General features: G+C 70.0%; 30 protein-coding genes. 22 read left to right on the plus strand and 8 right to left on the minus strand.

Going from position 1 to position 52,985, the window contains the following annotated elements; genetic code table 11:
- The 3 genes from FL311_RS06380 to FL311_RS06390 all read right to left on the minus strand — a co-directional run.
- Nucleotides 1–297 (minus strand): NAD(P)-dependent oxidoreductase (locus tag FL311_RS06380; protein ID WP_141324048.1); only part of this gene is annotated, 297 nt, incomplete at its 3' end.
- Nucleotides 298–316: 19 nt separating this feature from the next.
- Complete coding sequence (locus FL311_RS06385; RefSeq protein ID WP_141324049.1) at nucleotides 317–1,498, minus strand: N-acetyltransferase; 1,182 nt, start codon at nucleotides 1,496–1,498, stop codon at nucleotides 317–319.
- Between the two features lie 7 nt (nucleotides 1,499–1,505).
- A complete protein-coding gene (locus FL311_RS06390; RefSeq protein WP_141324050.1) occupies nucleotides 1,506–3,053 on the minus strand; it encodes a pyridoxal phosphate-dependent aminotransferase family protein in 1,548 nt (515 codons plus the stop codon).
- 433 nt (nucleotides 3,054–3,486) lie between these two features.
- Here FL311_RS06390 and FL311_RS06395 point away from each other — a divergent pair, with 433 nt between their 5' ends.
- From FL311_RS06395 to FL311_RS06415, 5 genes are all read left to right on the plus strand, one after another.
- Complete coding sequence (locus FL311_RS06395; RefSeq protein ID WP_141324051.1) at nucleotides 3,487–6,000, plus strand: RND family transporter; 2,514 nt, start codon at nucleotides 3,487–3,489, stop codon at nucleotides 5,998–6,000.
- Between the two features lie 5 nt (nucleotides 6,001–6,005).
- Nucleotides 6,006–6,971, plus strand: coding sequence for a phosphatase PAP2 family protein (locus FL311_RS06400; RefSeq protein WP_228556707.1), 966 nt, complete (start codon nucleotides 6,006–6,008; stop codon nucleotides 6,969–6,971).
- A 44-nt stretch (nucleotides 6,972–7,015) separates the two neighbouring features.
- On the plus strand, nucleotides 7,016–8,209 hold the full coding sequence (locus tag FL311_RS06405) for a methionine aminotransferase (protein WP_141324053.1): 1,194 nt from the start codon (nucleotides 7,016–7,018) through the stop codon (nucleotides 8,207–8,209).
- Between the two features lie 95 nt (nucleotides 8,210–8,304).
- A complete protein-coding gene (locus FL311_RS06410) occupies nucleotides 8,305–9,033 on the plus strand; it encodes a class I SAM-dependent methyltransferase (RefSeq protein WP_141324054.1) in 729 nt (242 codons plus the stop codon).
- Nucleotides 9,026–10,000, plus strand: a complete 975-nt coding sequence (locus FL311_RS06415; RefSeq protein ID WP_141324055.1) for a hydroxymethylglutaryl-CoA lyase — start codon at nucleotides 9,026–9,028, stop codon at nucleotides 9,998–10,000. The genes FL311_RS06410 and FL311_RS06415 overlap by 8 nt, the downstream gene beginning before the upstream one ends.
- A 282-nt stretch (nucleotides 10,001–10,282) precedes the next feature.
- Here the strand turns inward: FL311_RS06415 and FL311_RS06420 are convergent, their stop codons facing one another.
- A complete protein-coding gene (locus FL311_RS06420) occupies nucleotides 10,283–12,238 on the minus strand; it encodes a TIM44-like domain-containing protein (RefSeq protein WP_141324056.1) in 1,956 nt (651 codons plus the stop codon).
- Between the two features lie 102 nt (nucleotides 12,239–12,340).
- Between FL311_RS06420 and FL311_RS06425 the strand changes: the two genes are divergently transcribed.
- The gene (locus FL311_RS06425; protein WP_141324057.1) at nucleotides 12,341–13,117 is read left to right on the plus strand and encodes an enoyl-CoA hydratase-related protein; all 777 of its coding nucleotides are present in this window, start codon (nucleotides 12,341–12,343) and stop codon (nucleotides 13,115–13,117) included.
- A gap of 108 nt (nucleotides 13,118–13,225) precedes the next feature.
- Here FL311_RS06425 and FL311_RS06430 read toward each other — a convergent pair whose 3' ends face one another.
- Nucleotides 13,226–13,585 (minus strand): YtxH domain-containing protein, encoded by a 360-nt coding sequence (locus FL311_RS06430; protein ID WP_141324058.1) that lies wholly within the window; start codon nucleotides 13,583–13,585, stop codon nucleotides 13,226–13,228.
- Nucleotides 13,586–13,859: 274 nt separating this feature from the next.
- On the opposite strand from FL311_RS06430, the gene FL311_RS06435 reads away from it, so the two are divergent.
- From FL311_RS06435 to FL311_RS06485, 11 genes are all read left to right on the plus strand, one after another.
- Nucleotides 13,860–15,005: an acyl-CoA dehydrogenase family protein gene (locus FL311_RS06435; RefSeq protein WP_141324059.1), complete on the plus strand. Its 1,146-nt coding sequence runs from the start codon at nucleotides 13,860–13,862 to the stop codon at nucleotides 15,003–15,005.
- Nucleotides 15,005–15,862, plus strand: a complete 858-nt coding sequence (locus tag FL311_RS06440) for a hypothetical protein (RefSeq protein WP_174816821.1) — start codon at nucleotides 15,005–15,007, stop codon at nucleotides 15,860–15,862. Before FL311_RS06435 ends, FL311_RS06440 begins: the two co-directional genes overlap by 1 nt.
- Before the next feature lie 9 nt (nucleotides 15,863–15,871).
- Nucleotides 15,872–16,693 carry a ribonuclease III gene (gene rnc / locus FL311_RS06445; protein WP_141324060.1) on the plus strand — a complete coding sequence of 274 codons (822 nt, stop codon included), beginning with the start codon at nucleotides 15,872–15,874 and terminating at the stop codon, nucleotides 16,691–16,693.
- A gap of 44 nt (nucleotides 16,694–16,737) precedes the next feature.
- Nucleotides 16,738–17,478 carry a peptidylprolyl isomerase gene (locus FL311_RS06450; protein ID WP_141324061.1) on the plus strand — a complete coding sequence of 247 codons (741 nt, stop codon included), beginning with the start codon at nucleotides 16,738–16,740 and terminating at the stop codon, nucleotides 17,476–17,478.
- A gap of 240 nt (nucleotides 17,479–17,718) precedes the next feature.
- Nucleotides 17,719–18,663 (plus strand): GTPase Era, encoded by a 945-nt coding sequence (gene era, locus FL311_RS06455; protein WP_141324062.1) that lies wholly within the window; start codon nucleotides 17,719–17,721, stop codon nucleotides 18,661–18,663.
- A gap of 1 nt (nucleotide 18,664) precedes the next feature.
- Nucleotides 18,665–20,044 (plus strand): ribosome biogenesis GTPase Der, encoded by a 1,380-nt coding sequence (gene der / locus FL311_RS06460; protein ID WP_141324063.1) that lies wholly within the window; start codon nucleotides 18,665–18,667, stop codon nucleotides 20,042–20,044.
- Nucleotides 20,045–20,147: 103 nt separating this feature from the next.
- Nucleotides 20,148–20,948, plus strand: a complete 801-nt coding sequence (locus FL311_RS06465) for a tetratricopeptide repeat protein (protein WP_141324064.1) — start codon at nucleotides 20,148–20,150, stop codon at nucleotides 20,946–20,948.
- A gap of 8 nt (nucleotides 20,949–20,956) precedes the next feature.
- Entirely contained in the window at nucleotides 20,957–22,120 is a 1,164-nt protein-coding gene (locus FL311_RS06470) for a PQQ-binding-like beta-propeller repeat protein (RefSeq protein WP_141324065.1), read from the plus strand.
- Nucleotides 22,117–22,545, plus strand: a complete 429-nt coding sequence (locus FL311_RS06475) for a (deoxy)nucleoside triphosphate pyrophosphohydrolase (protein WP_194869083.1) — start codon at nucleotides 22,117–22,119, stop codon at nucleotides 22,543–22,545. Before FL311_RS06470 ends, FL311_RS06475 begins: the two co-directional genes overlap by 4 nt.
- On the plus strand, nucleotides 22,545–23,426 hold the full coding sequence (locus FL311_RS06480; protein WP_141324067.1) for a ribonuclease H-like domain-containing protein: 882 nt from the start codon (nucleotides 22,545–22,547) through the stop codon (nucleotides 23,424–23,426). Before FL311_RS06475 ends, FL311_RS06480 begins: the two co-directional genes overlap by 1 nt.
- Before the next feature lie 144 nt (nucleotides 23,427–23,570).
- Nucleotides 23,571–24,383, plus strand: coding sequence for a DUF3014 domain-containing protein (locus FL311_RS06485; RefSeq protein WP_141324068.1), 813 nt, complete (start codon nucleotides 23,571–23,573; stop codon nucleotides 24,381–24,383).
- A 172-nt stretch (nucleotides 24,384–24,555) separates the two neighbouring features.
- Here FL311_RS06485 and FL311_RS06490 read toward each other — a convergent pair whose 3' ends face one another.
- Nucleotides 24,556–25,116, minus strand: a complete 561-nt coding sequence (locus FL311_RS06490; RefSeq protein ID WP_141324076.1) for a hypothetical protein — start codon at nucleotides 25,114–25,116, stop codon at nucleotides 24,556–24,558.
- Between the two features lie 507 nt (nucleotides 25,117–25,623).
- Here FL311_RS06490 and FL311_RS06495 point away from each other — a divergent pair.
- Entirely contained in the window at nucleotides 25,624–28,011 is a 2,388-nt protein-coding gene (locus FL311_RS06495; protein WP_141324069.1) for an ABC transporter permease, read from the plus strand.
- Between the two features lie 256 nt (nucleotides 28,012–28,267).
- On the plus strand, nucleotides 28,268–30,394 hold the full coding sequence (locus FL311_RS06500) for a S46 family peptidase (protein WP_141324070.1): 2,127 nt from the start codon (nucleotides 28,268–28,270) through the stop codon (nucleotides 30,392–30,394).
- Between the two features lie 145 nt (nucleotides 30,395–30,539).
- On the opposite strand, the gene guaA is transcribed toward FL311_RS06500, so the two are convergent.
- Nucleotides 30,540–32,093, minus strand: coding sequence for a glutamine-hydrolyzing GMP synthase (guaA, locus tag FL311_RS06505; protein ID WP_141324071.1), 1,554 nt, complete (start codon nucleotides 32,091–32,093; stop codon nucleotides 30,540–30,542).
- 85 nt (nucleotides 32,094–32,178) lie between these two features.
- Here guaA and FL311_RS06510 point away from each other — a divergent pair, with 85 nt between their 5' ends.
- Nucleotides 32,179–32,811, plus strand: coding sequence for a hypothetical protein (locus tag FL311_RS06510; RefSeq protein ID WP_141324072.1), 633 nt, complete (start codon nucleotides 32,179–32,181; stop codon nucleotides 32,809–32,811).
- A 93-nt stretch (nucleotides 32,812–32,904) separates the two neighbouring features.
- Here the strand turns inward: FL311_RS06510 and guaB are convergent, their stop codons facing one another.
- On the minus strand, nucleotides 32,905–34,362 hold the full coding sequence (gene guaB, locus FL311_RS06515) for an IMP dehydrogenase (RefSeq protein WP_141324073.1): 1,458 nt from the start codon (nucleotides 34,360–34,362) through the stop codon (nucleotides 32,905–32,907).
- A 175-nt stretch (nucleotides 34,363–34,537) separates the two neighbouring features.
- Here guaB and FL311_RS06520 point away from each other — a divergent pair, with 175 nt between their 5' ends.
- Together FL311_RS06520 and FL311_RS06525 are read left to right on the plus strand one after the other, a co-directional pair.
- Nucleotides 34,538–36,838, plus strand: a complete 2,301-nt coding sequence (locus tag FL311_RS06520) for a TIGR02266 family protein (RefSeq protein WP_141324074.1) — start codon at nucleotides 34,538–34,540, stop codon at nucleotides 36,836–36,838.
- Between the two features lie 191 nt (nucleotides 36,839–37,029).
- On the plus strand, nucleotides 37,030–52,985 hold a 15,956-nt coding region (locus tag FL311_RS06525; protein ID WP_194869084.1), incomplete at its 3' end, for a non-ribosomal peptide synthase/polyketide synthase.

The following is a 52,985-nucleotide window of genomic DNA, read 5'->3' on the forward strand; positions in this document are numbered from 1 at the left end:
GGCCATGGCCTCGGCGAGGCGGCGGGTGCCGTGGGCATTGCCCTCGAAGTAGCCCGCGGGCTCCCGGGCCTTGGTGACGCCGGCCAGGTGCAGCACGCAGTCCACGTCGCGCACGGCCTCGGTGAGGCCCTCACCCGTGGTCAGATCCCCCACGGCGAACCGGGCTCCGAGCGCCGCCAGCGCGTCGCGACGCGAGCTGGGACGCACGAGCACGGTGAGCGAGTCGCCTCGCTCGACGATGCGGCTCGCGAGCCGCTGGCCGATGAAGCCGGTGCCACCGGTGAGCAGGAAACGCACGGCGAGGACTCCCTGGGGACTACAGCGAACGCTGGTAGAGGCGGTACGTCTTCGAGCGCTTGCCGCCCATCGACTCGATGGCGCGGTTGACGAGGTGGTTGTCCTCGAGCGTCCAGGAGATCTCCCCGCCCGAGTAGCCCAGCCGGTGCGCGGTGCGCAGCGTGTCCAGGTACAGGATGGCGTCCAGGCCCCGGCGTCGGTAGCCCTCCTTGATGCCGAGGGTGATGAGGCGCAGTCGGTGGATGCGGCGCGAGGCCAGGAGCATCTTCGTCAGGCCGATGGGCAGGCCGAAGGTGGTGAGGCGCCCGTTGGCGGCCTTGATGGCCACGTTGGCGTCCGGCAGCGTCATGGAGAAGGCCACCGGCTCGCCCTTCACCTCGGCGATGAGCACCAGCTCCGGTCGGACGATGGTCTTCATCTCCTTGGCCAGGTGGTCGAACTCCTTGTCGGTGAAGGGCACGAAGCCCCAGTTCTTCTCCCAGGCGGAGTTGTAGATCTCCCGGATGCGCTCGACCTCGGCGGGGAAGTCCTTGAGGTTCACCGCGCGCACGGTGATGCCCTCGCGCTGCCGCATCTTCTCCGCGATGCGCACCACCTTCTCCGGCGGCTCCGCGGACGAGGACAAATCGAAGGCGAACAGGTCCTTCGCCTTCACCAGCCCGCAGGCCTCCAGCAGCGCGGCGAAGTAGGGCGGGTTGTACGGCATCATGATGGCCGGAGGGACCTCGTACCCCTCGATGAGCAGGCCCCAGTCCTGGTTGGACGAGAAGTTGGCCGGACCAATCATGCTGTCCAGCCCGCGCTCCTTCAGCCACGACGCCGCGGCGTCCAGGAGCAGCCGCGCGATGCCCGCGTCGTTCACGCACTCGAAGAGGCCGAAGAAGCCCTCCTTCGTGCCGTGGATCTCCTGGTGCCGGGGGTTGCGGATGGCGGCGATGCGGCCCACCACGTCCTGACCTCGCCACGCGAGGAACAGCTCCACCTCGCCGTACTCGAAGAAGGGGTTCTTCTTCGGGTCCAGGAAGTCCTTGCGCTCCATCTCCAGCGGCGGGACCCAGTTCGGGTCCCCCGTGTAGAGCGAGAACGGGAAGCGGATGAACGTCATCCGCGCCGCGGCGTCCCGCACGGGCGTCACCAGGACGTCCGAGGGGAGGGGCGGAAGGGCGGGCTGGACTGCGGGCGGCTCGGCGGGCAGGGCCATGGTGGAATCAGGTCCTCTCGGCGGAGTTGCCGTCGGTGCCGTTCTTCAGGAAGAAGTGCGCGCCCTTCTCCAGCAGGAAGCCGGGCAGCTCGCCGCGCTTCTCCCACAGCTTCATGGGCGCGGCGCGCAGCTGGCGCAGGTCCTCCGGCTGCAGGTTCGCCGCGCGCCAGGTGAGCTGCTCCACCGCGTCGAAGATCTTCCCGGCCACCTCGCGCGACGACATGCGCGACAGCTGGTCCAGGGTGATGCCGCCCTTGTCCGCCAGGAGGCCCGCGGAGCCCGCCGCCCACTTCTCGCTCGCCTTGTTGGAGCGCACGGACGTGCCCGGGCGGGCGATCTGCACCGGCTCGTACACCGTGGGGCGCGTCTGAGGAATCACGTTCAGCTTGCGGCCGATGGTCTCGAAGGTGTCCAGCACGCGGTCCAGCTGCGCGTCCGTGTGCGTGGCCATGAACGAGGTGCGGATGAGCGCGTGGCCCGCCTCCACCGCCGGCGGAATCACCGGGTTGGCGAAGACGCCCGCCTCGTGCAGCGCGCGCCAGAAGCGGAAGCACTTCGTCTGGTCGCCGATGTGCACGGGAACGACGGGCGTCACCGACACGCCGGTGTCGAAGCCCATGGCGCGGAAGCCGTTGTGCATCTTCTCCGCGATGTCCAGCAGGCGCGCGCGGCGCTGGGGCTCCGCCTCGATGATCTCCAGCGACTTGAGCGCCGACGCGATGGACGCCGGCGTCATGGACGCGGAGAAGATGACCGAGCGCGACTTGTGCTTGATGTAGTTGATGACGTCGAAAGGGCCGGCCAGCACGCCGCCCAGCGACGCGAAGCTCTTGGAGAACGTCCCCATCACGAGGTCCGTCTCCTTCTCCAGGCCGAAGTACTCGGAGGTGCCCCGGCCCTTCTCACCCAGCACGCCCATGGCGTGGGCGTCATCCGTCATCACCCGCGCGTTGTACTGCTTCGCCAGCTCCACGATGCGCGGCAGGTTGCAGACGTCTCCCTCCATGGAGAAGACGCCGTCGGTGATGATGATCTTCCCGGCGTTGGGATCGGCCTGGGACAGCAGCTGCTCCAGGTGGTCCATGTCGTTGTGGCGGAACTTGCGCTCCGTGGAGAACGACAGCCGGATGCCGTCCACCAGCGACGCGTGGTTCTGGCGATCGCTGAAGACGATGTCGTGGCGGCCCAGGATGGAGGACAGCGCCAGGTTCGTCTGGAAGCCGGTGGAGATGACCACCGCGGCCTCGCGGTTGAGGAACTTGGCCAGCCGTCCCTCGAGCTCCTCGTGCAGCGCCAGCGTGCCGTTGAGCAGACGCGAGCCCGAGCACGTGGTGCCGAACTTCTCCGTCGCCTTGATGGCCGCTTCCTTGACGCGCGGGTCCGCGGACAGGCCCAGATAGTTGTTGGAGCCGACCATGATCACCCGCTTGCCCTCGATCTCCACCTCGGTGGCGCCGTGCGACGCCTCGATGACGCGGAAATAGGGGTAGAGGCCGGTGGCCTTCGCGATGCGGTAGTCCTTCCAATTGCTGCACTTGTCGAAGACGTCGCTCATGGTGCTCTTTCTGTAGGCCTGCGTCGGGGGAGGGTTTGGGCCTCTTCAGGAGAGGCGGAGTGCGGCACTGCGGTCGCCACTCACCATGCAGGGCTCGTTCCCGAGCCGGGGGCAACCATGCGCCCGACGACCTCCCTCGGGGGACGCGGGGCCGTGAATAAAGAGGCCGAGGGGCAGTGTCAAGGCGCGGACCGTTGCTTGGGACCCTTGCGAGAGGGGCCAGAAGTCCCCTCGGCTTGACAGCACCGTTGCATTGGTGGCACCCCGCCGACGCAGATCGTCTTCCAGTGGATAATGGGAAGCGAGGTCGCCCGCCCGCCTTCGTGCGCAAGCAGCCGACCCAGGGACGGAAGGCTTTCCAGTCGCCCGTTGTTTGAGGGGGCTACGACTGGCCGGGAATTTGCTAAGCCCGGCGAAAATCGAGGAGTGGACGGTGGCCAGGTCTCTGCGGCAACGGTGGTTCGAGGGGTTCATCCAGACGGCGGTCTCCCGGCCCTGGTACGTGCTGCTGATCTCCGCATTGCTGGCCGCCGGCGGTATGGCACTGGCGTCGCGGTTGGAGTTCCGTGGTTCATTCGTCGAGCTGCTCCCGCAGGGTGCCCGCGAAGTCCAGGACCTGACACGCGTGTCACAGAAGGCGGGTGGGGATGGGTACCTGGTCATCGTCGCGAAGGGAGACACGCCCGAGCGGCTGAAGGCTTACGCGCGCGAGCTGAAAGGCCGGCTCGAGGCGCTCCCCGAGGTGCGCTACGTCGAGCACAGCTACGACGTGGAGTTCTTCAAGCGGCACGCGCTGTGGCTGCTGCCCGCGGAGAAGCTGGCGGAGCTGCGAGCGGATCTGGCCGCGCGGGTGCGCTACGAGCGGCAGCAGGCCAATCCCTTCTATATCGACCTGGGGGCCACGCCTCCTCCGCCCACGTTCGAGGAGATTGCCCGGAAGCACTCGCCCAACGCGCCGGTGCACGAGTACCTGGCGAACGCGGACGGCACCGAGGTCTACCTGATGCTCAAGCCCATGGGCACCGCGGGTGACCTGGACTTCGCGCGCCGCTTCGTGGAGCTGGCGCTGGGCACGGGGCGCACGCTGGCCTCGGAGCGCTACCCGGCGGTGAAGCTGGAGGCGACGGGCAACTTCCAGAACCGCATCGAAGAGGACGCGGTGATGCGCGGTGATTTGTCGCGCGCCGGCACGCTCTCCGCGCTCATCGCCATCGGCCTCATCCTGCTGGCCACCCGGCGCATCGCGGCGCTGGCGGTGGTGGGCCTGCCCGTCGTCGTCGGCCTGTTGATGACGTTCGGCATCGCGTGGCTCGCCATCGGCCACCTCAACGTGGTGACGGGCTTCCTGGTCGCCATCCTCATCGGCCTGGGCATCGAGTACGGCGTGCACCTGTGCATGCGCTACTGGGAGGAGCGGCGCACCCGGTCCGCGCGCGACGCACTGGCCATCGCCGTGGGCGGCACCTTCAGCGGGGCGATGACGTCCGCGGTGACGAACGCGGCGGCGTTCTACGTGCTGATGCTGGCGCAGTTCCACGCCTTCAACCAGTTCGGCTTCCTGGCGGGGTTGGGCGTGCTGCTCGCGGTGCTGGCCGCCTATGCACTGGGACCCTCGCTGCTGGCCATCGCGGAGCGGCTGCGTCCAGCCCGCGTGGACACGGCGCCCGCTTCCGAGGTCGCCGCCCCCGTGGTGGCGCCGTCGAAGCCCGAGCGGGAGTGGCGCCGGTGGCCCACGTCCGTCCTGGTCGTGCTCGCGCTGGCCGTGGTGGGCTTCGCCGCGTTCTCCGTCTCCATCGCGCCCCGGCTGGGCTTCGAGACGGACATGCGCAAGCTGAAGGGTGACTCCCCGGCGTCGCGGCTGGATGACCACGTCACCGAGCAGCTGGGCCAGCCGCTCAACCCCGCCATCTTCCTGGTGGATGACCTGGGGCAGGCGGCGAAGGTCGAGCAGGTCATCGCCGAGGTGAAGCAGAGGAACGGCGCGGACTCGGTGTTCCTGCGCACGACCTCCTTGAACGACCTGGTGCCCGGAGACGTGGAGCGCCGGGGCGCGGAGATTGGCGGCATCCGCGCGCTGCTGCACGGCCTGCCCGAGGCGGCGTATGAGGACCCGCGCCTCAAGGAGTTCCAGGGGATGGTGGAGGCGAAGCCGTACGGGCTGGAGTCGCTGCCCGTGGAGGTGCGCCGCCGGTTCGAGGCCACGGACGGGCAGGGCACCTTCCTGCTGCTGTTCCCCTCCGTGTCGAACTACGACACCAAGGACCTCACGCGCTGGGCGGCGCAGATCGACCAGGTGGTGGAGGGCGCGAAGGCGGCGGGCGTGGAGATGGCGGTGCTGGACAGCAACCGCATCGCCTCGCGCATCTTCGCGCTGGTGAGCGCGGACGGCCCGCTCATCCTCTGGGCCGCCGCGGCGGCGGTGTTCCTGGTCATCCTGGTGAGCCTGCGCAGCCTGAAGCGGACGCTGCTGGTGACGGGGCCGCTGTTCCTGGGCATGACGTGCCTGGCGGGCGGCATGTACCTGTTCGACGTGCAGCTCAACTTCATCAACGCGGTGGTGCTGCCCAACCTGCTCGCCATCGCGGTGGACAACTCCGTGCACCTGTATCACCGGTACGAGGAGGAGGGCCCCGGCTCGCTCGGCAAGGTGGTGCGGCACACGGGGCTGGCGGCCGTGGTCGCCACGCTGTCGAACGCGGCCGGGTACGGCGCGCTGCTCGTCGCCAACCACCAGGGCCTGCGCAGCATCGGACAGATTGCGCTCCTCGGGGTCGTGTGCACCTTTCTGGGGACCACGGTCTTCTTCCCCGCGCTGCTCGCCCTTCTGGAGCGCTGGAAGGAGCGCAAGGGCCTGCTCGTCACCCAGGAGGGCGCGGTCGTCCGGAGTCTCGATCTCGACGCGGCCACCTCCGAGGTGGGGGCGTCGGGGGAGCGGAAATCGGCGTGAGTCTCTTGAATGCGCAGGGGCTGCGTGGCTCCGTCCCGTTGAAGGGTTCCCGCGAGGCGCAGGTCCGACTCGGGCCCGTGGACCTCATCATCGTCATCGCCTGTTCGCTCGCGGCGCTGGTGCTGCTCGGCCCCGGGCGGTGGACGCTGGGGTCGCTCCACCATGTCTGGCTGTTCGCCTCGATGGCGGCGGGCCCGCTGGTGCTGCGCACGCTCGAGTCGCGCTTCCCGACTCAGCGGTGGCTGACCGTCCTGGCGGACTTCTGGCTGCTGCCCGTGGCGGTGCTCACGCACGGCTGGCTCACCCCCGTGGTGGACACGCTCAACCCGTTCCTGCGGGACGCGCAGTTGGTGGCCGCGGACCAGCGCATCTTCGGGTTCCAGGCCTCCGTGGTGCTGGCGAAGGTCATCCCCGGCTGGCTCAACGACGTGCTGCTCATCTGCTACTACGGCCACTTCGTGTGGCCGCTGGTGCTGGGCATCGGCCTGTACCGGCGCGCGCGCGGCGCCTCGCCGGAGTTCGACGAGTACCTGTTGGGGCTGGGGCTGCTGTTCATCCTGAACTACTCGGCGTACTCGTTGGTGCCGGCCGTGGGGCCGCGCTACTTCTTCATCGACGCGTTCGATGCGCCGCTGCAGGGCACGCTGACGCCGTGGCTGGACTCGCTGATGCGCAGGCCCGTCTTCGCGCGGGACTGCTTCCCCTCGGGCCACACGGGCACCACGCTGCTGGTGCTCTTCTATGCGTGGCGGTTCTCCCGGAAGGTGTTCTGGGTGATGTTGCTGCCGGGCCTGGGGCTCATCTTCGCGACGCTCGCCGGGCGCTTCCACTACGCCACCGATTTGTTGTGCGCGGTGCCCCTGGTGATGGTGGTGGTGGGCATGGCCACGGCGCTGACGCGGGCGGCGCGGCATCGCGAGAGCGAGAGGGCCGCGCGCTCCGTCCCGGTGGACGCTATCCTGCGCCCCTGAGCGCGGCTCCGGCCCGTTGAGGCCGGCCGTGTCGGGAGCGCACCATGTCCAGGTCCGTGTCGTCGCAGCGCGTGTCGCGGTTCGGCACCACCGTCTTCTCCGAGTTCAGCGCGCTGGCCCAGAAGCACGGCGCGGTGAACCTGGGGCAGGGGTTCCCCGACTTCGACGGGCCGGAGGTCGTGAAGGAGGCCGCGCGGCGGGCCATCCACGACGGCGTCAACCAGTACGCCATGAGCACCGGCGCGCGGGACCTGCGCGTGGCCATCGCGGAGCACTCGGCCCGCTTCCACGGTCAGACGGTGGACCCGGACACCATGGTGACGGTGACGAGCGGGGCCACGGAGGCCATCCTCGACGTCATCCTCGGCCTGGTGGACCCGGGGGACGAGGTCATCGCGTTCGAGCCGTTCTATGACTCGTACGACGCCAACATCACCTTCGTCGGCGCCACGGCGCGCTGGGTTCCCCTGAGGCCGCCGGACGCGGCGCATGCGCAGTGGTGGTTCGACTGGGACGAGCTGCGCGCGGCCTTCAGTCCACGCACGCGGCTGCTCATCCTCAACACGCCCCACAATCCGACGGGGAAGGTCTTCACGCGCGAGGAGCTGGAGCGCATCGGCGCGCTGTGCGCCGAGCATGACGTGAAGGTGCTGTCCGACGAGGTCTACGAGCACATCACCTTCGCCCCCGCGCGCCACGTGCGCCCGGCCACCGTGCCCTCGCTGGCGGACCGCACGGTGACGGTGAGCAGCGGCGGCAAGACGTTCAGCCTCACGGGCTGGAAGGTGGGCTGGGTCATCGCGCCGCCCCCACTGCGAGACGCCATCCAGCGCGCGCATCAGTTCGTGACCTTCGCCACCGCGTCTCCCTTCCAGGCGGCCATGGCGGCGGCGCTACGGCTGCCGGATTCGTACTTCGACGGACTGTCGGCGGCCTACGCCGCGCGGCGGGAGCGGCTGTTGTCCGGCCTTCGCGACGCGGGACTGAAGGCGCATGTCCCGGAGGGCAGCTACTTCATCCTCACGGACATCTCCGGCCTGGGCTTCGCGGACGACGTGGCCTTCTGCCGGCACCTGGTGTCGGAGGTCGGCGTGGCGGCCATCCCCCCGAGCGTCTTCTACGGCCCCGAGCATCGCCACCTGGGCCATGGGCTCGCCCGCTTCGCGTTCTGCAAGACGGACGCGGTGCTGGACGAGGCCGTGCGCCGGCTGCGCGCGAAGCTCGGGCCCGGGCGCTGAAGGCCGGCGCCCCGCGTTGCGACGGCGGGACGGGGTTGCTACATCCCCCAGCAGAGGAGGGCGGCGGCGTTCTTCCCGGCCGCTGACGTGCGCGCGTGGACTTCTTCGGCGAGCTGTACCTGCGCAGCACGTTGCCCTTCCTGTCCGAGAGCGTGACGGCGAGGGAGGCGGACTATCTGGCGCGCGTGTTCGCCGACGTGCCCGGCCCCGAGCCCGTGGTGGACCTGGGCTGCGGCCATGGGCGCCATGCCTCGCGACTCCAGGCCTCGGGCCCCCTGGCGGGGCGCGTCATCGGGCTGGAGCGGGATGCGTTGTCGCTGGCCATGCGACGTCCGGGGTTCCCCGTGGTGCGAGGCGACCTCCGGGCCTTGCCCTTCCGGGAGGGTTCCCTGTCCGGAGCGTACGCGTGGTACTCCACCTTGTTCGCCTTCACGGACGAGGAGCACGTGCGCATCCTCCGGGAGGTGGCGAGGGCGTTGAGGCGGGGAGGGCTCCTGGTGTTCCACACGGTGCCGCACGAGCGACTGGCCGCGTCACCGGGGGCCGCGTTCCAGCGGACACTTCCGGACGGGGCCGTGTTGGAGGAGGAGAGCCACTTCGACGCGGCGACGGGGCGCGACGAGGGCCGGCGGACCCTCACCCTGCGGGATGGACGTGTCCTGTCTGCGTCCTACTCCATTCGTTACTATCCCCTTGCGGAACTGACCGCGCTGTTGGAAAGCACCGGGTTTTCAATCTCCTGGGTGCATGGCGGACTCGATGGCGAGCCGCTGACGCGACGGTCGGCCGACCTGATTGTTGGAGCGGTGCTGCGAGATGCCTGAGACCTCACATTCACGAGCGCGCGGGAACCTGCTGGGCCAGATGCCGAAGCGGGTGGACGTGTACGAGGTCGGTCCTCGCGACGGCCTGCAGAACGAGCTGCGCACGTTGCCCACGCGGGACAAGGCGCGGCTCATCAACGCCCTGGTGGAAGCGGGCGAGAAGCGCATCGAGGTGACCTCGTTCGTCTCGCCCAAGTGGATTCCCCAGCTGGCGGACGCCGAGGAGCTGCTGCGCCTGGTGGGGCGGCGCGAGGGCGTGGTGTTCTCCGCGCTGGTGCCCAACCTCAAGGGGCTGGAGCGCGCGAAGGAGGCCGGGCTGGAGGAGGCCGCGGTGTTCATCTCCGCGTCCGAGGCCCACTCCAAGAAGAACATCAACAAGAGCATCGCGGAGGCGATGGCCGGCGCGCGTGAGGTCACCGCGGCGGCGCTCCAGGCCGGCATGCGCGTGCGCGGCTACCTCTCCACCGTGTGGGGCTGCCCCTACGAGGGCCATGTCCCGGTGGAGCGCGTGGTGGACATCTGCCGGCATCTGGTGGACGCGGGCATCTACCAGCTCAGCCTGGGCGACACGATCGGCGTGGGCACGCCGAGGCAGACCGAGGAGATCCTCGACGCGCTGCTCAAGCACATCCCCGTCGAGAAGCTGGCGCTGCACCTGCACGACACGCGAGGCACTGCGCTGGCCAACTCGCTCGTCGGCTTGTCCGCGGGCGTGACGACCTTCGACGCGAGCATCGGCGGGCTGGGCGGCTGCCCCTATGCGCCGGGCGCCGCGGGCAACCTCGCGACCGAGGACGCCGTCTTCATGTTCCACGGCATGGGCGTGGAGACCGGCATCAACCTGGACCGACTGGTGGAGGCCGGGGAGATTGCCCAGGAGCTGATCGGCCGGAAGCTGGCCGGGAAGTTCCTCCAGGCCGCGCTGGGGGAGCGGGAGAAGAAGGCGTCCCGCCGCGCGCAGACCTGAGGCGCTCGTCCCAGGTAGGGCGCGGCGCTGGCGACTTCACTCTTAGTAATCATTGATGCGGGTCTGGGTCGGCATGCCGACAAGCGCCTGCTCGGCCGCCCCGCCCCCCTCTGGTGGGTTCTCGCTCCAGTGCCTGATGTGACGTCCGGGGTGACCCATGTCCACCGGGGCGGCGCGAGCAGGAGGTTCACTCCGGGTGATGGTTGTCTGGGTGGGGGTCGCCAGTCATCCCGAGGCCCGGTGCGGCTCCTCCCAGGGCAGGCGAGGAGCCGCCGCGCTGCGTCAGCGGCCGTCGATCATCGAAGCGAGCTTCTCCTGGAGGCCCAGGTGGGCGGCGGCGGACTCCAGCATCCGGCGCTCCTTGCGGTCGATGCGCCCGTCCACCAGGGCCATCTCGACGATATTGCGCAGGAAGACCTCGGCCTCGGGGCTGCCGCGCGCGACCAGCCGGTCGAAGAGCTGTGGCCCCGCGTTGAGCGCCATCTCCACCTGAGACCACTCCACGTTCCACCGCTCCGCGCACAGCTTCAGGAGGCGCCGCTCGGCCGCGGTGACGGTGCCGTCCGCGGAGGCGATCGCGGCCATCATGTAGATGAGCCGCTGCCGCTCCTGGAGGTCCATCACCGTGTCCGAGCCCGAGGCGGGGGCCGACGCGGGACGGGTGACGCTCGGCGGCCGAGGCACCGACGCGCGCTGCGGCCTCTGACGGAAGCCCGCGTCCTCCCGCGCGTTCCACGACTCGAAGGGCAGCGCGGACGCGAGCACCCAGTCCCGCTCACCGTTCGCCAGCTGCGTGCCGCAGAACTCACACGTCGTGGCCGCGCTGTTCGTCAGCGGCGCGTTGCACTGCGGGCAGCGGTCCGTGGACATGCCGTTCGCGGTGTTCGTCTTCGCGCCGTGCTTGCGGACCAGCGTGAAGACGAAGCGCTGGGGAAGGGTGGGCAGTTGGGGCGGCCGCTCGTTGACGGGGCCGATGCCCATGCGCGCGCTCCAGCGGATCTCCACCTGCGCCTTGTCGTACCCGCGAGGGTCGATCTCCAACGCGCGCACGTCGACGGAGCCCACCGCGCACTCCAGGAACACGCGCCGCCGTCCCTGCTGACGCAGGCCCTCCAGCTCCGAGCCCAGTGACTCGAGTGCCTCCGGCGTGGCGACCTTCGACAGCCCCGTCGTGTCACCCCGGCTCTGGGCGTCGATCCACTTCCAGAACAGCAGGGACGCGCGGTCCTCGAGCATCTCCAGGTTGAGCGCCGGGTCGTCCTGGCGCGCCTGCATCAGCCCATCCACGTTGCGGTGGTAGCGCGAGTGCTCCACGCCCTGGGTGATCTCCGCCAGTGTCCAGTCGTAGTTGCCGGAGTTGACCACCGCGCCGCAGAACTCGCAGCTGTTCGCCGCGCCACCCTGGAAGGGCGCGCCGCAGTTGGGGCACTTGCCCTGGAACAGGTCCGCGCCGATGCGCGTCTGCGCGCCCGGCTTGCGCACGAAGGTCCACACCTCCGTGAACGCCTCCAACGGCGCCTTGCGCGCGGACTGGAGGGCCTGCGCGTCCGAGTCGCTCGCCGACACATCCGTGTCCCGCATCCGCGCGTGGACGCGGATCTGGACGCTGTCGAACCACTCGCTCTGCTCCAGGCCGATGAGCTGGAGGTCCAGCACCTCGATGTCGGTGATGGCATCGCGGACGCCCTGGGCGTCGAGCAGCTTCAACTGCACGCCGAAGCGCTGCCACGTCGCGTCCGACAGGAAGGGCCGCACCGGCGTCATGTCGCGCTGGAACCAGGCCTGCTGCAAGTCGAGGAACAGGCGGCGCGTGCGGTCCAGCATGGGGCCGGGCTCGAAGGCGGGGTCCTTGAGCTTCAGCGCGTTGACCCAGCCGGCCACGTCGCTGGAGCTGACCTGGGTGCGCTGCTCGGCCTCGTACTGGTCCAGCGCCTTGCGCGTGGTGGCGTCCGGGTGGAGGTTGCGCTTGTAGAGCCAGTACATCACGCCGCCGATGACCAGCAGCGGAACCATCACCTTCGGGTAGCGGAACACCAGGCGGAACGCCTCGAACAGCAGCCAGATGGGCAGGCCGTCGCCGCCGCGATCCCGGCTGTCGGAGTTGCCTCGGGTGTAGTGCTCGCCGCCACCGCCTCGGGCCAGGGCCTCCAGGGGAACCAGGGCCACCAGGGCGAGTGCCGAGGGCAGATGATGCGCCCACGGGGCGAGCTGTCGGAGCAGGTTGCGTGGCGAAGGCATGCGGGGATGCTAACCGTTTCCGCCTTGCCAGACCCGCCTTCCCACCGCACTCTGCCGCGTCCCAGGGCGGCCCGCCGGGCGGGCCCTGGAAGGGGAGCGGATATGCCGGAATTCAAGGTCGACGCACGCGGTGCCATCGAGATCTGGACCATCGACGGCGAGGGCCGCCGCAATGCCATCAGCCGCGCGATGCTCCAGGAGCTGGGCGCGCTCGTCGAGCGTGTGTCATCGGGTCATCAGGTCCGCGCGGTGGTCATCACCGGCGCGGGCGACAAGGCGTTCTGCGCGGGCGCGGACCTCAAGGAGCGTGCGGGCATGCAGGAGGCCGAGGTGCGCGCGTTCCTCGACGGCCTGCGCCGGAACTTCCGCGCGATCGAAAAGAGCGACTGCGTCTTCATCGCCGCCATCAACGGCGCGGCCTTCGGCGGAGGCACCGAGCTGGCGCTCGCGTGTGACTTGCGCGTGGCGGCCCCCGCGGCCGAGCTGGGCCTCACCGAGGTGAAGCTCGGCATCATCCCCGGCGGTGGCGGCACGCAGCGCCTGTCTCGCCTCGTGGGACCGGGCCGGGCCAAGGACCTCATCCTCACCGCGCGCCGGCTCAACGCGGCGGAGGCGTTCGCCATCGGCCTGGTCAACCGGCTCGCGCCCGAGGGCCACCTGCTGGAGGTGGCGCACGCCCTGGCCGAGTCCGTCGTCGACAACGCGCCCATCGCCGTGGCCACCGCCAAGCACGCCATCGACGAGGGCACGGGCCTGGAGCTGGACGACGCGCTCGCGCTGGAGCTGCGCAAGTACGAGGACGTCCTCAAGACGGAGGATCGCCTCGAGGGCCTGCGCGCCTTCGCGGAGAAGCGCGCCCCCGTCTACAAGGGCCGCTGAGCCGCGACGCACGAAGGGCGGCGGCCCGCGAGCAGCTCGCGGACCCCGCCCCGTGAAGTGCCCGGCCGCCGTCGGCCCCCCGCTCGCGAGGGGCCCGCGGCCACCGGTTCAGGCGCTGGCGCTCTTCTCGGGCGCCAGGCCGATGTTCTGCTTGTTCATGTAGCCCATGGCCTTGTCCTTGACGGTGGTGCGCAGGTCATCCCCCGTCTTGGGCGTGAGCAGCAGCGCCGCCACGCCGCCGGCCACCGCGCCGATGACGAACAGCCCCAGGCCGCCCAGGCCGGAGCGCGCCGGCTTGTACGTCGTCAGGCCGATGTGGCGCAGCGCATCATCCGGCTCGAAGTCATCCCAGCGGTCCTTGGCCGCGCGGGGGAGCTCGTCGAGGAGCTTGTGGGCCATCCACTTGCGGTACAGCTCACTCTTGGCCAAACCCTTCGCCGTCCACTTCGCCTTCTTCTTCGCGAACATGCATCCCTCCAGGGCCAGTGTGGTCGGGGCCGCGTCGCGGACGCGGCGAGACCCCCATGAGCCTTGAAGGTAGGCAGGGGAGCCCGTGCCGCCACCCCCCGCGCCCTGGGGGTCGTTCGTCGCGTCGCCGTTTGGACGCACTCCCAGGCCCACCCCCTTGGAGAGGGGGCAGCCAGGCTCGGGGCTTTCTGGTATGTCGCCGGGCGCTCCCCGGGCCTCCAGGCGGTGCGAGAAGGTCGCCGCGCGGGGACCCTTTGCGATAGATCCGCCCGACATGGACTTCGAACTTCCCGAGAGTCACCGCGCCCTCCAGTCCTCGCTTCGCGACTTCTGCGAGGCCCGCGTGAAGCCGTACGCCGCCCAGTGGGATCGCGAGGAGAAGTTCCCCATGGACGTGGTGCGGGAGCTGGGCCAGCTGGGCGTCATGGGCATCCTGGTCTCGGAGCAGTACGGCGGGGCGGACATGGACTCGCTCGCCGTGGCGGTGGCCGTGGAGGAGCTCGCCCGCTACGACGGCTCGCTCGCCCTCACCGTGGCCAGCCACAACGGCCTGGGCACCAGCCACCTGCGGGTCTTCGGCACCCCGGCCCAGCACGAGAAGTACCTGCCGAAGCTGGCCTCCGCCGAGTTCCTGGGCGCCTGGGGCCTGACGGAGCCGGGCTCGGGCTCGGACGCGTCGGGCATGAAGACCACGGCGGTGCGCAAGGGCGACGGCTGGGTGCTCAACGGCACCAAGATGTTCATCACCCAGGGCACCGTGGGCGACGTCTTCGTGGTGCTCGCGGTGACGTCCCCCGACAAGCGCCAGAAGGGCATCACCGCGTTCCTGCTGGAGAAGGGGATGCCCGGGTTCAGCCAGCGCGCCATCCACGGCAAGCTGGGCATGCGCTCCTCGGACACGGCGGAGCTGGTGCTGGAGAACGTGGAGGTCCCCGACTCGCACCGCGTGGGCGAGGTGGACCATGGCTTCATCGACACGATGAAGATCCTCGACAAGGGCCGCATCACCATCGGCGCGCTGGCGGTGGGGCTGGCCCGGGGCGCGCTGGAGGAGTCCGCGCGCTACGCCAAGGACCGCACCGCCTTCGGTCAGCCCATCGCGGACTTCCAGGCCCTGCGCTGGATGATGGCGGACATGAAGACGGAGACGGACGCCGCGCGGCTGCTCGTCCACCGGGCCGCGAGGCTCGCCGATGCGGGCCAGCCGTACTCCAAGGAGGCCTCCATGGCGAAGCTCTTCGCCTCCGAGGTCGCCACCCGCTCCGCCGCCAAGGCCGTGCAGATCCACGGCGGCTATGGCTACACCCGTGAATTCCCGGTTGAGCGCTACCTCCGCGACGCCAAACTGTGTGAAATTGGCGAAGGAACCAGCGAGATCCAACGCACCATCATCGCGAGAGAGACCTTCAAAGGGGCTTGATGGACACCGCACGGCTGGAGGGACTCGGGCTTCAAGTCCGTGAGGACGTGGCCGGCACCGAGGCGGTGCTGGACCTGGAGTCGTCGCCGCTCGTCAATCCCGTGACCAAGGCGTTCATCGCCGAGGTGACCTTCCAGGTGATGGGGGACCGGCTCATCCCCATCTCCCCGGCGGCGGTGGTGGGCCTGGCGCCCATCCTCATCGGCGCGCTGAGCGACGTGGCGGACATCGAGGCGCTGCTGTCGGATGCCTTCAACGAGCACATCTTCCATGTGCAGCGCCGCTCCGCGGAGCTCCAGGTCCTGGGGCTGTCGCCCAGGGTGGACGCGGACACGCTGGAGCTGACCACGGACGTGGTGGAGGGGGACCTGTCGGTCCTGCTCGCGGCGGACCGGCTGGGCAACTTCCGCATCGCGCGGGTGCAGCGCGACAAGGTGGACGTGGCCGGCGGTGCGGGCCACACGCTGGAGCTGTCGGAGTTCCGGGAGCGGGCGGCGCTGACGGGCTACCTGGCGGCCCTCCTGGGGGAGCCGGCGAGCCGTCCCCAGCCGACGCCCACGGGGCTGGTGCGCTTCTCGGACATCGTGGAGAAGTTCGGCGCGGAGTCGCTGGTGCCGCCCAGGAGCAGCCTGGAGTTGCTGGCGCAGTTGCAGGTGGAGGGCCGGCCGTACCGCTTCGCCGCCGCGAGGGTCGCGGGGCGCACCTTCCGGGGCCTGTTGGCGGGAGCCCAGGGCAAGGTGTGGGCGGGGCGGTTCGAGCTGGATGAGTTCCCCGGCATCGTCCGGATGGTGGCGTCGTTGTTGAAGGTGCGTCCGGAGGCCGTGAGGCTGGTGGGCCCCGACGCGCCGCAGGAGTGAGAGACGTCCGTGGAGAAGCTCAGTCCGTCGGAGCGGGTGGAGGCCCTGGAGAAGCGGCTGGGGTTCGTGTTCTCGCGCAGGGAGGTCGCGCTCGAGGCGCTCACCCACAAGACCTACGTCAACGAGACGCGGGACAAGGACCTCAAGGACAACCAGCGGCTGGAGTTCCTGGGGGACTCGGTGGTGAACCTGGCCGTGAGTCACCGGCTGATGGACCGCTTCCCGGGCATGCCCGAGGGCGACCTCACCAAGCTGCGTGCCCGCATCGTCAACGAGGACGGCCTGGCCCGCGTGGCCCGGAGCGTGCCGCTGGGTGATCTGCTGCTGCTCGGCCGGGGCGAGACGCTGTCGGGCGGGCGCGAGAAGAACTCCGTGCTGGCGGACGCGCTCGAGGCCGTCTTCGGCGCCATCTACCTGTGCGCGGGCCTGGAGACCGCCGCGCAGCTGGTGGACAAGTGCTTCGCGGAGCTCCTGGACGAGGTCTCCAGCGGCCAGGGGCGACTGGACTACAAGACGCTCCTGCAGGAGCTGGCCCACGAGAAGCTGAAGGTGTCACCGCGCTACCGCGTGGTGTCCGAGGTGGGGCCGGAGCACTCGAAGGTGTTCGAGGTGGAGGTGTCGCTCGGGGACGCGCCCTTCGCGCGGGCCTCCGGGCGCAGCAAGAAGGAGGCGGAGCAGTGCGCGGCCCAGGTCACCCTGGAGCGCCTCAAGCGCGAGGCCGCCGCGGCCGCCAGTGCCATCCCCGAGGGGCCGGCCCCCACCTCCGAGGAGGGGACGGCCTCACCCGCGCCGGTGACCCCGGAAGTGCCACCGGACGACAACCCGACGTGAAACCCCTTGGAGGGGAGAGGGGTGGGGAATAAGGTGCCGCGCCCATGCGTCCCTCCGCCCCCTTGCGTCTGTCGCTCGCCCTGGTGGCCTGCCTGTGGGCAGGGGGCGCCGTGGCCGCGGCGCCCGCGGCTCCGGGCAAGTGGACCAAGAAGGTGGCGGCGGGCAAGGACGTCTACGCCACGTTCAAGACGAGCGCGGGGGACATCACCGTGCTGCTCTTCTCCAAGGACGCCCCCAAGACGGTGGCGAACTTCGTGGGCCTCGCGGCCGGGGAGAAGGAGTGGCGCGACCCCAAGTCCGGGGAGATGTCCAGGAAGCCCCTCTACAACGGCACGGTGTTCCACCGCGTCATCCCGGGCTTCATGATTCAGGGCGGAGACCCCACGGGGACGGGCTCGGGTGACCCGGGCTTCCGCTTCGAGGACGAGTTCCAGTCCGGCCGCACCTTCGACAAGGTGGGCCTGTTGGCCATGGCCAACCGGGGGCCGGACACCAACGGCAGCCAGTTCTTCATCACCACCAGCACGCCGGACCACCTGACGAACCGGCACACCATCTTCGGCGAGGTGGTGAAGGGCTATGACGTGGTGGAGCGCATCGGCGGCCTGCCTCGGGACAACCGCGACCGGCCCCGCGAGGCGGTGGTGCTCACCCAGGTGGAGCTGAGTGACAAGGCGCCCCCGGGGAGCGACGCGGCGCGGGCTCCGGCGGATGCGCCGACCCGGCCCGGGACGGCGCCGAAGCGGAAGGGGGCGCAGCAGCCCGAGTCGCCCCGGCCGTGGTGAGACGTGAAAGACGGGCCTGCGCCGTGGGCGGGGCTCTGGTAGATGGGAGGAGTGTCGTGTCGTTTTACATGGAGGACGGACCGCGGACGGTGAGCCGCCCGACGTCCCAGCCGTAGGCCGCCCGCCTGCCCGCCGCTCCCCGGCAGAAGCCAGGGACGCGGGTCTGTTATAGGGCGTTCATTGGAAGTCTCCCCTCAGGGGCTCCCGGCATCGCGGGACTCCCAGACCACCTTCGAAGCAATGGCCTCTCCCAAGAACCACCGCAGCGGCTTCGCCGCGCTCATCGGACGCCCCAACGTGGGCAAGAGCACCCTGCTCAACGCGCTCACCGGTGAGAAGATCGCCATCGTCTCCGGCAAGCCGCAGACGACCCGCAACCGCATCCTCGGCGTGGTGACGCGCCCCGAGGGGCAGGTCGCCTTCATCGACACCCCCGGCATCCACCAGGCCAAGGGGGAGCTCAACCGCTACATGGTGGAGACGGCGCTGCAGGCCGCGGAGGAGGTGGACCTGGTCCTCTTCCTCATCGAGCCGCCCGCCGGCGAGAAGCCCGACGTCAGCCCGGGCAACCGCACCATCCTCGAGCGGCTGCAGAAGCTGGGCAAGCCCACCTTCCTGGTCATCAACAAGATCGACTCGCTGCCCAAGGCGGCGCTCTTGCCGCTGATTGACCTGTACCGGCAGGAGTTCCCCTTCGCGGAGGTGGTGCCCATCTCCGCGCGGGAGAAGGACGGCGTGGAGCGGCTGTTCCAGGCGGTGCTGGGTCACCTGCCCGAAGGCGAGCGCATCTTCGACGAGGACATGCTCACCGACCAGCAGGAGCGCACGCTGGTGGCGGAGTACATCCGCGAGCAGGTGCTGCGTCACTGCCGTCAGGAGATTCCGTACTCCACGGCGGTGCTGGTGGACATCTTCGATGAGTCCGAGCGCGAGCCCCGTCCGGGAACGCCGCCGGGCCAGCTGGGTGGACTCATTCGCATCGCCGCGTCCATCTACGTGGAGCGCGACAGCCAGAAGGCCATCATCATCGGCAAGCAGGGACAGATGTTGAAGACGATTGGCACCGACGCGCGCAAGTCCGTGCAGCGGCTGCTGGGAGCGCATGTCTACCTGGACCTGCGCGTCCGGGTGGAGCCGCGCTGGAGCGAGCGCCCCGAAGGCCTCAAGAAGCTGGGATACGACTGAGATGAAGCCCCTGGTCGCCATTGTCGGACGCCCCAACGTGGGCAAGAGCACGCTGTTCAACCGTCTCATCGGCAGGCGCCTCGCGCTGGTGGAAGACCAGCCGGGCGTGACGAGAGACCGCCACTACGCGGACGCGGTGTGGGGAGGCCGCTCGTTCACCTTCATCGACACGGGCGGCTTCGTCCCCGGCGAGAAGGACTCCCTGCTGCAGCAGGTGCGCGAGCAGGCTCAGCTGGCCGTGGAGGAGTGTGACGTCATCGTCTTCGTGGTGGACGGGCGCGACGGCGTCACGCCCGCGGACGAGGCGGTGGCCGGCTACCTGCGCAAGAGCGGCAAGCCCGTCATCGTCGCGGCCAACAAGCTGGACAACACCACGGGCACGATGCAGGCCCTGGCCGCGGACTTCTACAAGCTGGGCCTGGGCGAGGTGCACGCGCTGTCCGCCGAGCACGCCCTGGGCATCAACGGCCTGTTCGATGAGGTGGTGGAGAAGCTGCCGCCCAAGGAGGAGGGCGAGGACGACACCGCGCCCCCGGACGACGGCATCATCCGCGTGGCCATCATCGGCCGGCCCAACGTGGGCAAGAGCACGCTGGTCAACGCCATCCTGAAGGAGAAGCGGGTGGTGGCCAGCGACGTGCCGGGGACGACGCGAGATCCCATCGACTCGCCGCTCGAGTACAAGGGCAAGAAGCTGTTGCTCACGGACACCGCGGGCATCCGGCGCAAGAAGACGATCGCGCACCAGGTGGAGAAGTACTCGGTCATCGCGGCGCTGAAGGTGATGGAGCGCAGCGACGTGGCGGTGCTGCTGATGGACGCCACGGAGCCCGCGGTGGACCAGGACGCGAAGCTGGCGGGCCTGGCCGAGGAGCGGGGCCGCGCGCTGGTCATCGTGGTGAACAAGTGGGACCTGGTGGACCAGGACCAGCGTCGCCAGGAGGCCTACCGCGAGTCGCTCAAGCACGCGCTGAAGTTCGTGGGCTACGCGCCCATCCTCTTCACGTCCGCGCTGACGGGCTCCAAGGTGGAGAAGGTGGTGGACGTGGCGGTGGAGCTGGCCGAGCAGTTCCGGTTCCGGGCGCCCACGCCCCAGCTCAATCGCCTGTTGGAGCACATGGTGGACAACCACCCGGCGCCCATCGCCCGGGGCAAGCCCCTGCGCCTGTACTACATCACCCAGGTGGCGGCGGCGCCCCCGACGTTCGCGCTCACGTGCAACTACCCGGAGGGCGTTCCGGACATGTACAAGCGCTACATCACCAATCAGCTGCGCAAGACGTTCGACCTGCGCGTGCCCATCCGGCTCTTCTTCAAGGAGCGCCCCGGCAAGGCCAAGCGTGAGGCGCGAAAGAAGCCCCACCTCCAGGGCAAACACTGAAGCGTCCGTGCGTTGACACTCGCGGCGCGCGCTCCGTACAGTGCGCCGCCCTCCCGCTCTCCGACAGGGTAGAGCATCGAAGCGCAGAGAGAGGTTGACCGACGTGGCTGGAACCAAGACCGAGAAGATTCGCCAGCAGGAGCTTCGTCAGCCGGACACCTTCCAGAGGGTGGGCAACGACGCGCGTGACTGGCTGGCCCAGCGGCAGAAGCTCATCGGCATCGTCGTCGCCGTCATCATCCTCGGCGGCGTGGGCGTGGCCATCGCCAGCGAGCTGTCCAAGCGCGGCGAGCAGAAGGCGTCCCAGGCCCTGGGCCAGGCGCTCTCCGTGCTGGACCGTCCCATCGACGGCGTGCAGCCCGCGCAGCCCGGCGACACCGAGACGCCCTTCAAGAGCGTCAAGGAGCGCGACGAGGCGCTGGTGAAGGCGCTGTCGGACTTCCGCAAGGAGCACGGCGGCACCCGCTCGGCCACCACGGCCGCGCTGTCGCTGGGCGAGGCGCAGTTCCGCCTGGGCAACTTCGCGGATGCGCAGGCCTCCTTCGGCGAGTTCCTCAAGGGCGCCGCCCAGAATGATCCGCTCCGCGCGGGCGCGTTCGAGGGCCAGGGCTATGCCTTCGAGGCGGAGAAGAAGTTCGACGAGGCCCTCAAGGCCTTCGAGCAGATGGGCGCCGCGGGCGGTGGTGAGTTCCTGGCGGGCATGGGCGACTACCACAAGGGCCGCATGCTCATCGCGCAGGACAAGAAGGACGAGGCGGCCAGTGTCCTGTCGAAGGTGTCGACGGACCACCCGAACACCACCGCGGCCCGGCTGGCGAGCGAGCGGCTGGCGGTGCTGGCCTCGCAGGGCGTGAAGATTCCGGTGCCGGCGCAGCCCGCCGCCACTGGTACGGACGCGGGGTAGCACGGACGATGAGGAAGCAGCGCGTGAGCTGGAAGCATTGGCTGGGGAGCGCTGTGGCGCTCGGTCTCCTGGGCGGGTGCAGCAGCCTGCCGCGCTACGGCAATCCGGAGCTGCCTCGGACGGAGCAGGCCCCGCCGCTGGATTACTTCTCCGTGGCCTGGTGGGCGCCGTTGGTGACGCCCACCCTCATGGAGTACGCCCCGCGCGAGGTCGCGACGCCGGCGTATGACGGGCTGAGCAAGACGGTCATCGCGCTGACGCGGGACGGGTTCATCCGCGGCATCGGGCCGGACGGCCAGGTGAAGTGGTCCAAGAAGACCAGCACGCGCTTCGCGGCGGGCGCCCGGGTGAGCGACGGCGTCGCCTTCATCCCCGGGGGCGACGGCACGCTGTACGCGCTGGACGCGGCCACGGGCGAGGAGAAGTGGAAGTACGCGGCCGGCGAGTCGCTGGCGACGGTGCCCGTCGTGGCCGAGGGCCTGGTGCTGGTGGCCTCGGAGAGCGACACCCTGTTCGCGGTGAAGGCCGCGGATGGCGTGTGGGCCTGGCAGTACCGCAGGGATCCTCCGTCGGGCTTCTCGGTGCGCGGCGCGTCCACGCCGCTGGTCCGCGAGGGCAATGTCTACGTGGGTTTCTCCGACGGCTACGTCGTGTCGCTGACCATGCGGGACGGCAGCGCCAACTGGGAGAAGTCCCTGTCCGGCAGCGGCAACGAGTTCCTGGATGTGGACTCGACGCCGGTGATGGACGAGCACGGTCAGCTCTACGTGGCCTCGTACAAGAGCGGCATCTACGCGCTCGAGGCGGAGTCCGGGGACCTGGTCTGGACCAGCTCCGTGGGCGGCATGACGGCGCTGCTGTCGAAGGGGAAGATGCTCTTCGCGGTGGGCGATGGCCGGGTGGACGCCTACCTGGCGGAGGACGGGCGGCTCCTGTGGACGCACCCCCTGGGTGAAAGGGCCGCGCAGGCTCCCGTGTTCGCCAAGGGAATGCTCATCGTCCCCATCCAGCGCTCGCTGCTGTTCCTGGACCCGAAGACGGGCCAGGCGCGCGTGTCGTGGAACCCCGGGGATGGCGTCTCGGCGACGCCCTTCGTGGCGGGCTCGAAGCTGTTCGTGCTGTCCAACAACGGCTGGCTCTACGCGTTGGACTTCAACGGATTGAAGGGGTGACGGCGGTGACGACCCGGACGGTCCGCGTGGTGGCGGCGCTGATTCCCGGTCCCGTTGACACCCAGCGCTTCCTGGTGCAGCAGCGGCTCCCCGGTGGGAGCCGCGCGCTCCTGTGGGAGTTCCCCGGCGGGAAGGTGGAGGCCGGGGAGACGGACGAGGTGGCCCTCGCCCGCGAGTGTCGCGAGGAGCTGGACGTGGAGCTCTCCGTGGGCCGGCGGCTGTGGGAGGGCAAGCACACGTACCCGGACCTGACGGTGGAGCTGGTGCTCTACGCGGCGCGGGTGGTGTCGGGCGAGCCGAAGCCGCTGGGGGCGCATGCGCTGGCGTTCCACACGCCGGTGGAGATGCAGGCCCTGCCGTTCTGCGAGGCGGACATCCCGCTGCTGGACGAGCTGGTGGCGGGAAGGCTGGGCGCGCTCGATTGATGCTTCAGCGGACGTTCCAGCACATCCCCGGCGTGGGGCCCTGGCGTGAGAAGGACTTGTGGGCGCGGGGCATCAAGAGCTGGGATGACTTTCCGGCGGCCGGACAGGGTGTGGCCATCACCCGGAAGACGGACGACATCGCGCGCGAGCGGATTGCCCAGGCTCGTGAGGCGCTGGAGCGCCGGGACCTGCGGCGGCTCGCGGAGCTGGTTCCTCCGAGGGAGCACTGGCGGCTGTATCCTGAGTTCCAGCACGACGCCGTCTACTTCGACATCGAGACGGATGGCCGCGAGGCGCAGGCGCCCACGGTGGTGAGCCTGTTCGACTCGACCGGGCTGCGCGTGTTCATCCAGGGGCGGAACATGGACGCGCTGCCGGAGGCGATGGCGGCCCGCCGGCTGTGGGTGACGTTCAACGGCTCCACCTTCGACGTGCCGGTGTTGAAGAACTACTTCGGGCCGGCGCGCTTCCCCGTGCCTGAGGCGCACATCGATCTGCGCTTCGTCACGCGGCGGTTGGGGATGGGCGGTGGGCTGAAGGACATCGAGGGCCAGATTGGCGCCGAGCGTCCGCCGCACATGAAGGGTGTGAACGGCTACGACGCGGTGCTGCTGTGGCGTGCGTACACGCGGCGTGGCGACGTGGAGGCCCTGCGGTTCCTGGTCGAGTACAACCTGTATGACTCGTTCCAGCTCCGCACGCTGATGGACGTGGCGTACAACCGCGGCGCGGATGACTTGAACCAGGACGTGCCCCGGCTGCCCGTGTTCGAGCGCGGGGATGTCCTGTACGACGTGAGCCGCATCATCCTGGAGCTGGGGCCCACGGAGCGGGATCTGCAGACGCTTGCCAGGGTCCGCGCCGAGGAGCAGTTTCCCTGAGCCGGAGCGGGCAGGGTGGTTTCGTGTCGTCACCCTTCCTGGAGTCTCCGTTGGTGAACAACCGGGCGTCGGCGCGTGGCCGGGGCCGTGGAATGCGCCGGGGAGTCGTTTGTAGGGTGTGACTCACCCTGGAGGGATGCGCACATGAGCGAACCGACGGACCCGACGCAGAGCTCGGAGACGCCCAAGCCCGGCTCGGCTGGGAAGAAGGCCGCGCTGATTGGAGGTCCCCTGGTGGCCGTGGGAGTGGGCGTGGCCGTGGCGATGGGGGTGTTCCGCCAGGAGCCCGTGCCTGTGCCCGTGGTGGCGGAGGCGCCGACGCCCGTCGATGCCGGGGCCGCGCCCGTGGCGCCCACGGCGTCGCTTCCGGAGAGTGACGGCCGGGTCCGTGAGCTGGCGAGCCGGATGTCGGAGGAAGCCGAGCTCCAGCGCTGGCTCCAGGAGAAGGACCTGGTGCGCCGGGTGACGGCGGCCGTGAACAACGTCGCGGATGGCTCGAGTCCTCGGATGGTGCTGGGGTTCCTGGCGCCGGCCGGTGGGTTCCAGGTCGTCGAGGGCAAGGACAAGAAGTTGACCATCGACCCGCGCAGCCATGCCCGGTACGACCTGGTCGCGCGTGTGTTCGGGACGTTCGATGCGCAGGTGGCTCGGAGCCTGTTCAAGGACTTGAAGCCGCTCATCGACCAGGCCCATGGAGAGATTGCGCCGCCGGGACAGTCGTTCGACTCGACGCTCAACCGGGCCATCGAGCATCTGCTCTCGGTTCCGGTTCCAGAGGGCGCGCTGGAGGTCCAGCCGCAGGCCGGGCTGTATGTCTACGCGTCGCCCGAACTGGAGGGCTTGAGCAAGGCGCAGAAGCACCTGCTGCGAATGGGTCCGCAGAACATCCGGGTCATCCAGGCGAAGCTGAAGGAGCTTCAGGCCGCGCTGGAGCTGCCGCCCGTGGCGGAGCGTTAGCGGACCCGGGAGGGCGCTACATCCTGGAACCAGGATGTTCCGGGCCTGAGCTGCGGGTGTGAATGTTCTGGGGCCCGCTTGGGCTCCGGAAGAATGTTCTTGGGGCCAGTTCGAACATTCATGAGGGGCCGCGGAACATTCTCCGCGTCCCAGGAATGTTCCGAGGGCCGGCTTACCGGCGCTTTTTCTTCTTCGAGGGCGCTGGAGCCGGCGCCGGCTTCTCCTTTTCGCCGGCGATCTGGAACGTGGTCCGGAGCTCATCGACCTCGCGGCCCAGGGTGTCCGTGAAGGCGGTGCCGGTCTGGGCATCGACGACCAGCGTGTACGAGAAGCCGGTCTTCAGCGGCTGGGGCAGGACGATGCGGTAGACGAGCTTGTCATCGGATTCCTCGGCGACGTCGTCGGAGACCATGGCGCGTTCGGCCTCGTCGAACAGGCGGACCCGGTAGTTGCGCAGGCCGTGCGAGGCCGTGAGCTCCAGGCTCGAGGTGGGCTGGATGAGCGGCTTGTCGCCGGGCTCGAGGGAGATCTCCGCGAGGTCGCTCGAGCCGGCATCGGCCAGGGGCTGGTAGCGGAGCGCGAACGTCGTCGGAGGCGGGGTCTTGGGGGCCTTGGGCACGGCGGCGACGCTCGCATCGGGGGCACCGGGGGCGGTCTTGTCCGGGCAGCCAGTCAGGGCGAGCAGGCTGCAGCAGAACACGGAGGCGAGCACGGTTCGTCGAAGCAAACGCATGGCGGGCACGGTACGCGTCCAGCGTGGTCACGAGAAGCGAGGAGTCGCGACCAGCGTCCAGCCGGGCAGGCGCATGGTGCCGAATGCGGTTCGTTGAACGGTGCGCGGGTGGGAGCGGACGAGCGAACCCGTCATCGAGTTCGGCGTGGGCAGCCCGGAATGCGGGGCAGCGAACCGCGCCGATTCGGGTTCAGGATCGTGGGCTCGGTTCGTGCGCCCGGTGGACGACCAACGGCATCGCCGGGGCCAAGGGGCCAATCCGGGACCAGGTCCTGGGCCTTGGGGAGGGCTGCCAGGAAGACCTACGGAAAGCCCGTTCCCCTCTGTTCTCCCTCTGTCGTTACGTCCGATAACATGCGTTATGTAAACTAAGCCCATGGGGAACCAGGGGGCGATTTCGTCGGGTTCTTCCCCGCTGCCCCCGGGCTTTCCGGGTGCCGTTCCGGCCGCTCCATCCGCCAAGATGCGGGCCTCCGCTCGCCCACCCAATTCACCTTGAACGGCCCCATGAGAGTCATCGACAGCCTGCTCGCGGATGCACGCTTCGCGTTCCGCACGTTCCGTCGCGCGCCCGGCTTCGCCGCCGCGGCCATCCTCTGCCTCGCCCTGGGCATCGGCGCGAACGCCGTCATCTTCAGTGCCGTCCACGGCGTCCTCCTCCGCCCGCTGCCGTACGCCGAACCCGAGCGAATCGTCTCGCTCGTCGAGTTCCGTGCCCAAGGCAGCGGCGGCCCGGTGTCCTGGCTCACATTCTGGGACTGGCGCGATCAGGCCAAGGCCTTCGAGCACATCACCGCCTTCACCGTCGGCGGCTCCATCCTCCGCACCGATGACGACTCCGAGCGCCTCGAAGCCATCCGTGGCACCGCCGGATACTTCGCCGTCCACGGCGTGCCCCCGTTGCTGGGTCGTACCTTCGCCCCCGGCGACGACCAGCCCGGCCATGAGCCCGTCGCCGTCCTCAACGAGGCCCTGTGGCGTCGCCGGTTCGGCGCCAATCCCGCCGTCCTCGGCCACACGGTGCTCCTCGATGACATTCCCCACACCGTGATTGGCGTCGTCCCCGAGTCCTTCGACCCGAAGATGGACGTCTGGCTCCCGTTGGTGGCTCCCGCCGATGCCCGTGGCCGGTTCTCCACGCTGCTCTCGGTCCGCGCCCGTCTGGCCCCGGGCTTCACCGTCGAGTCCGCCCACCGGGAGCTCGCGGCCGTCACCGCCGCCATCGCCGCCGAGAGCCCGGACGCCCTCAAGGAGCGCACCTCCCGCGTCGAATCGCTCGCCGAGGCCCAGACCCGCCTTTGGAGCGGCCCCTTGAAGCTCCTGCTCGGCGCCGTGGCCCTGGTCCTCCTCATCGCCTGCGCCAACGTCGCGAACATCCTGCTCGCCCGAGCCGGCGCCCGGCATCAGGAGCTCGCCGTTCGCGTGGCCCTCGGGGCCAGCCGCGCCCGCGTCATCCAGCAGCTCCTCGTCGAGAGCCTCCTGCTCGCGCTCATGGGCGGCGCGCTCGGCGGATTGCTCGCGCGCTGGGGGCTGGACGGCCTGATCGCCGTGGCCCCCGAGTCGATGCCTCACCGGGCGGCCATCGCCCTCGACGGGGCCTCATTCCTGTTCCTCGCCGCCATCTCCATCACCAGTGGCCTGGTCTTCGGTCTGCTTCCCGCGCTCCAGCTGTCCCGGCTCGACCTCCGAGGCGCCGTGCCGCCCTCGGGCCGCCGGCTCCGCTCCACGCTGGTCGTCCTGGAGCTGGCCCTCTGTCTGGTCCTGCTCGTCGGCGCGGGCCTGCTGGGCCGAGGCTTCCTCCAGCTCCTGGGAACCTCGCCCGGCCTGGCCTCCGAGCAGCTCCTCACGCTGCACATCGCCATCCCCGACAGCCGGTTCTTCAACGAGCAAGGTCTGGACGCCCGCGTCCCGCAGGCGCTCCTGGAGCCCATCCTCGAGGAGGTCCGAGCCCTCCCGGGCGTGAGCGCCGCGGCGATGACCTCGCTCCTGCCCATCCAGCGCGCCTGGAACAACGCCCGCTACGTCATCGAGGGCGAACCCCCGCCGGAACCCGGCACCGAGCCCCGCGCCGAGCGACGCTCCACCAGTCCCGGGTTCTTCGCCACCGTCGGAATCCCGCTGCGCCAGGGCCGAGACTTCACCGCCTCCGACGCGGCCCCCGGCCAGCCGGCCACCGTCATCATCAACGAGACGCTCGCGCGCCGTCACTTCCCGGACGGCCAGGCCCTGGGGCGCCAGCTCCGCCTGGGCACCGGGCCGCACACCATCATCGGCGTGGTCGGCGACGTGCGGCAGGCCGGGCTCGACAAGACGCCGCTCGCGGAGCTCCATGTCCCGTATGGACGCCCCTGGGGCGATGACAGCCTGGTCCTCGTCGCCCGGACGTCGGTGCCCCCGGAGACCCTCCTGCCTTCGGTCCGCGAGGCCGTGCGCCGCGTCGACTCGGGCCTGCCCGTCTTCCGCGCCCTCACCATGGACCAGGTCATCACCGAATCGCTCGGCTTCCGCCGGCTCGTGCTCGGCCTGCTCGGAGGCTTCGCGGCGCTGGCCCTGGTGCTCTCCACCTACGGGCTCTACGGCGTCATCTCGCTGCTCGTCTCCCAGCGCACCCGTGAGCTGGGCATCCGCATGGCCCTGGGCGCCCGGCCGAGCGATGTCCTGATGCTGGTCCTGGGCCAGGGCGCGAGGCTCGCGGGCGTGGGCATCGCCCTGGGACTCGTGGGCGCCCTGGCGCTGACCCGCATGCTCGAAAGCCAGCTCTACGGCGTCACGGCGACAGATCCGCTGACCTTCATCGCCGTGGCCACCCTCTTCGCGCTCGTCGCCCTGCTGGCCTGCTGGCTCCCCGCGCGACGGGCCACCCGCGTGGACCCGCTCGTCGCCATGCGGACCTGAGTCGCCCCGAGGCCGCTCTCGACGCACCGCGACGGACGGTCCCGGAAAGCGACGCATCACGGCTGATCCCAGGAACGGGCGCGAACACCCTGGAAATCACAGCCCAAGCCCCCACGTATGGCCCCGGCGAGAGGAATCCCCCGGCCGCTCGGATGTTCAGGGTGGTTGGGAATTCTTCCCGGCTTTTTTCCCGGTTGACCCACGCAATGGGTTACCGCAGAACCGCGACACCCCCGGCCCTGGAAAGGACCTGTCCATGAAACGGTTGTTCCTGATTGCCACCCTCGTCGGCGCCGCTCCGGCCCTGGCCGACGAAGGCATGTGGACGTACAACAACTTCCCGTCCGCGAAGGTGAAGGAGAAGTACGGCTTCGAGCCCACCCAGCAGTGGCTCGACAAGGCCCGGCTGTCGTCCGCGCGGCTCGCGGGCGGCTGTTCGGCCAGCTTCGTGTCCCCCAACGGCCTGGTGATGACCAATCACCACTGTGCCCGCGGCTGTATCGAGCAGCTCTCCGGCGCGAAGAAGGACTACATCGCCAACGGCTTCTACGCGAAGACCGAAGCCGAGGAGACGCAGTGCCCGGCGATGGAGATCAACCAGCTCGAGCAGATCACCGACATCACCGAGACGCTGAACAAGGCGACGCAGGGCCTGTCCGGCAAGCAGTACGCCGACACCCTGAAGGCGAAGATGTCCGAGCTGGAGCAGGCGTGCTCCGCGGGCGACGCCAAGGTGCGCTGTGACGCCGTCACCCTGTACCAGGGGGGCAAGTACAACCTGTACAAGTACCGCCGCTTCCAGGACGTGCGCCTGGTCATGGCGCCCGAGCACGCCATCGCCTTCTTCGGTGGCGACCCGGACAACTTCGAGTTCCCCCGCTGGGACCTGGACGTGACGTTCCTGCGCGTCTACCAGGACGGCAAGCCGGCCAAGACGGACAACTACTTCAAGTGGTCCGAGAAGAGCGCCAAGGAGGGTGACATCACCTTCGTGTCCGGCCACCCCGGCCGCACCTCGCGCGGGCTGACCATCGCGGAGCTGGAGTACCAGCGCGACGTGGCCATGCCGAAGATGCTGTTCATGATGTCCGAGCTGCGCGGCATGGTGTCCGAGTTCCAGAAGCGCGGCCCCGAGCAGAAGCGCATCTCCAACAACCTGCTGTTCGGCGTGGAGAACGGCCTGAAGGCGACCAAGGGCCGCCTGGAGGCGCTGCAGGACAAGAAGTTCTTCGGCCAGAAGGTCGCCGCCGAGCAGGACCTGCGCAAGAAGGTCGAAGCCAACCCGGAGATGAAGAAGAAGTACGGCGCCGCGTGGGATGAGATCGCCAAGGCCCAGGCGCAGATGGTCAACCTCCGCAAGGACCTGTCCTTCGTCGAGCAGGGCGCGGGTCTGTCCTCCAGCCTGTACAGCATCGCGAAGACGCTGGTGCGCGCCTCCGAGGAGTTGCCCAAGGAGAACGGTCAGCGCCTGCGCGAGTTCAACCAGGCCAACCTGCCCGCGCTCCAGGCGCAGCTCTTGAGCCCCGCTCCCATCTACCCGGAGCTGGAGATCCTCCGCCTGAGTTTCGGCCTGACGAAGATGCGCGAGGAGCTGGGCTCCAACCACCCGTTCGTCAAGAAGGTCCTGGGCAATGAGTCCCCCGACAAGCTGGCGGCCCGCCTGGTGAAGGGCTCCAAGCTGTGCGTCCTCAAGGACGTCAAGGGCTCCAAGGTGTGTGACGTGTCCGTGCGCAAGAGCCTGTTCGACGGCGGCAAGGCGGCCATCGCGGCCTCCAAGGACCCGATGATCCAGCTGGCGCTGGCGCTCGACGCGGATGGCCGCGCGGTCCGCAAGAACTACGAGGAGAACGTCGACGCCGTCATCAAGAAGAACGCGGAGCTGGTGGCCAAGGCCAAGTTCGAGGTCTACGGCACCAACACGTACCCGGACGCGACGTTCACGCTGCGCCTGTCGTACGGCTCGGTGAAGGGCTACATGGAGGACGGCAAGAAGGTGGAGCCCATCACCCAGATGGCGGGCGCCTTCGAGCACGCCACGGGTGAGGAGCCCTTCGCGCTGCCGCCGTCCTGGCTGAAGAACCAGAAGAACCTCGATGGCGCCACGGCGATGAACTTCGTCACCACCAACGACATCATCGGCGGCAACTCCGGCTCCCCCGTCATCAACAAGGACGCGGAGATCATCGGCCTGGTGTTCGACGGCAACATCCAGTCGCTGGGCGGTGAGTACGGCTTCGATGAGAGCGTCAACCGCACGGTGGCCGTGCACAGCGACGCCATCATCGAGTCGCTGAAGAAGATCTACGGCGCCACCCGCGTCCTCGAGGAGCTGCGTCCGGGCAGCACCCAGGTGCCCACCGTCCCCACCAAGCCGGCGGGGTGATGCACCCTCCAGCGGACCGGGTCTCCTGAAGTAGACCCGGTCCCTGAAGCAAGAAGAGGCTGCCTGGGCTTCCACGCCAGGCAGCCTCTTTCGTTTTCTTCAGCGGGTCTTGGGGCCCGCGAGTCGCGCGCCCCGCCCTACCCCCTCACTCCCACTCGATGGTGGCGGGGGGCTTGGAGGACACGTCGTAGGCGACGCGGTTGATGCCGCGCACCTCGTTGGTGATGCGCGTGGAGATGCGCTCGATGACCGGGTACGGCAGCCGCGCCCAGTCCGCCGTCATGCCGTCCACGCTGGTGACGGCGCGCAGCACGCAGGTGGACTCGTAGGTGCGCTCGTCGCCCATCACGCCCACGCTCTGCACGGGCAGCAGCACGGCGAAGGCCTGCCAGACTTCCTTGTAGAGCCCCGCGGCGCGAATCTCCTCCTGCACGATGGCGTCCGCGCGACGCACCAGCTCCAGGCGGGCCTCCGTCACCTCGCCCAGCACGCGGATGGCCAGACCCGGACCGGGGAACGGCTGCCGGGACACCATCTCCTCGGGCAGCCCCAGCTCGCGGCCCAGCGCGCGGACCTCGTCCTTGAACAGCTCGCGCAGGGGCTCCACCAGCTTGAGCTTCATCGTCTCCGGCAGGCCGCCCACGTTGTGGTGGCTCTTGATGGTGACGGACGGGCCCTTGTATGAGACGGACTCGATGACGTCCGGGTACAGCGTGCCCTGGGCCAGGAACTCCGCGTCCTGGATGTCGCGCGAGGCCTCCTCGAACACGGCGATGAACTCGCGGCCGATGATCTTCCGCTTCTTCTCCGGGTCCGTCACCCCGGCCAGCGCGTCCAGGAACCGGGCCCGCGCGTCCACCGTCTTCAGCGGGACGTGGAAGCGGTCCACGAAGAGCGCCTCCACCTGGGCCCGCTCGCCCTGCCGGAGCACCCCGTTGTCCACGAAGATGCACTGCAGCCGGGGGCCGATGGCGCGGTGCAGGAGCAGCGCAGCCACGGAGCTGTCCACGCCACCCGACAGGGCGCAGATGACCCGGCCGTGCTCACCCACCTGCTTGCGGATGGTGGCCACCGCCTCGTCGATGAAGCCCTTCATCGTCCACGAGCCGGACACCTTGCAGTCGTTGAAGAGGAAGGCGCGCAGCATGGCCTTGCCCTGCGGGGTGTGCACCACCTCGGGGTGGAACTGGAGGCCGTAGAAGGGCTTGCTCTGGTGGGCCGCCGCCGCGAAGGGCGAGTTGCCGCTGCGGCCGATCGCCTCGAAGCCCGGGGGCAGCTCCTCCACCCGGTCTCCGTGGCTCATCCACACCTGGACGCGGTCTCCCGGGCGGAACTCCGAGAAGGGGCCGCGGGGGGACAGCACCTCCACCTCCGCGTTGCCGAACTCCCGGTGGGCGCCCCGGTCCACGCGGCCGCCCAGGAGCTTGGCCGTGAGCTGCAGGCCGTAGCAGATGCCGAGCACGGGCACGCCCGCCTCGAAGACGAACGGATCGCACCGCGGGGAGCCGGGCGCCTCCACGGACGCCGGGCCTCCCGAGAGGATGATGCCTCGGGGGGCGAAGCGGCGGATGTCCTCGGCCGGCAGGTCCGGACGGTGGATTTCACAATAAACGCCCAGCTCACGGACCCGGCGGGCGATGAGCTGGGTGTACTGACTCCCGAAATCGAGGATCAGGATCTTCTCGGCGTGCAGGTCCACCGGAGTTTCTCCAAGGGGGCGTCGTTGACGGCTGGGGGCCCTTATCGCTACAAACTTCCGGAAAGCAACGCCCAAGTCCCCTCAAGTGTTCGAGGTCCGGATGCTCCGCCGCCTGTCCGCTTCCACTGCTGCGACCCTCTTGTTCCTCTCCGCCACTGGATGCGTGAAGGAAATCTCCTCTGACGAGCGGCTCGACCGCGAGACCCAGAACATGGCGGTGAAGGACACGCCAGGGGTCGCCGAGCTCCAGAAGCTCACCTGTGACGACACCAACGACGCGCTGGTCAAGGCCCGCAACGTCAACCGGCCCGAGACGGACCGGCTGGTGGACTACATCGAGCTGTACGGCTCGCTGCGCAAGCGCACCGCCACCTTCGAGGAGGCGATGAACCGCAACCCGGACCTGAGCTACCGCGAGGGCAGCCAGCAGTTCGTCAACGCCAAGGACAACTGCATCCAGCAGACGGCCGACATCCGCATCGAGTTCGAGACCTACGTGCGGGAGCTGGTCGAGGTGCCCACCGTGCAGGAGATCAAGGGCGGCAACGCCGTCACCATCGCCCGCCTGGACTTCGGCACCCTGCGCCAGGCCATCGAGGCGCTGGAGCCGGATGACAAGGACTCGCTCCTGGGCCGGGTGGCCAACGCGGAGAAGAAGATCTCCGCCGCGTCGTCCGCCGAGGAGCCCAGCGGCGGGGGCCGCAAGGGCCGCAAGTAGCCAGGCCGTCCGAGCCGGCCCCTGACGGGCTGGCTCCCTTCGAGGGTCCGTGCCTCCTGGTACGGGCCCTCTTTTCGTTTCCGCGGGGGGCGCCTACTCCACGCGGTAGTTGGGCGCTTCCTCGGTGATGATGACGTCGTGCACGTGGCTCTCCTTGAGCCCGGCCGAGGTGATGCGCACGAAGGTGGCGTTCTTGCGCAGCTCCTCGATGGTGCCGCAGCCCACGTAGCCCATGCCGCTGCGGATGCCGCCCAGCATCTGGTGCACGTTCATGGCGAGCGTGCCCTTGTACGGCACGCGGCCCTCGATGCCCTCGGGGACCAGCTTCACCGCGTCCACGTCCGACTGGAAGTAGCGGTCCTTGGCGCCCTGCTTCATCGCGCCCAGGCTGCCCATGCCGCGGTAGCTCTTGTAGCTGCGGCCCTGGTACAGGATGACGTCGCCCGGGGCCTCCTCGGTGCCCGCGAAGAGCGAGCCGATCATCACCGTGCTCGCGCCGGCCGCCAGCGCCTTCACGATGTCGCCCGAGTACTTGATGCCGCCATCGGAGATGATGGGGATGTCGTGCTTGTCCGCCTCGCGGCAGCAGTCATCCACCGCCGTCACCTGCGGCACGCCCACGCCGGCCACCACGCGCGTGGTGCAGATGGAGCCGGGGCCGATGCCCACCTTCACCGCGTCCACGCCCGCCTGGATGAGCGCGCGCGTGGCCTCGGCCGTCGCGACGTTGCCGGCGATGAGCTCGAAGCCCTTGAAGTTCTTGCGCGTGTCGCGCACGCCGTCCACCACGCCCTTGGAGTGCCCGTGCGCGGTGTCCACCACGATGACGTCCACGCCCGCCTTCACCAGCGCGTCGATGCGCGCCTCGCGGTCCGGGGACACGCCCACGGCGGCGGCGCAGAGCAGCCGGCCCTTGGCGTCCTTCGCCGCGTTGGGGTGCGTGCGGCGCTTCTCGATGTCCTTGATGGTGATGAGGCCGCGCAGCTCGAAGTCGTCGTTGACGACGAGCAGCTTCTCGATGCGGTGCTCGTGCAGGAGCTTCTGCGCGTCCCCCTGGCTGATGCCCTCGCGGCCGGTGACGAGCTTGCGCGTCATCATGGCCTCGACCTTCTGGGTGAGGTTGGTCTCGAAGCGCACGTCGCGGCTGGTGACGATGCCCACCAGGCGCTTGCCCTTCACCACGGGGATGCCGGACACGCCGTGCTGGCGCATCAGCTCCAGGGCGCGGCCCAGCGGGGCCTCGGGGTCGATGGTGACGGGGTCCACCACCATGCCGCTCTCGAACTTCTTGACCTTGAGCACCTCGAGCGCCTGCTGCTCGGGCGTCATGTTCTTGTGGATGACCCCGATGCCGCCCTCCTGCGCCATCGCGATGGCGGTCCGCGCCTCCGTCACGGTGTCCATCGCCGCCGACAAGAGCGGGATGTTCAGCCGGAGGTTGCGGGTGAGGCGGGTCGTCAGGTCCGTGTCCTTGGGGACAACCGAACTTTCGGCGGGCACCAGGAGGACATCATCGAAGGTGAGTGCGAGCCGGATCTCGGGGTTCAACATGGGCGGCGCTCCCGGGGCATGGGGCCCGCGAGGCACCAGCGCCCTGCGGGTGCGGTTCCATACGAGGTACGTTGCCGCCACGCAACCTGGAAGGGCGGACTTTTTGACGCCCGTTCACTCGCACTTCAAGCGATAATCCGACCGGATTTTCCACTCACGTCTCAGGAACCGGGCTTTGACGGAATCGAATCAGGCGGCGGTCGGGTTGGTCGTGAAGCTGCCATTCGCGACGCCAGAGGAGTTCCTGGCGAAGTACGGGGGCAACGTCACGCGCGGTGGCATCTATCTGCGCGCCCGCGCGGTGAAGCCGCCCGGCACGGCCGTCGCCCTGGACCTGCGGCTGGCCAGCGGCGAGCGGTTGATCCACGCCCAGGCCGTGGTCCACTTCGTCACCGGACAGGGAGGCCAGGGCGTGGCCGGCATGGGCCTGCGCTTCCTGTCGCTGGACCCGCAGACGCGCCGCTTCCTCGACTCCGCGGTCGCCGCCCTGCCCCACGCCCAGTCGGACGTTCCCCCCGTCCCCTCGGGTGTCGGGGCCCCGGACTACACCGTCCCACCTCCGGCGGAGCAGGCCAACCCGCAGGTGGTGACCCGGCAGCAGGCCGCCAGCGCTCCGGTGGCCGCCGCGCCCGTGACGATGATGTCGGACGAGGCGCTGGACCTGAGCACGCAGGAGCCCAAGCGCGCGGGCGTGGTCATCGGCATCGACCTGGGGACGACGAACTCCTGCGCCGCGTATGTGCGCAACGGCAAGCCGGGCGTGCTCAACAGTCGTGAAGGGCACAACACGGTGCCCTCCATCATCGCCGTCAACACGCGCGGCAAGCTGGTGGTGGGCCACCCCGCGAAGGGGCAGATGCTCACCAACCCTCGACAGACGGTGTACGGCGCCAAGCGGCTGGTGGGTCGCGCGTACGACTCGGCCATCGTCGAGAACATCAAGGACAAGTTCCACTACGAGATCACCGCCGGCGCCAACGGCGACGCGGGCGTGAAGCTGTCCGACAAGGTCTACTCGCTGCAGCAGATCTCCGCGCTCATCCTGCGCGAGGTGCGCGAGGTGGCGCAGAATCAGCTGGGGCAGCCCGTCTCACGCGCCGTCGTCACGGTGCCCGCGTACTACAACGACAACCAGCGCCACGCGGTGCGGGAGGCCGGCAAGCTCGCGGGCCTCTACGTCGAGCGCATCCTGAACGAGCCCACCGCGGCGGCGCTCGCGTACGGGTACGGGCGCAAGCTCAACCAGCGCGTGCTCGTCTACGACCTGGGCGGCGGCACCTTCGACGCGTCCGTGCTGGAGCTGGCCGACAACGTCTACGAGGTCATCTCCACCGGCGGCGACACGTTCCTGGGCGGCATCGACTTCGACAACGCCATCGTCACGTACCTGCTGGAGGAGTTCCAGAAGAAGACGGGCCGCACGTTCCAGGGAGACCGCGTGGCGCTCCAGCGCATCAACGACGCGGCGGAGCGGGCCAAGTGCGCGCTGTCCGAGCGTTCGGAGATGCGGGTGCACGTCGCCTTCGTCACGATGATCGACGACAAGCCCTACGACCTGGACGTCACGCTCACCCGGCAGAAGCTGGTGGAGCTGACGGAGGGGCTCGTCGACCGGACGGTGAAGGTCTGTGACGAGGTGCTCAAGGCGAAGAACCTGGGCCCCAAGGACATCGACGAGGTCATCCTCGTGGGAGGCCAGAGCCGCTTCCCGCTGGTGCACGAGAAGATCACCCGCTTCTTCGGCAAGCCTCCGAGCAAGGGCGTCCACCCGGACGAGGCCGTGGCGCTGGGCGCGGCGCTCCTGGCGCACAGCCTGGGACAGCTCGAGGGCGTGGTGCTCATCGACGTGCTGCCCATGGCCATCGGCGTGGGCCTGCCCGGCGGGCGCTTCAAGCCCGTGCTGGAGCGCAACACGTCGCTGCCCTCCACCAAGAGCTACACGCTGTCCACGCATCGCGACGGCCAGACAGAGCTGGAGCTCACCGTGTTCCAGGGCGACTCTGAACGAGCGTCCGACAATGAGTACCTGGGCACGCTCAAGCTCGCCGGCCTGCCCAAGCTGCCTCGCGGCGCGGTGCAGGTGACGGTGACCTTCGAGGTCAACAACGAGTCGCTCCTCAAGGTGACCGCGCGTGAGTCCTCGAGCGGGCGCGAAGTGACGAGCACGTTCTCCACGAAGGACACACCGGAGGCGGTGAAGGCCCGGCTCGCACAGCTCGACACGGAGAGTGCGGCGGCGAATGTGCCGCCTCAACCCACCGCACCCTCCGCGCGCACCACGAGCACGTCCGGTGCGCGCGTCGTCAATCCGGTGCCGATGAAGCCCGCGGCATCCACGCCACCGGTGAATCGCACGCCCGCTGCGCGTCCGACAGCCGCGCAGCAAACCGCCGCTCCAGCGGTACCTGCGCTCGTCAGCCCGCCCCGACAGCGTGGCTTCATGAAGTGGCTGAAGGGCTTGTTCGGTCGCGCCTGAAGCGCGATTTCTTGCTGAGAGTGGATCAGCCCGTGCTCCACTTTCACACCGCTAATGAAGCTGCATGTGGGTAGTCGTTGTGGGCCGCGATTGTCGGGCTCGCCTGTTATTAAGCCGCCGGCCGAAAACAGCCCCGACGAGCCCCACACCCCATGCACGCTCCCTACCGAATCCTGAATGACGCTCTCCGTGTGCGCGCAGTTGGAGAGTCGTCGCGCCAGCCGCTCTACACGTTCCTGGGAGAGTCGGACGGCGACGAAGCCTCGCTGACGGCGTACGAGCTGGACCGCCAGGCGCGGCGGATTGCCGCGGTGTTGCAGTCCCGTGGCGCGGTGGGGCAGCGCGTGCTGCTGCTCTATCCACCGGGGCTCGACTACCTCGCGGGTTTCTTCGGGTGTCTGTACGCGGGTGCGGTGGCGGTGCCCGCCTATCCCCCGGATCCGACGCGCCTGGAGCGCACCCTCCCCCGCCTGCGCGCCATCATCGACGATGCGCAGGCCACGGTGGTGCTGACGACGTCGGGCATCCTGGGGCTCGCGGACTTCGTGTTCGAGCAGGCGCCGGACTTCCGGGCGCTCCAGTGGTTGTCCACCGACGACCTGCCCGAGGGCCCGGAGGACACGTGGAGGGAGCCCGACGTGGGCCCCGATGCGCTGGCGTTCCTCCAGTACACGTCCGGCTCCACGGGGACGCCCAAGGGCGTGATGCTGTCCCACGCGAACCTGCTGCACAACCTGGGGCTCATCTCCGGGGCGTTCCAGGTGCGCCGCGACAGCGTGGGCGTCATCTGGCTGCCGCCGTACCACGACATGGGGTTGATTGGCGGCATCCTCCAGCCGCTGTACGGCGGCTTCACCGTGACGCTGATGTCACCGATGTCGTTCCTCCAGCGCCCCATGCGGTGGCTGGAGGCGGTGTCCCGGTTCCGCGGGACGGTGAGTGGCGGACCGAACTTCGCGTTCGAGTTGTGCGCGCGACGGGCGACGCCGGATGAGGTGAAGGCGCTCGACCTGAGCGCGTGGGAGGTGGCGTTCTGCGGCGCGGAGCCGATTCGCGCCGCCACGCTGGAGCGCTTCGCGGAGGTGTTCGCGCCGGCGGGCTTCCGTCGCGAGGCGTTCTATCCCTGCTACGGCCTGGCGGAAGGCACGCTCATCGTCACGGGCGAGGAGAAGGGCCGCGTGCCGCGCGTGCATCATCTGGAGGATGCGGCGCTGTCGCGTGGGAGCGCGGTGCGGGTGGCCTCGGATGCGGCGGGGGTGCGTGCGCACGTGAGCTGCGGCGCGACGCTGGCCGAGCAGCGCCTGCTCATCGTGGACCCGGAGACGCGGGTGCCGCGCGCTCGGGGCGAGGTGGGCGAAATCTGGGTGTCCGGTGGGAGTGTCGCGCAGGGGTACTGGCGCAAGCCGGAGCAGTCCCGGGAGACGTTCCAGGCGCGGCCCGTGGGGGCGGAGGATGGGCCCTCGTTCCTGCGGACGGGGGACCTGGGGCTGCTGCTCGAGGACGAGCAGCTCGTCGTCACGGGGCGCCGCAAGGACCTCATCATCCTGCGGGGACGCAACCTGTACCCGCAGGACGTGGAGGCGGTCATCGAGCGCGCGCATCGACGCGTACGGCCCGGGGGCGTGGCGGCGTTCGGGGTGGAGACGTCGGAGGGCGAGGCGCTCGAGGTGGTGGCCGAGGTGGCGCGCGAGCTGGCCGAGTCGAAGGATGCCGAGGCGCTGACGGCCGTGGCGGATGCCGTGCGTCAGGCGATTGCGCGGGAGCTGGAGGTCCAGCCGAGGACCGTGGCGCTGCTGCCGCCGGGCGCCGTTCCGAAGACGTCGAGTGGGAAGATCCAGCGTTACGCGTGCCGCGCGGGGCTCGCCTCGGGCGAGCTGACCGTGCTGTGGCGCTCGGACCTGGGGGCTCCGTCGACTCCGGCACGCGATGCGCCCTCTGCGCCGACGCGCGACGACGTGCCTTCCGCGTCCGGTGTGCCCTCGACTGGAGACGCCGCGTCGTCCGCTATCGTGGCTTCGGGCTCCGTGGAGTCCTCCGCGTCCGGTGTGCCCTCGGCCGGAGGCGCCGCTTCGTCCACCATCGCAGCGTCGGGCGCCACGGGGAGAGCGGATGCGAGCGCCTCGAGCGTGCCTTCGCACGGCGGACCCTCCCTCAATGAATCGGGTTCTGTCAGCCGCACGGACGCGGGCTCTTCGCTGGCGCGGGCAGGTGCGGTCGCCGCGTCGTCCTCGGTGTCAGCAGCGGAGCTGGAGCGTGCGCTGCGCGAGGAGATCTCCGCCGTGCTGGGTGGGGCATCGTCGGCACTCGACGCGGATGCGCCGCTGACGCGATTGGGCATGGATTCGCTCGGTGCGGCGGACCTGCAGTCCCGCATCGAGAAGCGCCTGGGTGTACGGGTCTCCGCGGCCACGCTGCTCCAGGACGTGAGCCTCCAGGGCCTCATTTCGGAGGTCCTCAAGGCCGGCCAGGGCGGCACGGACTCGCGTCCGGGGCCCGTGGCACGAGGAGGCTCCGCCCCGGGAGACCACCCCGCGTCCTTCGCGCAGCAGCGCCTCTGGTTCATCCAGCAGCTCGAGCCGGCGTCGACCGCCTACCACATCCCCCTCGCCTTCTCGCTGCGTGGGCCGCTCGATACGCAGGCCCTGGAGCGTGCGCTGAACGAGCTGGTCCGCCGCCATGACGTCCTGCGGACCACGCTCACCGCGAAGGACGGCGTGCTCACCCAGCACGTCCACGCCCCCACCTCCGTCGCCCTCGAGACGGTCATCGCGGAGGCGGAGGATGTCGCGGACCGGGCCTCCGTGCTCGACGCGGTGGCCGTGCGCGATGGTCAGCGCCCGATGGACCCCGCGACGGGGCCGTTGCTCCGCTTCACCCTGGTCCGCTTCGCGGAGGAGGACCACGCCCTCGTCGTCTCCGTGCACCACCTGGTCGCGGATGGCTGGTCCATCGGCCTGATGGCCCGGGAGCTCGCGACCCTGCTCGTTGCGTTCACCCAGGGACAGCCTTCTCCTCTGCCCGCGCCCACGCTCCAGTACGCGGACTTCGCGGTGTGGCAGCACGAGCACCTCACCCCCAAGGCCCTGCGCAAGGAGCTGACGTGGTGGAAGCAGGCGCTCGCGGAGGCGCCGTCCCTGCTCGCGCTCCCCTCGGACCGTCCTCGCCCCCAGCGCCTGTCGTTCCACGGTGCCCGCCGCTCACGGCTGCTGCCCGCCGCGCTGATGACGAAGCTCCACGCGCTGGGCCGCCGTGAAGGCGTCACCCCGTTCATGAGCGTGGTCACCGCGCTGTCCACCGTGCTCCACCGCTGGAGCGGACAGTCCGACTTCGTGCTCGGCTCCGCGGTCTCCGGCCGCGAGGTCCCGGGCATCCGCGAGCTGATGGGCGACTGCACCAACTTCATCCCCCTGCGCGTCCGCCTGCCGACCGAGGCCACCGTGAAGGGGCTGCTCTCCGCCGTGAAGCAGAGCACCCTGGGCGCGCTCGCGCACTCGCATTGCCCGTTCGACCACGTGCTCGCGGCCGTGCAGCCCGGCTCACAGCGGCGCGAGCTGTACAACGTCGCCTTCGTCCTCGACGACTACGACATCCCCCGTGACCTGGCCGTGGGCCAGGGGCTCACGCTGGACGTGTCGCTGCTGGACAACCGCACCACCGAACTGGACCTCACCTTCGAGGCCGTCCACCGCCCCGAGGGCCTGCTCATCGGCTGCAAGTACGCGGCGGACCTCTTCGACGCGGAGACCATCGACCGCCTGCTGGGCCACCTCGAGGTCGTGGTCGGCGCGATGGCGGAAGCCCCCGAGCAGCGCATCGCCGAGCTGCCCCTGATGACGGAGGCCGAGCGTCAGCACGTCCTCCACGCCTGGAACCCCCACGCCGAAGCGCCAAGCGACGGCACGCTGGTGGAGCGCTTCGAGGCGCAGGTGGACCGCTCACCCGACGCCATCGCCGTCACCTTCGAGTCCACGCGCCTCACGTACCGCGAGCTGGACGGACGCGCGAACCGTCTGGCCCAGGTGCTGCTGCGCCACGGCGTGGGCCCGGATGTCCTGGTGGGCGTGTGCCTGGAGCGCGGGCTGGACCTGGTGGTGGCCCTGCTCGGCATCCTCAAGGCCGGCGGTGCCTACCTCCCGCTGGACCCGTCCTACCCCCGCGAGAACCTCGCGTTCATGCTGGAGGACGCGCAGGCCCCGGTCCTCATCACGCAGTCGTCGCTGGAGGACCGCATCCCCGCGCAAGGCAGCGCTGCCGTGATTCGCATGGACACGGACGCGGACGTCTCGGGCTCCGCCCCCCGTCCGCCGCGCTGCAATGCGCCGAGCGACCTGGCCTACGTCATCTACACCTCCGGCTCCACGGGTCGTCCCAAGGGCGTGATGGTGCGCCACGACAACGTCGTGCGCCTCTTCACCGCCACGGAGGCGTGGTTCCACTTCGGGCCCGAGGACGTGTGGACGCTGTTCCACTCGTACGCGTTCGACTTCTCCGTGTGGGAGCTCTGGGGCGCGCTCCTGTACGGCGGCCGACTGGTGGTGGTGCCGTACTGGGTGAGCCGCTCGCCCGAGGCGTTCCACCGACTGCTCGCCGACGAGCAGGTCACCGTCCTCAACCAGACACCCACCGCGTTCCGGCAGCTCATCCACGCCGAGCAGCAGGCCGCGGCGCGAGGACCGGTCGCGACGCTGTCCCTGCGCTACGTCATCTTCGGCGGTGAAGCGCTGGACATGGCCGCGCTGCGTCCCTGGTTCGAGCGGCACGGCGACGAGCAGCCGACGCTCGTCAACATGTACGGCATCACCGAGACCACGGTGCACGTCACCTACCGTCCCGTGCGGATGGCGGACGTCGACCGCCCGTGGTCCAGCGTCATCGGCCGCCCGATTCCGGACCTCCAAATCTACCTGCTGGATTCCTCCGGACAGCCGGTGCCCGTGGGGGTCCCGGGTGAGATTCACGTGGGGGGCGCGGGCGTGGCGCGCGGCTACCTGCGGCGACCCGAGCTCACCGCCGCCCGCTTCGTGGAGGACCGCTTCGGCGCCGTGCGTGGGCGCAAGCTGTACCGCGCGGGCGACCTGGCGCGGCGCCTGGCCAACGGCGACCTCGAGTACCTGGGCCGCATCGACAACCAGGTGAAGATCCGCGGCTTCCGCATCGAGCTGGGGGAGATCGAGTCCGCGCTGAGCACCCACCCCTCGGTCCGCGAGGCGGTGGTGATGGCCCGCGAGGACACGCCCGGGGACAAGCGGCTGGCCGCGTACGTCGTCCTGGGCGACCTGGACACCTCGGCGAGCGTGGAGCAGACCGCGCAGTGGAAGGCCGTCTACGACGAGACGTACACGCAAGGTGAGCGCAGCGAGGACGCCACCTTCGACATCTCCGGCTGGAACGACAGCTACACCGGAGGCCCGCTCCCGGCGCCGCAGATGCGCGAGTGGGTGGACACCACCGTCCGACAGATCCTGTCCCTGCGTCCCCGACGCGTGCTCGAGCTGGGCTGTGGAACGGGTCTGCTCCTGTACCGGCTGGCCCCCCGCTGCGAGGCGTACTGGGGCGTGGACTTCGCGCGCCCCGCGCTGGACCGCATCGAGCGTCAGAAGGAGCGGCTCGGGGAGTCGCTGCGCTCGGTCCACCTGCTGCACCGCACGGCGGACGACCTGTCGGGCATCGAGCCTCGCTCGTTCGACACCGTCATCCTGAACTCCGTCATCCAGTACTTCCCGAGCGGCGACTACCTGCTCCAGGTGCTCAAGGGCGCGGTGGCGGTGCTCAAGCCCGGGGGCCGCATCTTCCTGGGCGACGTGCGCAACCTGGAGGTGCTGGAGGCCTTCCGCGCCTCGGTGCGGCTGCACCGCGCGCCTCCGAACCTGTCCACCGCGCAGCTCCAGTACCGCGTGCAGCGCGACGTGATGGCCGAGGAGGAGCTGGTCCTCTCGCCCACGTTCTTCACGTCGTTGACCACGCGCCTGCCCGGCATCTCCCGCGTGGAGGTCCTGCCCAAGCATGGCCGCTACGACAACGAGCTGAGCCGCTTCCGCTACGAGGTCATCCTCCACGTCGGCGAGGCCACCTCGCTCCCGCGCCCCGATTGGACGGACGGCAGCCAGCTGTCGCTGGAGTCGCTGCGCCAGAAGCTGGAGGCCCGGCCGACGATGCTCGCGGTGCGAGGCCTGCCGAACGCGCGCATCCTCGATGACACCCGGCTGGTCGAGCTGCTGTCCGGCTCGGGTCGTCCGCCCCACGTGGCCGCGCTGCGCGAGGTGCTCCGCGACTGGCCCGGTTCGCGCGGCGTGGAGCCGGAGGACCTCTACGCGCTGGGCGGAGTGCTCGGCTACGACGTCAAGGTGAGCTGGGCGGGCGCGCACTCGAACGGCGCGCTGGACGTGGTCTTCACCCGCACGGGCGAGCCCGCGCTCTTCGACCTCACGTCCGATGAGGACCCGCGTCCCGTCGCCGCGCTGGCGAACGACCCGATGCGCGGGGCCCGGAGCGCGCGTGAGCTCGCGCGCATCCGTCAGGCCCTCACGGAGCGCCTGCCGCCGCACATGGTGCCGTCGGCGTTCGTCGTGCTGCCGTCCCTGCCGCTGACGCCCAGCGGGAAGGTCAACCGTGGCGCGCTGCCCGCGCCGGAAGCGGACCGCTCGGTCATCGAGGACGAGTACCTGGCGCCGCGGACTCCGATGGAGGAGACCGTCGCCCGCATCTTCTCGGAGGTGCTCGGCCACTCCCGCGTGGGCGCGCGCGATGACTTCTTCGCGCTCGGCGGGCACTCGCTGCTCGCCACCCAGGTGGTGACCCGACTGCGCGCGCAGCTCGGCGTCTCCCTGTCCCTGCGAGTCCTCTTCGAGGCCCCCACCGTCGAGCGCCTCGCCGAGCGTCTCGCGCCCCTGCAGGGCGCGCCCGCGGAGGCACGGCCGGAGCCCCTGGAGCGCATCGCGCGCACGGACGAGGCCCTGGCGGTGTCGTTCGCGCAGCAGCGCCTGTGGTTCCTGGAGCAGCTCCAGCCGGGACAGGCCGCGTACAACATCCCCGTGGCCCTGCGGCTGTCGGGACGTCTCGATGTCGAGGTCCTCCGCCGCACCTTCGCGGAGGTGGTCCGTCGGCACGAGCCGCTGCGCACCACCTTCGCCACCCAGGACGCCCAGCCGGTGCAGCGGGTCCACCCCGCGCCGGACGCCTGGGCGCTGGCCGTCGAGGACCTGAGCGCGCTCGAGCCCTCCGCGCGAGAGGCCGCGGTGAAGCAGCGGCTCTCCGAGGAGGCGCATCACCCGTTCGACCTGGAGCACGGCCCGCTGCTGCGCACGGCCCTGTTGCGGCTCGGCGCCGAGGAGCATCTGCTGTCGCTGTGCATGCACCACATCGTCTCGGACGGCTGGTCCATGGGCGTGCTGGTGCGCGAGGTGGCGCTGCTCTACGCGGCCTTCTCGCAGGGGCGTGAGTCGTCGCTCCCGACGCTCCCGGTCCAGTACGCCGACTACGCGGCCTGGCAGCGGCGCGTCCTGGAGGGCGACGCCGCGAGGACCCAGCTCGAAGGGTGGCGCACCCATGTCCAGGGCACTCCCGTGTTGGAGCTGCCCACGGACCACTCGCGTCCCGCGGTGCGGACCTCGCGCGGCGCGACGCGGTTCTTCTCGTTGCCGCAGGCCCTGGTCTCCCGCCTGGAGAAGCTGGCCCAGGCCGAGGGCTCCACGCTGTTCATGGTGCTGCTCGCGGGCTGGCAGACGCTGCTGTCGCGCTACTCGGGCCAGACGGACTTCAGCGTGGGCACGCCGGTGGCGCACCGCTCGCGTCCGGAGCTCGAGGGCCTCATCGGCTTCTTCGTGAACACGCTGGCCCTGCGCGCGCGACTGGAGGGTGACCCGACCTTCCTGGAGCTGCTGGGCCGGGTCCGCGAGGAGTCGCTCGCGGCCTTCGCGCACCAGGACGTGCCCTTCGACAGCCTCGTCGAGGCGCTGGGCGGCGCGAGGGACTTGTCCCGCACGCCCGTGTTCCAGACGGTGTTCGTGCTCCAGAACGCGCCGCTCCAGCCTCCGTCCCTCCCGGGCCTGAGCGTGGAGCTGCTGCCCACCGCGACGGACACGTCCAGGTTCGACGTCACCGTCTCGTTGATGGAGCGCCAGGGAACGCTGGAAGGACAGCTCGAATACAGCCTGGACCTCTTCACCCCGGACACGGCCGCTCGACTGGTCGAGCACTTCCAGCGCTTGCTCCAGGGAATCGTCGAGGACTCGCGCAGCCGGCTCTCGGCGCTGCCGCTGATGTCCGAGGCCGAGCGTCGCCAGGTGCTCGTCGACTGGAACGACACCCGTGTCGCCGAAGCCGCGCCCGAGACCACGCTGCACGCGCTCGTCGCCGCGCGGGCCCGGGCGGCTCCTGACGCCGTGGCAGTGGAGGCCGGGGCGCAGGTGCTCACCTACGGACAGCTCGACGCTCGCTCGAACCAGCTGGCCCGACACCTCTTGTCCCTGGGGTTGGGCATGGAGCCTCGCGTGGGCCTGTGCCTGACGCGAGGGCTGGAGCTCATCGTGGGCATGCTCGGCGTCCTGAAGGCCGGGGGCAGCTACGTGCCCATGGACCCGACGTGGCCCGAGCAGCGACTGGCCCATGTCCTCGCGGACGCGGGGCTCTCCTCGGTGCTCACCGTGGACGCCTTCTCCGAGGTGCTCCCGGCCCGCTCGCGTGTCCGGCTGGACTCGGACTGGAGCGTCATCGCGCGCCAGTCCACGGACCCGGTCTCGGTCCCCGCGAGCCCGGACCAGCTCGCGTACGTCACGTACACCTCCGGCTCCACCGGCCTGCCCAAGGGCGTGGCCGTCTCGCATCGCGCGGTGCTCCGGCTGGCCCAGGGGCTGCGCATGGCCACGGGGCCGGAGGACATCGTCCTCCAGGTCTGCGCGCCCACGTTCGATCCGCACGCCTTGGAGGTGTGGACCACGCTGGCGTTCGGCGCGCGGCTCGTCGTCTACCCGGCGCACACGCCCGAGGTGGCGGAGCTGGCGAGCCTCATCATCGAGCGCAAGGTGAACGCGGCCGTCCTGGCAACGGCCTTGTTCGACGTCATGCAGCAGCACCAGCCGGAGGCCCTGGCCCAGGTGCGGCGACTCGTCGTCGGTGGCGACGTGCTGCCCGCGCCTCGCGTCCAGGCGCGACTGGCGCAGGGCCGCTCCATCATCAACGGCTACGGTCCCACCGAGGCCACCGTCGTCGCCACGCAGCACACGCTGAACCCGGGTGACGTTCCGGGCGACTCCATCCCCATCGGTCGCCCGCTGGCCAACACGCAGGTCTACGTGCTGGATGCACACCTGCGTGCGGTGCCCGTGGGTGTTCCGGGCGAGCTGTTCATCGGCGGCCCGGGTCTCGCTCGGGGTTACCAGGGGCAGCCCGCGCTCACCGCGGAGCGCTTCGTGCCGCATCCCTTCGCCACCACGCCGGGTGAGCGGCTCTACCGCTCGGGAGACCGGGTGCGCTGGCGCCAGGACGGGACGCTCGAGTTCCTGGGGCGCATCGACTTCCAGGTGAAGGTACGCGGCTTCCGCATCGAGCTGGGCGAGGTGGAGTCCCTCCTGCGTGCCCACGCCGGAGTCGCCGAGGTCGCGGTGGTGGTGAGAGAGGACGCGCCCGGCGACAAGCGCCTGGTGGCCTATGTCGCGCCCGCCACCGTGGACGTGGAGGCACTGCGTGTCCACCTGCGGAGCCACGTGCCCGAGTACATGGTGCCGAGCGCGTTCGTCACGCTCGCCGCCCTGCCCCAGACGTCCCACGGCAAGGTCGACCGCAAGGCCCTGCCCGCGCCGCACTTCACGTCGGGCGCGGCGGACTTCGAGGAGCCCCGGACTGACTTGGAGCGACAGCTCGCGGACCTCTTCCGCGAGGTGCTGCGCGTGGAGCGCGTGGGCCGACAGGACGACTTCTTCCTGCTCGGTGGCCACTCGCTGCTCGCCACCCAGGTGGTGACGCGCCTGCGCGCCCGGCTGGGGACGTCGCTGTCCCTGCGCGCGTTCTTCGAGGCCCCCACCGTGGCGCGGCTCGCCGAGCACCTGTCCGCCGCGTCTCCCGTGTCCGAGCTGCCGCCCCTGGTGCCCGTATCCCGTGAGGCGGGCGCGCTGGAGCTGTCGTTCGCTCAGCAGCGGCTGTGGTTCATGGACCAGCTCCAGCCGGGCCTCGTGGCGTTCAACATGCCCGCGGCGCTGAGACTGCGCGGACCGCTCCAGGTGGACGTGCTCCGCCGGGCCTTCCGTGGCGTGGCTCAACGGCACGAGTCGCTGCGCACCACCTTCACGTCCCACGACGGAAGCCCCGTGCAGCGCATCCACGCCGCGCCCGAGCACTGGGCGTTGGAGGTCGAGGACCTGAGCGCGCTGGAGTCCTCCGCGGGCGAGGCCGCCTCCGAGCGTCGCATCGTCGAAGAGGCCCACCGTCCCTTCGACCTGGAGCACGGTCCGCTGCTGCGCACCGCCCTGCTGAAGCTGGGCGCGCGGGAGCACATCCTGCTGCTGTGCATGCATCACATCGTCTCGGACGGCTGGTCCGTGGACGTGCTGATTCGGGAGATCGCCGAGCTGTACACCGCGCTCCTGGAAGACAAGGCGCCCGCGCTGCCGGAGCTGCCCGTGCAGTACGCGGACTTCGCGGCGTGGCAGCGTCGGGTGCTGGATGGAGCGACGGTGGGCGCGCAGGTCGAGTGGTGGCGCTCGCGGCTCGAAGGGGCTCCCGTGCTGGAGCTGCCCACGGACCACTCGCGGCCTGCTACGCGCAGCTACCAGGGCGCGATGCACGCCTTCCGGCTGCCCGCGGACCTCGTGACGGGGCTGGAGTCCCTGGGACGCGCGCGGGGCGCGACGCTCTTCATGGTGTTGATGACGGGCTGGCAGGCGCTGCTGGCGCGGTACTCGGGGCAGCGGGATTTCACCACCGGGACGACGGTGGGCCACCGCGAGCGGCCTGAGCTGGAGGGGTTGATCGGCTTCTTCGTCAACACCGTCCCGCTGCGCTTCCAGTGGCACGAGGACCCCACCGTCGCGACCATGGTCCAGCAGGTCAAGGACGTGGCCCTGGCCGCCTTCGCGCACCAGGACGTGCCCTTCGAGCGGGTCGTCGAGGCCCTCGGCGGTGAGCGAGACCTGTCCCGCACGCCGCTGTTCCAGACGCTGTTCGTGCTCCAGAACACGCCCATGCGCGCCCCGTCGCTGTCGGGTGTGCAGGTGGACCTGCTGCCGAGCGCGACCCGGACGGCGCGCTACGACCTCACGCTCTCGCTGATGGAGCGCGACGGCGCGCTGGAGGGACAGCTCGAGTACAGCACCGACTTGTTCACCGAGGCGACCATCCGCCGGATGGCGGACCACCTGGGCGTGGTGCTCGGGGCCCTGGCCCGGGGCGGCTTGGAGCAGCGGCTCAGCCAGCTCCCGCTGATGCGCGGCGAGGAGCGCGAGACGCTCCTGCGCGCGTGGAACGACACCCACGTGGACCTGCCGGCCGTGGCGACGATTCCCGCGCTGTTCGCCGCGCAGGTGGCTCGGAGTCCGTCGGCCGTGGCGGTGGAGTTCGAGGGGCAGACGCTCACGTACGCGCAGCTCGATGAACGCTCGAACCAGCTCGCACATCACCTCCGCGCCCTGGGCCTGGGCGTCGAGTCCCGCGTGGGCGTGTGCCTGCATCGCGGGCTGGAGATGGTCGTGGGGGTGCTGGGCATCCTCAAGGTCGGCGGCTGCTACGTGCCGCTGGACCCGTCGTATCCGGCGCAGCGCCTGGCGTTCCTCTTCGAGGACTCGGGCGTGGTGGCGGTGCTCACGCAGTCCTCGCTGGAGGACGAGCTGCCCGCGGGCTCGCAGTTCCTGGTGAGCCTGGACTCCGAATGGAGCGCCATCGCGCGCAGGCCCACGCACGCGGTGAGCGCGGACCTCGCTCCGGACCACCTGGCGTACGTCTCATACACGTCGGGCTCCACGGGCACTCCCAAGGGCGTGGCCATCCCGCACCGAGGCGTCATCCGCCTGCTCACCGGTGCGCGCTTCGTGGACCTGGGGCCCAAGGAGGTGGTCCTCCAGCTCGCGCCGCTGGCCTTCGATGCGTCCACGCTGGAGCTGTGGGGCGCGCTGCTGTTCGGCGGCCGGCTGGTCATCTACCCGCAGGCGACGCCGGACCTGAAGGAGCTGGGCGAGGCCCTCGTCCGTCACCAGGTCTCACTGCTCTGGCTCACGGCGGCGCTGTTCGACCAGATGCAGCAGCATCAGCCGGAGGCGCTCGCTGGCGTGCGTCAGTTGCTCGCGGGTGGTGACGTGCTGCCCGCGCCGCGAGTGCGCGAGCGACTGGCGAGTGGCCAGGGGCTGGTGAACGGCTACGGCCCCACGGAGGGCACGACGTTCACGGCCTGCCACCGGATGTCCCCGGGTGACGACGTGGGCCTGTCCGTGCCCATCGGTCGCCCCATCGGGAACACCCAGGTCTTCGTCCTGGACGAGTCGATGCAGCCCGTGCCCGTGGGTGTGCCGGGCGAGCTGTTCATCGGTGGCGATGGCCTCGCGCGCGGCTACCTGGGCCAGCCCTCCCTCACCGCGGAGCGCTTCGTCCCCCACCCCTTCTCGACGACGCCGGGGGCGCGGCTGTACCGCTCCGGTGACCGCGTGCGCTGGGCGGAGGACGGCACGCTGCGCTTCCTGGGCCGCACGGACTTCCAGGTGAAGGTGCGTGGCTTCCGTATCGAGCTGGGAGAAATCGAGGCCACGCTCCGCGCCCACGCGGGAGTGGTCGAGGCCACGGTGGTGGTGCGCGAGGACTCGCCCGGCGACAAGCGCCTGGTGGCCTACGTGGTGCCGGAGTCACTGGAGACGGGAGCGCTGCGTGAGCACCTGCGGCGTCAGCTGCCGGAGTACCTGGTGCCCACCGCGTTCGTCGCGCTCCAGGCGCTGCCCCTGTCGCCCAACGGCAAGGTGGACCGCAAGGCGCTGCCCGCGCCGGAGCTCGGCTCGACGACGACCGTCTCCGAGGACTCCCTGCCTCTCCTCCAGCAGCAGCTCGCGGCGCTGTTCCGCGAGGTGTTGAAGGTGGACCGGATTGGCCCGGACGACGACTTCTTCGAGCTGGGAGGTCACTCGCTCCTGGCCACGCAGCTGGTGACCCGGGTGCGCGCGCTGCTGGGCGTGGACCTGCCGCTGCGCGTGTTGTTCGAGGCCCCGACGCTGGCCGGCCTCGCGCGACACCTCGAGGAGCTGATGCTGAAGGCGTCCCGGACGCAGATGCCGCCGCTGGTGTCGGTGGCTCGCGACGAGGTGTTGCCCCTGTCGTTCGCGCAGCAGCGCCTGTGGCTCCTGGAGCAGCTCCAGCCGGGACAGGCCGTCTACAACGTCCCCGTGGCGCTGCGGATGACGGGCGCGCCCGATGTCGAGGTGCTGACGCAGACGTTCGCGACGCTCGTGCGCCGTCACGAGGTGCTGCGGACGACCTTCGGTGCACGGGAGGGTGTGCCGTTCCAGCGCATCCAGTCCGCGCCGAATCAGTGGCTGTTGCCCGTGGTGGACCTGAGCATGCTGCCAGAGTCCGCGCGTGAATCGGCGCTGCGTACCCGGATGTCCGAGGAGGCGCATCACCGGTTCGATCTCCAGACCGGGCCGTTGCTGCGCACGGTGCTGGTGCGCACGTCCGCGACCGAGCATGTCCTGCTGCTGTGCATGCACCACATCGTCTCGGACGGTTGGTCCATGGGCGTTCTGGTGCATGAGGTGGCGTCCATCTACGAGGCGCTCGCGGAGGGTCAGTCCGTGCCCCTGCCCGAGCTGCCCGTACAGTACGCGGACTTCGCGGCATGGCAGCGCGAGTGGGTGAAGTCGGAGGGCATCCAGACGCAGCTCGAGGGCCTGCGTGCCCGCTTCACCGGCGCGCCCGCGCTGGAGCTGCCCGCGGACACCGTCCGTCCGGCGACCCGCACGATTCGGGGAGGCAGCCACTTCTTCACGCTGCCGCCGGAGCTGGTGGCGGAGCTGGAGACGCTGGCGCGGAAGGAAGGGGCCACGCTGTTCATGGTCCTGCTCGCGGCGTTCGAGGTGCTGTTGTCCCGCTACTCGGGGCAGCAGGACTTCTGCGTCGGCAGCCCCGTGGCGCAGCGCACCCGGTCCGAGCTGGAGCCGCTCATCGGCTTCTTCGTCAACACGCTGGTGCTGCGCGCCCGCGTGGATGGCAACCCGACGTTCAGCGAGCTCGTGTCTCGCGTCCGAGAGGAGTCCCTGGCCGCGTACGTCCATCAGGACGTGCCGTTCGACCAGCTCGTGGAGGCGCTCGGTGGCGAGCGCGAGGGCCGCAGGTCCCCGCTCATCCAGGTCATGTTCGCGCTCCAGAACGCCCCCATGCAGCCTCCCGCGCTTCCGGGTGTCCGCGTGGACGTGCTCAAGACCACGACGAACACGGCGCGACTCGACCTCACGATGTCGATGATGGAGCAGCCGGATGGCGGGCTCGATGGCGCGCTGGAGTACAGCCTCGACCTGTTCTCGGCCGCGTCCGCCGAGCGACTGGGACAGCACTTCCGCGTCCTGCTGGAGGCAGTGGTTCGTGATGCCCGGAGCCCCATCGCCGACCTCCCGCTGATGGGCGAGGAGGAGCGGCAGCAGGTGTTGGTGGGTTTCCAGGGGAGGACGGAGGCGTACCCGACGGAGGCGACGCTGCACGCGCTCATCGAGGCGCAGGTGCGACGCACACCGGAGGCGGAGGCGGTCCGCTTCGAGGGAAGCACCCTCACCTACGCGCAGCTGGATGCACGGGCGAACCAGTTGGCCCACCACCTGCGCACGCTGGGAGCCAAGCCCGGGGTGCTGGTGGGCGTGTGCCTGGAGCGCTCGTTGGAGTTGGTGGTGGCGCTGCTGGGAGTGCTCAAGTCGGGAGCGGCCTACGTGCCGCTGGACCCGGCATACCCGAGGGAGCGCCTGGCGGGGATGCTGGAGGACGCGGACGCGCCCGTCCTCGTCACGCACGAGAAGCTGAAGTCGGTGCTGCCGACGCACGGCTCGCGAGTGGTGAGCCTGGACACGGAGTGGGCCACGGTGGCCCGTCAGCCTGTGACTGCACCCACTCCGGTGGGAGGCGCGGACTCACTGGCGTACGTCATCTTCACGTCCGGCTCGACGGGCCGTCCGAAGGGGGCGATGAACGCGCACGCGGGCATCGTCAACCGACTCATGTGGATGCAGCAGGAGTACGGGCTGACGGCAGCGGACACGGTGGTGCAGAAGACACCGTTCAGCTTCGACGTGTCGGTGTGGGAGTTCTTCTGGCCGCTGCTGACGGGGGCGAGGCTGGTGGTGGCGAAGCCGGGAGGGCACCAGGACCCGGCGTACCTGGCGAAGCTGCTGCGGGACGAGCGAGTGACGACGGTGCACTTCGTGCCGTCGATGCTGCGAGCCTTCCTGGAGGAGCCAGGCATTGAAGGGCTGGGCCACCTGCGGCGGGTGGTGTGCAGCGGCGAGGCGCTGACGGCGGAGCTGGTGGCGAAGGCGCACGCGCGGCTGCCGTCTGGAGCGGAGGTGCACAACCTCTACGGCCCGACGGAGGCGGCGGTGGACGTCTCGTACTTCCACTGCGCGCGAGGCACTCCGCGCACGAGCATTCCGATTGGGCGGCCTGTAGCGAACACGCGGCTGTACGTGCTGGACGCGCAGGGCCAGCCGACGCCGGTGGGAGTGCCCGGAGAGCTCTTCATCGGCGGTGTGCAGGTGGGGCTGGGGTACTGGAGGCGGCCGCAGCTGACGGCGGAGCGCTTCGTGCCGGACGTGTACTCGCAGGTGCCCGAGGCGCGGCTGTACCGCACCGGAGACGTGGCGAGGTGGCTGGCGGATGGGACGTTGGAGTACCTGGGCCGCTCGGACTTCCAGGTGAAGCTCAGAGGCTTCCGGATTGAACTGGGAGACATCGAGGCGGCGCTGCTGTCACACGCCTCGGTGCGAGAGGCCGTGGTCCTCGTGCGCGAGGACTCCCCGGGCGACCAGCGCCTCGTCGCCTACGTCACCCAGTCCACTCCGTCCGCCGACACGAGTGGATTGAAGGACTTCCTGTCGACGCGCTTGCCCACCTTCATGGTGCCCTCGGCCTTCGTCGTCCTCCCGGCCTTCCCGCTGTCCCCGAGTGGGAAGCTGGACCGGAAGGCGCTGCCGGCCCC

Source organism: Myxococcus sp. AB025B, from assembly GCF_006518215.1.
Taxonomy (GTDB): domain Bacteria; phylum Myxococcota; class Myxococcia; order Myxococcales; family Myxococcaceae; genus Myxococcus; species Myxococcus fulvus.

What these genes read in the sequence shown, in the direction of transcription:
- FL311_RS06385 (WP_141324049.1), bottom strand. Translation starts at nt 1,498, where the DNA reads ATGGCCCTGCCCGCCGAGCCGCCCGCAGTCCAGCCCGCCCTTCCGCCC.
- FL311_RS06390 (WP_141324050.1), bottom strand. Translation starts at nt 3,053, where the DNA reads ATGAGCGACGTCTTCGACAAGTGCAGCAATTGGAAGGACTACCGCATC.
- FL311_RS06405 (WP_141324053.1), top strand. Translation starts at nt 7,016, where the DNA reads ATGTCCAGGTCCGTGTCGTCGCAGCGCGTGTCGCGGTTCGGCACCACC.
- FL311_RS06415 (WP_141324055.1), top strand. Translation starts at nt 9,026, where the DNA reads ATGCCTGAGACCTCACATTCACGAGCGCGCGGGAACCTGCTGGGCCAG.
- FL311_RS06420 (WP_141324056.1), bottom strand. Translation starts at nt 12,238, where the DNA reads ATGCCTTCGCCACGCAACCTGCTCCGACAGCTCGCCCCGTGGGCGCAT.
- FL311_RS06425 (WP_141324057.1), top strand. Translation starts at nt 12,341, where the DNA reads ATGCCGGAATTCAAGGTCGACGCACGCGGTGCCATCGAGATCTGGACC.
- FL311_RS06430 (WP_141324058.1), bottom strand. Translation starts at nt 13,585, where the DNA reads ATGTTCGCGAAGAAGAAGGCGAAGTGGACGGCGAAGGGTTTGGCCAAG.
- FL311_RS06435 (WP_141324059.1), top strand. Translation starts at nt 13,860, where the DNA reads ATGGACTTCGAACTTCCCGAGAGTCACCGCGCCCTCCAGTCCTCGCTT.
- FL311_RS06440 (WP_174816821.1), top strand. Translation starts at nt 15,005, where the DNA reads ATGGACACCGCACGGCTGGAGGGACTCGGGCTTCAAGTCCGTGAGGAC.
- FL311_RS06450 (WP_141324061.1), top strand. Translation starts at nt 16,738, where the DNA reads ATGCGTCCCTCCGCCCCCTTGCGTCTGTCGCTCGCCCTGGTGGCCTGC.
- era (WP_141324062.1), top strand. Translation starts at nt 17,719, where the DNA reads ATGGCCTCTCCCAAGAACCACCGCAGCGGCTTCGCCGCGCTCATCGGA.
- der (WP_141324063.1), top strand. Translation starts at nt 18,665, where the DNA reads ATGAAGCCCCTGGTCGCCATTGTCGGACGCCCCAACGTGGGCAAGAGC.
- FL311_RS06470 (WP_141324065.1), top strand. Translation starts at nt 20,957, where the DNA reads ATGAGGAAGCAGCGCGTGAGCTGGAAGCATTGGCTGGGGAGCGCTGTG.
- FL311_RS06480 (WP_141324067.1), top strand. Translation starts at nt 22,545, where the DNA reads ATGCTTCAGCGGACGTTCCAGCACATCCCCGGCGTGGGGCCCTGGCGT.
- FL311_RS06485 (WP_141324068.1), top strand. Translation starts at nt 23,571, where the DNA reads ATGAGCGAACCGACGGACCCGACGCAGAGCTCGGAGACGCCCAAGCCC.
- FL311_RS06490 (WP_141324076.1), bottom strand. Translation starts at nt 25,116, where the DNA reads ATGCGTTTGCTTCGACGAACCGTGCTCGCCTCCGTGTTCTGCTGCAGC.
- FL311_RS06495 (WP_141324069.1), top strand. Translation starts at nt 25,624, where the DNA reads ATGAGAGTCATCGACAGCCTGCTCGCGGATGCACGCTTCGCGTTCCGC.
- FL311_RS06500 (WP_141324070.1), top strand. Translation starts at nt 28,268, where the DNA reads ATGAAACGGTTGTTCCTGATTGCCACCCTCGTCGGCGCCGCTCCGGCC.
- guaB (WP_141324073.1), bottom strand. Translation starts at nt 34,362, where the DNA reads ATGTTGAACCCCGAGATCCGGCTCGCACTCACCTTCGATGATGTCCTC.